Annotated in this window: 57 protein-coding genes (2 of these 57 cut by a window edge); 35 read left to right on the top strand and 22 right to left on the bottom strand. The window is 54.5% G+C overall.

Going from position 1 to position 56,574, the window contains the following annotated elements; genetic code table 11:
* The 5 genes from IWX87_RS09430 to IWX87_RS09410 form a co-directional block, all read right to left on the bottom strand.
* Window positions 1-571, bottom strand: the 5' portion of a protein-coding gene (locus tag IWX87_RS09430) for a YihY/virulence factor BrkB family protein (RefSeq protein ID WP_196863265.1). The gene continues 587 nt to the left of window position 1, outside the view; 571 of the gene's 1,158 nt are visible here — the first part of the coding sequence; its start codon is at window positions 569-571; the stop codon falls past the left edge of the window.
* Between the two features lie 131 nt (window positions 572-702).
* Complete coding sequence (locus IWX87_RS09425; protein WP_196863264.1) at window positions 703-1,671, bottom strand: cation diffusion facilitator family transporter; 969 nt, start codon at window positions 1,669-1,671, stop codon at window positions 703-705.
* A 421-nt stretch (window positions 1,672-2,092) separates the two neighbouring features.
* Window positions 2,093-2,893 (bottom strand): hypothetical protein, encoded by an 801-nt coding sequence (locus tag IWX87_RS09420; protein WP_231374700.1) that lies wholly within the window; start codon window positions 2,891-2,893, stop codon window positions 2,093-2,095.
* An 80-nt stretch (window positions 2,894-2,973) separates the two neighbouring features.
* Window positions 2,974-3,303: a hypothetical protein gene (locus tag IWX87_RS09415; protein WP_196863262.1), complete on the bottom strand. Its 330-nt coding sequence runs from the start codon at window positions 3,301-3,303 to the stop codon at window positions 2,974-2,976.
* The gene (locus IWX87_RS09410; protein WP_196863261.1) at window positions 3,300-4,586 is read right to left on the bottom strand and encodes a GNAT family N-acetyltransferase; all 1,287 of its coding nucleotides are present in this window, start codon (window positions 4,584-4,586) and stop codon (window positions 3,300-3,302) included. The genes IWX87_RS09415 and IWX87_RS09410 overlap by 4 nt, the downstream gene beginning before the upstream one ends.
* A gap of 35 nt (window positions 4,587-4,621) precedes the next feature.
* Between IWX87_RS09410 and IWX87_RS09405 the strand changes: the two genes are divergently transcribed.
* Window positions 4,622-6,310 carry an NAD+ synthase gene (locus IWX87_RS09405; protein ID WP_196863260.1) on the top strand — a complete coding sequence of 563 codons (1,689 nt, stop codon included), beginning with the start codon at window positions 4,622-4,624 and terminating at the stop codon, window positions 6,308-6,310.
* An 86-nt stretch (window positions 6,311-6,396) separates the two neighbouring features.
* Window positions 6,397-6,735 (top strand): P-II family nitrogen regulator, encoded by a 339-nt coding sequence (locus tag IWX87_RS09400; protein WP_196863259.1) that lies wholly within the window; start codon window positions 6,397-6,399, stop codon window positions 6,733-6,735.
* Window positions 6,736-6,739: 4 nt separating this feature from the next.
* On the opposite strand, the gene IWX87_RS09395 is transcribed toward IWX87_RS09400, so the two are convergent.
* The 4 genes from IWX87_RS09395 to IWX87_RS09380 all read right to left on the bottom strand — a co-directional run bounded on the left by IWX87_RS09395 (window position 6,740) and on the right by IWX87_RS09380 (window position 8,952).
* A complete protein-coding gene (locus IWX87_RS09395) occupies window positions 6,740-7,330 on the bottom strand; it encodes a TIGR00730 family Rossman fold protein (RefSeq protein WP_196863258.1) in 591 nt (196 codons plus the stop codon).
* Window positions 7,331-7,347: 17 nt separating this feature from the next.
* Window positions 7,348-7,752: a diacylglycerol kinase gene (locus tag IWX87_RS09390; RefSeq protein ID WP_196863257.1), complete on the bottom strand. Its 405-nt coding sequence runs from the start codon at window positions 7,750-7,752 to the stop codon at window positions 7,348-7,350.
* Window positions 7,753-7,795: 43 nt separating this feature from the next.
* Entirely contained in the window at window positions 7,796-8,308 is a 513-nt protein-coding gene (locus IWX87_RS09385; RefSeq protein WP_280757853.1) for an RDD family protein, read from the bottom strand.
* Between the two features lie 119 nt (window positions 8,309-8,427).
* Window positions 8,428-8,952, bottom strand: a complete 525-nt coding sequence (locus IWX87_RS09380) for a DUF3106 domain-containing protein (protein WP_231374711.1) — start codon at window positions 8,950-8,952, stop codon at window positions 8,428-8,430.
* On the opposite strand from IWX87_RS09380, the gene IWX87_RS19885 reads away from it, so the two are divergent.
* Window positions 8,894-9,028 carry a hypothetical protein gene (locus IWX87_RS19885; protein ID WP_255532165.1) on the top strand — a complete coding sequence of 45 codons (135 nt, stop codon included), beginning with the start codon at window positions 8,894-8,896 and terminating at the stop codon, window positions 9,026-9,028. The two genes, IWX87_RS09380 and IWX87_RS19885, sit on opposite strands and share 59 nt — an antisense overlap.
* Window positions 9,029-9,176: 148 nt before the next feature.
* Here IWX87_RS19885 and IWX87_RS09375 read toward each other — a convergent pair whose 3' ends face one another.
* Window positions 9,177-9,626, bottom strand: coding sequence for a DUF3619 family protein (locus IWX87_RS09375; protein WP_196863254.1), 450 nt, complete (start codon window positions 9,624-9,626; stop codon window positions 9,177-9,179).
* Window positions 9,623-10,189, bottom strand: a complete 567-nt coding sequence (locus IWX87_RS09370; protein ID WP_196863308.1) for an RNA polymerase sigma factor — start codon at window positions 10,187-10,189, stop codon at window positions 9,623-9,625. The genes IWX87_RS09375 and IWX87_RS09370 overlap by 4 nt, the downstream gene beginning before the upstream one ends.
* A gap of 326 nt (window positions 10,190-10,515) precedes the next feature.
* On the opposite strand from IWX87_RS09370, the gene IWX87_RS09365 reads away from it, so the two are divergent.
* The 6 genes from IWX87_RS09365 to pbpG all read left to right on the top strand — a co-directional run bounded on the left by IWX87_RS09365 (window position 10,516) and on the right by pbpG (window position 18,110).
* Window positions 10,516-12,294, top strand: a complete 1,779-nt coding sequence (locus IWX87_RS09365) for an acetolactate synthase 3 catalytic subunit (RefSeq protein WP_196863253.1) — start codon at window positions 10,516-10,518, stop codon at window positions 12,292-12,294.
* Window positions 12,295-12,407: 113 nt separating this feature from the next.
* Entirely contained in the window at window positions 12,408-12,899 is a 492-nt protein-coding gene (gene ilvN / locus IWX87_RS09360; RefSeq protein WP_196863252.1) for an acetolactate synthase small subunit, read from the top strand.
* Window positions 12,900-12,965: 66 nt separating this feature from the next.
* A complete protein-coding gene (ilvC, locus tag IWX87_RS09355) occupies window positions 12,966-13,982 on the top strand; it encodes a ketol-acid reductoisomerase (RefSeq protein ID WP_196863251.1) in 1,017 nt (338 codons plus the stop codon).
* Between the two features lie 235 nt (window positions 13,983-14,217).
* A complete protein-coding gene (gene pssA, locus IWX87_RS09350) occupies window positions 14,218-15,030 on the top strand; it encodes a CDP-diacylglycerol--serine O-phosphatidyltransferase (protein WP_196863250.1) in 813 nt (270 codons plus the stop codon).
* 259 nt (window positions 15,031-15,289) lie between these two features.
* Window positions 15,290-16,828 carry a 2-isopropylmalate synthase gene (locus IWX87_RS09345; protein WP_196863249.1) on the top strand — a complete coding sequence of 513 codons (1,539 nt, stop codon included), beginning with the start codon at window positions 15,290-15,292 and terminating at the stop codon, window positions 16,826-16,828.
* 193 nt (window positions 16,829-17,021) lie between these two features.
* Complete coding sequence (pbpG, locus tag IWX87_RS09340) at window positions 17,022-18,110, top strand: D-alanyl-D-alanine endopeptidase (RefSeq protein WP_196863248.1); 1,089 nt, start codon at window positions 17,022-17,024, stop codon at window positions 18,108-18,110.
* Between the two features lie 133 nt (window positions 18,111-18,243).
* Here the strand turns inward: pbpG and IWX87_RS09335 are convergent, their stop codons facing one another.
* From IWX87_RS09335 to IWX87_RS09315, 5 genes are all read right to left on the bottom strand, one after another.
* Window positions 18,244-19,023 carry an IclR family transcriptional regulator gene (locus IWX87_RS09335; RefSeq protein ID WP_196863247.1) on the bottom strand — a complete coding sequence of 260 codons (780 nt, stop codon included), beginning with the start codon at window positions 19,021-19,023 and terminating at the stop codon, window positions 18,244-18,246.
* Between the two features lie 94 nt (window positions 19,024-19,117).
* Window positions 19,118-19,876, bottom strand: coding sequence for an arginyltransferase (locus IWX87_RS09330; RefSeq protein WP_196863246.1), 759 nt, complete (start codon window positions 19,874-19,876; stop codon window positions 19,118-19,120).
* Window positions 19,873-20,670, bottom strand: coding sequence for a leucyl/phenylalanyl-tRNA--protein transferase (gene aat, locus IWX87_RS09325; RefSeq protein WP_370583841.1), 798 nt, complete (start codon window positions 20,668-20,670; stop codon window positions 19,873-19,875). The genes IWX87_RS09330 and aat overlap by 4 nt, the downstream gene beginning before the upstream one ends.
* A 99-nt stretch (window positions 20,671-20,769) precedes the next feature.
* Complete coding sequence (gene upp, locus IWX87_RS09320) at window positions 20,770-21,399, bottom strand: uracil phosphoribosyltransferase (RefSeq protein ID WP_196863245.1); 630 nt, start codon at window positions 21,397-21,399, stop codon at window positions 20,770-20,772.
* Window positions 21,400-21,436: 37 nt separating this feature from the next.
* Window positions 21,437-22,954, bottom strand: a complete 1,518-nt coding sequence (locus IWX87_RS09315) for a helicase HerA-like C-terminal domain-containing protein (RefSeq protein WP_196863244.1) — start codon at window positions 22,952-22,954, stop codon at window positions 21,437-21,439.
* 92 nt (window positions 22,955-23,046) lie between these two features.
* On the opposite strand from IWX87_RS09315, the gene IWX87_RS09310 reads away from it, so the two are divergent.
* Genes IWX87_RS09310 through IWX87_RS09265 form a run of 10 tightly spaced genes read left to right on the top strand, consistent with a single transcriptional unit; the run spans window position 23,047 to window position 32,146 of the window.
* Complete coding sequence (locus IWX87_RS09310) at window positions 23,047-23,772, top strand: YebC/PmpR family DNA-binding transcriptional regulator (RefSeq protein WP_196863243.1); 726 nt, start codon at window positions 23,047-23,049, stop codon at window positions 23,770-23,772.
* Between the two features lie 38 nt (window positions 23,773-23,810).
* Window positions 23,811-25,103: a phosphoribosylamine--glycine ligase gene (purD, locus tag IWX87_RS09305; RefSeq protein WP_196863242.1), complete on the top strand. Its 1,293-nt coding sequence runs from the start codon at window positions 23,811-23,813 to the stop codon at window positions 25,101-25,103.
* 9 nt (window positions 25,104-25,112) lie between these two features.
* Entirely contained in the window at window positions 25,113-26,036 is a 924-nt protein-coding gene (gene hemF, locus IWX87_RS09300) for an oxygen-dependent coproporphyrinogen oxidase (RefSeq protein WP_196863241.1), read from the top strand.
* Window positions 26,033-26,665, top strand: a complete 633-nt coding sequence (gene nadD, locus IWX87_RS09295) for a nicotinate (nicotinamide) nucleotide adenylyltransferase (RefSeq protein ID WP_196863240.1) — start codon at window positions 26,033-26,035, stop codon at window positions 26,663-26,665. The genes hemF and nadD overlap by 4 nt, the downstream gene beginning before the upstream one ends.
* Before the next feature lie 29 nt (window positions 26,666-26,694).
* Window positions 26,695-27,561, top strand: coding sequence for a ribosome silencing factor (gene rsfS / locus IWX87_RS09290; RefSeq protein WP_196863239.1), 867 nt, complete (start codon window positions 26,695-26,697; stop codon window positions 27,559-27,561).
* Window positions 27,558-28,025, top strand: a complete 468-nt coding sequence (gene rlmH, locus IWX87_RS09285) for a 23S rRNA (pseudouridine(1915)-N(3))-methyltransferase RlmH (protein ID WP_196863238.1) — start codon at window positions 27,558-27,560, stop codon at window positions 28,023-28,025. The genes rsfS and rlmH overlap by 4 nt, the downstream gene beginning before the upstream one ends.
* 21 nt (window positions 28,026-28,046) lie before the next feature.
* Window positions 28,047-28,649: a nucleoside triphosphate pyrophosphatase gene (locus tag IWX87_RS09280; RefSeq protein ID WP_196863237.1), complete on the top strand. Its 603-nt coding sequence runs from the start codon at window positions 28,047-28,049 to the stop codon at window positions 28,647-28,649.
* 18 nt (window positions 28,650-28,667) lie between these two features.
* Window positions 28,668-30,167 carry a ribonuclease G gene (gene rng / locus IWX87_RS09275; RefSeq protein ID WP_196863236.1) on the top strand — a complete coding sequence of 500 codons (1,500 nt, stop codon included), beginning with the start codon at window positions 28,668-28,670 and terminating at the stop codon, window positions 30,165-30,167.
* 18 nt (window positions 30,168-30,185) lie between these two features.
* A complete protein-coding gene (locus IWX87_RS09270) occupies window positions 30,186-30,935 on the top strand; it encodes a polysaccharide deacetylase family protein (RefSeq protein ID WP_196863235.1) in 750 nt (249 codons plus the stop codon).
* Window positions 30,932-32,146 carry a glycosyltransferase family 4 protein gene (locus tag IWX87_RS09265; RefSeq protein WP_196863234.1) on the top strand — a complete coding sequence of 405 codons (1,215 nt, stop codon included), beginning with the start codon at window positions 30,932-30,934 and terminating at the stop codon, window positions 32,144-32,146. The genes IWX87_RS09270 and IWX87_RS09265 overlap by 4 nt, the downstream gene beginning before the upstream one ends.
* A 291-nt stretch (window positions 32,147-32,437) precedes the next feature.
* On the opposite strand, the gene ahpF is transcribed toward IWX87_RS09265, so the two are convergent.
* The 3 genes from ahpF to IWX87_RS09250 all read right to left on the bottom strand — a co-directional run bounded on the left by ahpF (window position 32,438) and on the right by IWX87_RS09250 (window position 35,777).
* Window positions 32,438-34,036 (bottom strand): alkyl hydroperoxide reductase subunit F, encoded by a 1,599-nt coding sequence (gene ahpF, locus IWX87_RS09260; RefSeq protein ID WP_196863233.1) that lies wholly within the window; start codon window positions 34,034-34,036, stop codon window positions 32,438-32,440.
* 83 nt (window positions 34,037-34,119) lie between these two features.
* A complete protein-coding gene (gene ahpC, locus IWX87_RS09255) occupies window positions 34,120-34,692 on the bottom strand; it encodes an alkyl hydroperoxide reductase subunit C (protein WP_196863232.1) in 573 nt (190 codons plus the stop codon).
* A 263-nt stretch (window positions 34,693-34,955) separates the two neighbouring features.
* Window positions 34,956-35,777, bottom strand: coding sequence for a pyruvate, water dikinase regulatory protein (locus IWX87_RS09250; RefSeq protein ID WP_196863231.1), 822 nt, complete (start codon window positions 35,775-35,777; stop codon window positions 34,956-34,958).
* A gap of 177 nt (window positions 35,778-35,954) precedes the next feature.
* Here IWX87_RS09250 and ppsA point away from each other — a divergent pair, with 177 nt between their 5' ends.
* From ppsA to dnaB, 10 genes are all read left to right on the top strand, one after another.
* Window positions 35,955-38,354, top strand: coding sequence for a phosphoenolpyruvate synthase (ppsA, locus tag IWX87_RS09245; RefSeq protein ID WP_196863230.1), 2,400 nt, complete (start codon window positions 35,955-35,957; stop codon window positions 38,352-38,354).
* A gap of 110 nt (window positions 38,355-38,464) precedes the next feature.
* Window positions 38,465-38,761, top strand: a complete 297-nt coding sequence (locus IWX87_RS09240) for a hypothetical protein (RefSeq protein WP_196863229.1) — start codon at window positions 38,465-38,467, stop codon at window positions 38,759-38,761.
* Window positions 38,752-39,381 (top strand): tetratricopeptide repeat protein, encoded by a 630-nt coding sequence (locus IWX87_RS09235; protein WP_196863228.1) that lies wholly within the window; start codon window positions 38,752-38,754, stop codon window positions 39,379-39,381. The genes IWX87_RS09240 and IWX87_RS09235 overlap by 10 nt, the downstream gene beginning before the upstream one ends.
* Window positions 39,378-39,641 carry a DUF4212 domain-containing protein gene (locus IWX87_RS09230; protein WP_196863227.1) on the top strand — a complete coding sequence of 88 codons (264 nt, stop codon included), beginning with the start codon at window positions 39,378-39,380 and terminating at the stop codon, window positions 39,639-39,641. The genes IWX87_RS09235 and IWX87_RS09230 overlap by 4 nt, the downstream gene beginning before the upstream one ends.
* A gap of 2 nt (window positions 39,642-39,643) precedes the next feature.
* Window positions 39,644-41,824, top strand: a complete 2,181-nt coding sequence (locus IWX87_RS09225; RefSeq protein ID WP_196863226.1) for a sodium:solute symporter family protein — start codon at window positions 39,644-39,646, stop codon at window positions 41,822-41,824.
* A 79-nt stretch (window positions 41,825-41,903) separates the two neighbouring features.
* Window positions 41,904-42,269, top strand: coding sequence for a 30S ribosomal protein S6 (gene rpsF, locus IWX87_RS09220; RefSeq protein ID WP_196863225.1), 366 nt, complete (start codon window positions 41,904-41,906; stop codon window positions 42,267-42,269).
* A gap of 46 nt (window positions 42,270-42,315) precedes the next feature.
* Entirely contained in the window at window positions 42,316-42,633 is a 318-nt protein-coding gene (gene priB / locus IWX87_RS09215) for a primosomal replication protein N (protein WP_196863224.1), read from the top strand.
* Window positions 42,634-42,643: 10 nt separating this feature from the next.
* Window positions 42,644-42,928, top strand: coding sequence for a 30S ribosomal protein S18 (gene rpsR, locus IWX87_RS09210; protein WP_011801778.1), 285 nt, complete (start codon window positions 42,644-42,646; stop codon window positions 42,926-42,928).
* A gap of 12 nt (window positions 42,929-42,940) precedes the next feature.
* A complete protein-coding gene (gene rplI, locus IWX87_RS09205; RefSeq protein ID WP_196863223.1) occupies window positions 42,941-43,393 on the top strand; it encodes a 50S ribosomal protein L9 in 453 nt (150 codons plus the stop codon).
* A 198-nt stretch (window positions 43,394-43,591) separates the two neighbouring features.
* Window positions 43,592-45,001 carry a replicative DNA helicase gene (gene dnaB / locus IWX87_RS09200; protein WP_196863222.1) on the top strand — a complete coding sequence of 470 codons (1,410 nt, stop codon included), beginning with the start codon at window positions 43,592-43,594 and terminating at the stop codon, window positions 44,999-45,001.
* A 133-nt stretch (window positions 45,002-45,134) separates the two neighbouring features.
* Here dnaB and IWX87_RS09195 read toward each other — a convergent pair whose 3' ends face one another.
* Both IWX87_RS09195 and IWX87_RS09190 read right to left on the bottom strand, forming a co-directional pair.
* The gene (locus IWX87_RS09195) at window positions 45,135-45,512 is read right to left on the bottom strand and encodes an RNA-binding protein (RefSeq protein ID WP_231374699.1); all 378 of its coding nucleotides are present in this window, start codon (window positions 45,510-45,512) and stop codon (window positions 45,135-45,137) included.
* 177 nt (window positions 45,513-45,689) lie between these two features.
* Entirely contained in the window at window positions 45,690-47,288 is a 1,599-nt protein-coding gene (locus IWX87_RS09190) for a M14 family zinc carboxypeptidase (protein ID WP_370583839.1), read from the bottom strand.
* 115 nt (window positions 47,289-47,403) lie between these two features.
* On the opposite strand from IWX87_RS09190, the gene IWX87_RS19880 reads away from it, so the two are divergent.
* The 5 genes from IWX87_RS19880 to IWX87_RS09170 all read left to right on the top strand — a co-directional run bounded on the left by IWX87_RS19880 (window position 47,404) and on the right by IWX87_RS09170 (window position 53,743).
* The gene (locus IWX87_RS19880) at window positions 47,404-47,535 is read left to right on the top strand and encodes a hypothetical protein (RefSeq protein WP_255532164.1); all 132 of its coding nucleotides are present in this window, start codon (window positions 47,404-47,406) and stop codon (window positions 47,533-47,535) included.
* Window positions 47,536-47,672: 137 nt separating this feature from the next.
* Complete coding sequence (gene dusA, locus IWX87_RS09185; protein WP_196863221.1) at window positions 47,673-48,686, top strand: tRNA dihydrouridine(20/20a) synthase DusA; 1,014 nt, start codon at window positions 47,673-47,675, stop codon at window positions 48,684-48,686.
* A 213-nt stretch (window positions 48,687-48,899) separates the two neighbouring features.
* Window positions 48,900-50,822 (top strand): PrkA family serine protein kinase, encoded by a 1,923-nt coding sequence (locus tag IWX87_RS09180; protein ID WP_196863220.1) that lies wholly within the window; start codon window positions 48,900-48,902, stop codon window positions 50,820-50,822.
* 57 nt (window positions 50,823-50,879) lie between these two features.
* The gene (locus tag IWX87_RS09175) at window positions 50,880-52,151 is read left to right on the top strand and encodes a YeaH/YhbH family protein (protein WP_196863219.1); all 1,272 of its coding nucleotides are present in this window, start codon (window positions 50,880-50,882) and stop codon (window positions 52,149-52,151) included.
* The gene (locus IWX87_RS09170) at window positions 52,148-53,743 is read left to right on the top strand and encodes a SpoVR family protein (protein ID WP_231374698.1); all 1,596 of its coding nucleotides are present in this window, start codon (window positions 52,148-52,150) and stop codon (window positions 53,741-53,743) included. The genes IWX87_RS09175 and IWX87_RS09170 overlap by 4 nt, the downstream gene beginning before the upstream one ends.
* A gap of 3 nt (window positions 53,744-53,746) precedes the next feature.
* On the opposite strand, the gene IWX87_RS09165 is transcribed toward IWX87_RS09170, so the two are convergent.
* Complete coding sequence (locus tag IWX87_RS09165; protein ID WP_196863218.1) at window positions 53,747-54,382, bottom strand: GntR family transcriptional regulator; 636 nt, start codon at window positions 54,380-54,382, stop codon at window positions 53,747-53,749.
* 152 nt (window positions 54,383-54,534) lie between these two features.
* On the opposite strand from IWX87_RS09165, the gene scpA reads away from it, so the two are divergent.
* Window positions 54,535-56,574: the 5' portion of a methylmalonyl-CoA mutase gene (scpA, locus tag IWX87_RS09160; protein ID WP_196863217.1), read on the top strand. The gene runs 117 nt beyond the window's last position; the window shows 2,040 of its 2,157 coding nt (coding positions 1-2,040); its start codon is at window positions 54,535-54,537; its stop codon lies off the right edge, out of view.

The raw sequence follows: 56,574 nt of genomic DNA, 5'->3' as shown, positions 1-56,574 counted from the left end.
TGCCGATGGAAAACACGATGTTGATGACGAAAAGCAGGTTTTCCCAGCCGGGCAGCAGCCTGCCGATCCAGCTGCCAAAAGCAGCCAGGGCAGCGCCGCTGACCAGCGACACCAGCAGCAAAAAGCCCAGACCCAAAATGAAACCGAGTGACAGCAAGCGGCTGCGAACGATGGCCCAGATGCCTGACACCTGGGGTGCCTTGGGCGCCTGCCAGATCCGGTCCAGGGCACTTTGCAATTCGGCAAAAACCGTGGTCGCACCGATCACCAGCACCACGATGCTGATAGCCGTGGCAACCAGCCCCTGCGTGGGCTGACTGGCGCTTTCGATCAATGCCTGAATGCCCTGGGCACCTTCCTTGCCGATCAGGCCGGACAACTGGCCGACGATTTCACCCTGGACGGCTTCGCGTCCCCAGACAAAGCCGGCCACTGCAATCACGATGATCATCAGCGGTGCAATCGAAAATACCGTGTAGTAGGAAATGGCTGCACCCATGCTGGGCGCGTAATCGTCGATCCAGGCGACGACAGATTTTTTGGCAAGCTGATAGAAATGTTGAAGGTTCATGGTTTTTAGTGGCCTTGAAATATCAAGTGCATTTTCCCGACCAGTTTGCCAAGTGCCTGCCAGTGCCATCGTCGGCCTGAACTCACGGATGCTGTAGGCGGCGGGCGACTGAGCATCGCCTTCGACCGCGCTCAAGGCGTGACGACAGGCGCAGATTGAATTGGCGGCCCATGGTCCCGGTCGGGACGGCGCCAGGGGTCTACGTGTGTCATCAGGTTCAGCACCCGGTGTCGCTGGAGCACGCGCTGCTGCGCTCTGACGGCAATGTCATGGCCGGCTTCCACCGTGATCAGTGCATCAACCTCGATATGCGCATCGACCACGATCATGTCGCCCATCTTGCGGGTGCGCACGTCATGCACATTCCTGACGCCGGGTGTTTCCACCAGCGTACGCCGAATTGCCTCGACTTCCTGCTCGTTCACGGCGCGGTCCATCAGGTCGTGCATGGCGTCCCAGCCAAAGCTCCAGCCCATTTTGGCGACCATGAAGCCGACAATCAGCGCTGCAATCGGATCGAGTATCGGGTAGCCCGCCAGGTTTCCAATGATGCCGATGCCCACGACCAGCGACGAAGCTGCGTCCGACCGTGCATGCCAGGCATTGGCCACCAGCATGCTTGACTTGACGCGCTTGGCCACAGCCAGCATGTAGCGAAACAGGGATTCCTTGGCAATCAGGGCACCACCCACGACCCATAGCGCGCTGGCATGCACCTGCGGCACGGTCTCTGGCGACTGCAGCTTGCCCACCGCCGACGACAGCATGCCGCCGCCCACGGCCAGCAGAATCACACCCAGCGCCAACGATGCGGCGGTTTCAAAGCGCTGGTGGCCATACGGGTGGTCGGTATCTGCATCCTTTTTGCTATGGTGTCCGGCAAATAGCACCACGAAATCAGAGACCAGGTCAGACAGCGAATGTATGCCGTCTGCTACCAGTGCCTGGGATTTCGACAGGATGCCAACACCAATCTGAGCAGCGGACAGGACGATGTTGACCGCCACGCTGACCCAGGTGCTGCGTGAAGCGGCTGTCGCGCGCTCGGCCGGGGTGTGTTGAGCGTCTTCGGGATCGTCGGCGAGGTCGTTGAAGTTCATGGGAGTTGTTCTTGCAGGGCAGCGAACGCATGCCCGGAATCGAGATGCAAAGATTGCCTTGTGGCGCCAGTCAAATCCAGATTCTGGCCGCTGTTGCTTAAGGTTGCCTGAGAATTGCGCAAAGCGCACTACTTGCCCTGATTGGGGACTGCCGCCAATCTTGCGCTTCCAGGCCGCATGGACATTGATGCATGGGCACCCAACTCGGCAAAATTCAGGCCGTGACAGAAAATAGGATCAATACGCACTTTTTCGCAAACTCTCCATCGTACGGGGCCGCCAGGTTTGGCTATTGAAAATACGCTGCACGCAAATCTTCAGCCAAATGCAAGCGCCGTGGGCCAAGGCAGCTGATACCGCACAAGCCACTTGAAAAACTTGTTAACTGGGCCGAATGACCGGGTCCACCTCGGTTTGCGCCCTAGCCGCACTCGCCAAGCAGGCCCTGCACGCCATCGTTCACTCCAGCCACTGGCGTTGCCTTGGCCAGCGCCATCCAAACGCCCAGCGGCAGGTTTTGCCTTGCACGTCGCGGTGCGGCCCGGCTCACCACCAGACGGTCGTTTTCAAGCTGCATCACGCCGCATTCGACAGGAATTTCATCGGCTGCGCCAATCGGCCGGCCTTTGGCGTCGCAGCCCAGCACGTACCAGCATTCGCCGCCCAGGTCGAGGTAGGCGCCTCGCTTGTCGGGCCGGCGCAAGTCACCGAGCAGGTCCGAGCGCTTGACCTTGATCTCGTGAACGATTGGCTCCAGGTAGGTCTCGACTGTGGTGTTGCGGATTGAGAACACGTCAGGCCGCACCATGCACCATCGGGCCTTTTCGCCTTCTGCGGCTGGTGGCAGTTGCGCTCGTAGGCTCAGGGTACGCCAGGCGATGCGGCCGGCGCGCACCATTTCGCAAGCCACGCGTTCCACCAGCGCTTCATGCGCCGACAGGGACGAGCGGTTGACGGCCAATGTGGCCGCCAGCCAGGCAACGCCCGCATCACTCACGCGCAGGGTTTCGTGGCCGGCTGGACCGGCGACGCGCTCCAGCATGCCGCCGGCCAGCAGTTCGATCTCGACCATGTCCTGGCAGGGCCAGCCAGCCGAGCGGTAAATCTCGCGCAGCCGCCGGGCATGGGTGCGGCCAAGCGGGATGACCGGTTGAACGACAGCTTCTGCCAAAGGCGCGATTGCTGCGGGCAAAGAATTTTCGGGGCTGGACACGCAATTCATGGTCAGAAAAGCGTTTTGCGCAATCCGCGCGGGCATAAGCAGCTATCGATAAAGAAGCGGTAAAAGTGCATCACTGATGTTCAGAGGCTGATTTCGAAACGTGCATTGCCCGTGTCGCGGCTCAGTGGTTTCAGGGCTGTCATGATGGCCTGGTCCTCGGCGCTTTCCCACAGCGCGATCACTTCGCGCTCTGCATCATGGTCGGCATGCGCCAGTTCTTCGGGCGTCAGCTGGCCGGTGAGTGACCGCGCCAGCATGCAGGCCTGCAGCGTGGGCACAACCAGTTCGCGGCCGCCGACGCCATCTTCCAGCGCCATGCGAAAACGCAGTTCGGCAGCGCTGCGTTCGGCAGCGCTGATGCCGGTGGCGTCCACCATCCGGAGGGTGTAGGGGGCAGTTTTTTCACTCATGAGGGCATTCTCGAATCAGAAGGGGGCTGAGGAGCGTGTGCCTTGAAGGGGCTGCGCCGCTCAAGGTCTTCCAGGTAATGGTCGATGCCCGCACCTTCGCGTTCCAGGAAACGTTCGACGGCGTCGGCAAAAGACGGGTGCGCCAGCCAGTGTGCGCTGGTGGTCTTGACGGGAAGGAGCGCGCGCGCCATCTTGTGCTCGCCCTGGGCGCCGCCTTCAAAACTTTGAAAGCCATGCGCAATGCACCATTCGATGGGCTGGTAATAGCACGCCTCGAAGTGCAGGCAGTCGACCCGTGCCAATGCGCCCCAGTAACGCCCATAAGCGGTCAGCCCCTGAAAAAGCGGATTCTCCATGCTGTCTTTTGCCGATGTGAGATTTTTCGCATCAAAAGTTCCGCTTGCGCAGTCAGGGCAGTAGTTGACTGCTATCAAACTCGTAGCAATGGCGGCGCCATCATGTTCTGCCACGAAGAGCAGCCAGTTCTCCGGCATGCTGCGCTCCATGCAATGAAAGAAGTCGCGGCTCAGATAAGGCGCATTGCCATGTTCCAGGTAGGTGCGTTCATAACAGAGGTAGAAGAAATCCCAGTCGGCGCTTGAAATCTGCGCTCCCAGCGACCAGCGAAAAGTGATGCCCGCGTCCCGCACCTTGCGGCGTTCCTGGCGGATTTTCTTGCGCTTTTCCTGGCTCAGTGTCATCAGGAAGTCGTCGAAGTCGCGGTAGCCGGTAGGCGGGGCAGTCCAGTGAAACTGCACCGTGTGACGCAGCATCAACCCTGCGTCCTCGCAGGCCTTCACATCGTCTTCGTCGGCAAACAACACATGCATGGAAGACAGTTTTTCCTCATCGCACCAGGCCACCAGTGCCTTGACCAGCAGCGCTCGCTCCGCCGCATCGCGTGCCAGCAGCCGTGCGCCGGGAACCGGCGTGAACGGCACGGCGATCAGTGCCTTGGGGTAATAGTCCAGGCCGTTTTGTGCATAGGCATTGGCCCAGGCCCAATCAAAAACATATTCGCCATAGGAATGCGCCTTGAGATACAGGGCGCAGGCGCCTACCAGCGTGTCGCCCTGCCAGAGTGTGACAAAGCGGGGCGTCCAGCCGGTTTTCGGTGTAGCGCTGCCGCTGGTGTGCAGCGCGGCCAGGTACTCGTGGCGCATAAAAGGGTTCAGGATGCCGGCCGGGCTTTGTGCGGCCAGTAAACCATTCCACTCACCGGCATTCACAGCCAGCGGCGAATCCAGAATGCGAATGACATAATCGTTTGAGTTTTTTTTCACGTGTTTCTTGGCGTTTTTCAGGGTTCGGTTTCCACATGTCACTCAAAATCTGCGTTGCCCAATTGAACTACTGTGTCGGCGACATGACGGGCAATGCGCAAAAAATTATCGCCGCTGCCCGCACCGCCTACCAACAGGGTGCCCGGCTGGTACTGACGCCGGAAATGGCAATATGCGGGTATGCAGCCGAAGACCTGTTTTTGCGGACATCGTTTATCCAAGCCTGTGATGATGCCGTGAATCTCGTGGCCCGTGAACTGGCCGGGTTAAAAGGCCTGACTGTCGTGGTCGGCACGCCCACGCACGGCGACAGCGGACTCGGCCTGCGCACCCGCAGCGTGGCGGTGCAGCAACGTCATAATGCCGCCCGGGTATTGCGCGAAGGCCGCGTCATTGATACCTATGCCAAGCGCGAACTGCCCAACTACCAGGTGTTCGACGAGCGCCGCTATTTCACGCCAGGACAAGGCACCTGCGTATTTCAGGCCGGAGAAGGGGTTGGTGCTGTCAGCATCGGCCTGTTGATCTGCGAAGACGCTTGGTTCGAGGAACCGGCGCGACTGGCCAGGCAGGCCGGTGCCGAGTTGCTGGTGGTGATCAATGCTTCGCCGTTCCACGTTGGCAAAGGCAGCGAGCGCGAACTGATGATGCGCGGACGCTGCCTGGCGACCGGTCTGCCGCTGGTGTACGCACACCTGGTTGGCGGACAGGACGAAATCGTTTTTGAAGGCCATTCGTTTGCCCTGCAGGCCGATGGCTCGCTTGCCGGCCGCGCCGAGAGTTTCAAGGAAAAACTGTTCTTTGCGCAGGCGGGACGGGTGCAAGGCGCTATTGAAATGGTAGCAGAAAGCGTGCCCTTGCGCAGCCCCGAGGCCGACCTGTGGGATGCACTGGTGCTGGGCGTGCGCGACTATCTTGGCAAGAACGGCTTTCCCGGCGCGATTCTGGGGCTGTCGGGCGGCATCGATTCGGCTCTGGTGCTGGCCATTGCGGTTGATGCGCTGGGGCCAGACAAGGTGCGCACGGTGATGATGCCATCCCCCTACACGGCCGATATTTCCTGGATCGATGCGCGTGACATGGCCGAACGCATGGGCGTACGTTACGACGAAATCTCGATCATTCCCGAATTTGAAGCCTTCAAAGCCTCGCTGGCCGGCGAATTCAAGGGGCTGCCCGAGGACACCACCGAGGAAAACATCCAGGCGCGCATCCGCGGCGTTTTCTTAATGGCGCTGTCAAACAAATTCGGCTCCATCGTCCTGACCACCGGCAACAAGAGCGAGATGGCCACCGGCTATTGCACCCTGTATGGCGACATGGCCGGCGGCTTTGCGGTCATCAAGGACCTGCTGAAAACCACAGTGTTCCGGCTGGCGCAATGGCGCAACGAAAACGACCCCTACGGTACATGCAGCGCGCCGATCCCCGAGCGCATCATCACGCGCCCGCCCAGCGCCGAACTGCGCGCCGACCAGACGGACCAGGACAGTTTGCCGCCTTACGAAGTGCTTGACGCCATTTTGAAACGCTACATGGAAAACGACCAGAGCGTGGATGCCATTGTGGACGCTGGCTTTGAGCGGGCTGTGGTCGAGCGGGTGGCACGGCTCATCCGTATTAACGAATACAAGCGGCGCCAAGCGCCCGTAGGCATTCGTGTGAGCCACCGGAGTTTTGGCAAGGATTGGCGTTATCCTATTACCAGCAAGTTTGGCGCATGACGATTGGCCGCGATTCATCCTCGTGACATTGCCGACAGCCGCCAGCTTTTTGTCCTTCAGTTTTCAGACTTATAGAGAGACTTTTTGTGAAACAAATTACCGCCATCCTCAAGCCTTTCAAACTCGAAGAAGTGCGCGAAGCCCTTGCAGAATGCGGCGTGACCGGTTTGACCGTTACGGAAGTCAAGGGTTTTGGGCGTCAGAAAGGCCATACCGAGCTGTATCGCGGCGCCGAGTATGTCGTCGATTTCCTGCCCAAGGTCAAAGTCGAAGTGGTCGTCAAGACCGACGATGTTGATCGCTGCGTGGAAGCCATTGTGCGAGCGGCGCGTACTGGCAAGATCGGCGACGGCAAGATTTTTGTCACCAGCGTCGAGCGTGTGTTGCGCATCCGTACCGGCGAAGAAGACGAAACAGCGATTTAACCGCTCAGATCTGGTCCAGCTGCACTGTCGGCAAGGCCGTTCCAGCCGCCTGCACCAGTTCGGCCATCAGCTGATCTGCATCGCTGCCGGTGCGAATCAGTCCCATCTGCCACTCATTCATGAAGCCGTCGGTGACCGCTGATCCGAGAAACGTCAGCAGGCTGTCGTAAAAGCCGTCCAGGTTAAGCAGGCCGACCGGCTTGTCGTGGTAGCCGAGTTGGCGCCAAGTCCAGACCTCAAAGAATTCTTCAAGTGTCCCGATGCCGCCAGGCAGTGCCAGAAAAGCGTCTGCATGCTCGGCCATGATGCGCTTGCGCTCGTGCATGTTTTCGACCACATGCAGTTCTGTGCAACCCGTGTGCGCCCATTCTTTTTCGACCAGCGCTTTTGGAATCACGCCGATCACCCGGGCGTCAGCCGCGAGCGCTGCATCGGCCATGATGCCCATCAAACCAGCGTGACCGCCGCCATACACCAGCTGGCCGCCATGACGGCCAATCCAGGTGCCAACCTGCCGCGCCAGTTCGGCAAATACGGGGCTGTTACCGGAACGCGAACCGCAGTACACGCACAAGGAAAAAGAAGGATTGTTCATACTGGATATATCAAGATTCATATGCCAAATCGGTTGGCCAGCGCCAAGGTCCAGGTGCCTGCGCAAAGCAGCAGGCAAAGCAGTACCGCGGCGCTGCCCGTGTCCTTGGCGCGTTTGGACAGTTCATGCCATTCGGGCCCAATGCGGTCGATGGCTGCTTCAATGCCAGTGTTGAGCAATTCGACAATCATGACCAGCATCACGGTTCCTGCCAGCAGGACGATTTCCATCCAGCTGCGGCCCAACCAGAATGCAGCCGGCACAAGCACCATTGAGGCCAGCGCCTCCTGTCGGAAAGCCGTTTCGTTCCACCCCGTGCGCAAGCCGGCCAGAGAATAGCCGGCAGCATGCCAGATACGGCTCAGGCCACGGCGGCTTTTCTGGGGATTGGCAGGAGAGGAAAAAGGAAATTGTTCAGGCATGACGATGATTTTCGCAGCGCACTATGACTCAGGACAAATGGCTTCAGGTAGACCTTGAAACTACCGCCTTGGCGGATGCCGAAGGTTTGGCCTTGGGTGGGGTGATCGAGGTGATCAACCGGGTGCCTGCCCAGGCATCATGCCAAAATTGCCGCTGCGGATGAAAGCGCGCCAGGATGGCCCAAATAACCACCCAGGCCAGGGTCAGAAAGGCGCCTTTGGTTGCCGACACTCCCAGCATCCAGCTTGCTGCCAAGGGCGGCAGAAACCACATCCAGCTGAGCAAGTAACGAAGCAGTGCGCGTTGCTGGGTGATTGGTTGCCCATTGGTATCGACGACGCGAATATGCCAGGTTTTCATGGCCAGTGTCTGGCCTTTGGCCCAGAACCAGACAAAGTAGACAGCAAAGACCACAAACACGAATGCCTGTAATGGATGGCGGTTGTCCAGCGCATTGCGCGTCTGGCTCAATGTGCCGAACAGATATCCTGCGATGAACACCACGCCAAACATGAGCATGCCTTCATACATCCAGCAGGCCATGCGCCTTGGAATAGACGGTATTTGAATATCTTTTGCAATCAAGGAAATAACTTAATAGTGAATGCGCGCAGGAAGCCGCTGCGCCGATAGGCCAGAAGGAAGGCCTGTTATGCGTGGCCGTTTCTTTGGCGCTATTGTGCCGAGCTATTTGCTGGCAGAGGCAGAGGCAGAGGCAGAGGCAGAGGCGGGGCTGTCGGTTGTGGCACTGGAGCTGAAGGCAAAGGGTTGATTCTAGGTGTAGGGGTTAAAACCTGCTGGCTGACAGCCCGTGCCGGAACAGTTGCCAGCTTTTGCGGTGCCACGGGCTTCACGGCAGTGGCTGCGCCACTTGGCTTCGGGCTGGCGGAAGCAGCAAGTTTTTGTTTTTCTTCAGTACTCAAGGCTTGGTAGGCGTCCCATTTGGCTTTTTTCTCTTCGGCTGTCAACTGTCTGGACAACTCCAGCGTCTTGCCGAAATTCAACCGTGCCTGTGCTCGCTGCTGGGGACTGAGGGCAACCCATTCATTCATGCGGCTGTTCAGCGTGGCTTGGGCCTGAGGGGTGAACGCAGCATAGTTTTTTGAGATCTCCAGCCACTTGCGTTTTTGCGGATCGCTCATGCCGGTGTTCCAGCTCGACGCCAGCGGTGCCAGTGCTTGCTGTTGCGATGGCGTCAACTGGGACCAGGAAGGGCCGGTTGCCGAGGTATTGCCTGAAGTCGATCCACTGCTGGCTGAAGGTGATGGATGTTGAAGTTGTGATGAAGCGGTGGGTGGCCATGCAAGCACAATGACAACCGCCAGCCCCAACAAAACTGAACGCACAGGAGCCACCGTTGGGTGCGCTATCGCCCCATTAAAAACGCCGGTGCATAACTGCGGGGAAAAATCAGCAGGGAGCATCATTTGGAGCTGTCTGACTGGCGTGCAATTTTTAGGAACTGAACAAAACCCGAGTCAGCAAATGCAGCCGGCGGCAAGTCATCGGTCAGCAGCGCCGCATCCACTTCGGCCAGTTCCTGAGTCCGGTTGTCTCTTTGAAACGAATTGATTGCCAACAGGCCCACGACCAGTGCAATCAAGGGCAGCACTGAGCCAATTCGGTTCCACCAGCTCAATCCTTCGCTGGTGGACCCCCATGTCAGCGCTGCGCTACCCCCTGAGTTCATCACTCCGACTGCGGTTTGGGTGCTGGTAATCTTGCGCTTGGAAACTGCCTGCACGCGGGCCGACCGCAACCGTTCGGAAATGTCATGGGGCAATTCTGCCGAACCGGCGGAGAGATAGGATGCGGTTTTGATACCAAATCTGTCTTGCAGATTGACAGATATTTTCTTTGAAGAAATTTTCATAGTTTGATTCCTTTGGCGCTCAGCGCTTTGCTGAGAGCGTGCACTGCACGAGAACAGTGAGTTTTGACGCTGCCTTCAGAGCAACCCATGGCAGCGGCTGTTTCAGCTACATCCATTTCCTCCCAGTAACGCATCAGAAAGGCTTCCCGTTGACGATCCGGTAACGCCTGAATCTGAACTTCGATTGCACGCAAAATCTGCGCCCGTTCAGTGGCGTCCTGCGCACTTTCTGTTCCTTCGGAGTTGGTCAGGCTCTCCAAAGTTTCCAGAAGATCAAAATCTCCATCTTCTCCGGATACAGAAAACTCGCTCAAGTTGGAAAAAAGGGCGTTACGCGTCTTCCGGCGCCTAAACCAGTCCAGCGTCGTATTGGAAAGAATTCGCTGAAACAGCATGGGCAGTTCTGCCGCCGGCTTGTCGCCGTAGTACTGGGCCAGTTTCATCATGCTGTCCTGAACGATGTCAAGCGCTGCTTCTTCATCGCGGACGTGGTAAATACTCCGCTTGAAAGCTCTTTTTTCAACGCTTTTCAAAAAATCGGAAAGTTCTTGTTCAGTTGCCAACTGTGAGTCCCTGTTGTCCAGCGTTTTCAAAGCGCTAAGGACTTGATGTGTCGCTGCGTTGCCTTCGGCCGATAGCCAGTGTGAAATTATCGCATCGCGTTTACGCCTGTTACGGAACTGCCTGTTCGGACATTGGCGGGTTAAAAAACGTCGGCAAGTCGCGCGCAATGCCATAATGCTGCCTGCACATCAAAAGGCAAACGGGTCATGGCTCGGCAGATTATGTTTCTGCTTATGGTTTTGGCCTCAAGTCTCGACGCGGCTTCACAAGAGCGAGCCAAGAGGCACCCTAGGTATTTCGTTAGAGAAATTCACAAAGGTTCATCATGGAAATCACAAAAGCGGAAATTGCTTCCGCCGCGGCAGCATCTGCTCAAACTCAATCTCAAGACCTGCGAGGCGCTGAAATCCTCGTGAAATCGCTTCAAGCTGAAGGTGTCAAGTACATCTGGGGCTATCCTGGCGGTGCGGTTCTTCATATTTACGACGCTTTTTACAAGCAGGACTCCATTCAGCATGTGCTGGTGCGTCACGAGCAGGCTGCGGTGCATGCCGCCGATGGCTATGCACGCGCCACTGGCGATGTGGGCGTGGCCTTGGTTACCTCGGGTCCCGGCCTGACCAATGCCGTGACCGGCATTGCAACTGCCTATATGGACAGCATTCCCATGGTCATCATCAGTGGCCAGGTGCCGACCGCTGCCATTGGCCTGGATGCCTTCCAAGAATGCGACACGGTGGGTATCACCCGCCCCATCGTGAAGCACAATTTTCTGGTCAAGGACGTGCGTGACATGGCTGAGACCATGAAAAAAGCTTTTCATATAGCTCGCACCGGTCGCCCCGGTCCGGTGGTGGTCGATGTGCCCAAAGACGTTTCGTTCAACAAAACGCTTTACACCGGGTATCCAAAAACCGTCGAGATGCGTTCCTACAACCCGGTTCGCAAAGGCCATGCCGGGCAGATTCGCAAGGCGCTTCATCTCCTGATGGCGGCAAAGCGTCCCTATATCTACACCGGTGGCGGCGTACTGCTCAGCAATGCATCGCAAGAGTTGCGCACCCTGGTGGACATGCTGGGCTACCCCTGCACCAACACGCTCATGGGCCTGGGAGCTTACCCCGCCAGTGACAAGAAATTTCTGGGCATGCTCGGCATGCATGGGACGCTCGAAGCCAACAATGCCATGCAAAATTGCGACGTCTTACTGGCTGTCGGCGCACGTTTTGACGACCGCGTGATCGGCAATCCCAAGCATTTTTCTCAAAACGAACGCAAGATCATTCACATCGATATCGACCCGTCGAGCATTTCCAAGCGTGTGAAAGTTGATATTCCCATTGTGGGTGATGTCAAGGATGTGCTGACCGAACTGATTGCCATGATTCGCGAGTCGGGCCTCAAGCCTGATGCCGATGCGCTGGGCGGCTGGTGGAGCACGATTGATGCGTGGCGCTCGCGGGATTGCATGAAGTACAGCATGGGCACTGGCGATGTCATCAAGCCGCAGTATGTGGTTGAGACGCTCTGGAACATGACCAAGGACGCAGATACTTACATTACGTCCGATGTCGGGCAGCACCAAATGTGGGCTGCCCAGTACTACAAGTTCGACGAGCCACGCCGCTGGATCAACTCGGGAGGCCTGGGCACCATGGGTGTTGGTATTCCCTACGCCATGGGCATCAAGCTCGCCAAGCCGGATTCGGAAGTGTTTTGCATTACCGGCGAGGGCTCGGTGCAGATGTGCATTCAGGAACTTTCAACCTGCCTGCAGTACAACACGCCGATCAAGATCGTTTCGCTCAACAACCGCTACCTTGGCATGGTGCGTCAGTGGCAGGAAATCGAATATTCCGGCCGCTACAGCAGCAGCTACATGGACGCGCTGCCCAATTTCGTCAAGCTCGCTGAAGCTTATGGCCACGTCGGCATGCTGATCGAAAAGCCAGGAGATGTGGAGCCGGCGCTTCGTGAAGCGCGCAAGCTCAAGGACCGCACCGTGTTCATGGACTTTAGAACCGATCCGACGGAAAACGTGTTTCCGATGGTCAAGGCCGGCAAAGGCATCACTGAAATGCTGCTGGGTTCGGAAGATCTCTGATCGCATCGAAATTTCTCCTATTCATTCACCCCGTCAACTGACGAATCTATTGCCTGCCGAGTCTGCGCATTACCGTGCGCAGGGGAGGGCAGCGAAAAGAGGAATCTATCTATATGAAACACATCATTGCAGTTTTGCTGGAAAACGAGCCGGGCGCTCTTTCCCGCGTGGTCGGCCTGTTCTCGGCGCGCGGTTACAACATCGAGAGCCTGACTGTCGCGCCAACCGAAGATCCGACGTTGTCTCGCATGACCATCCAGACCTCGGGTTCGGATGACGTGATCGAGCAAATTACCAAGCACCTGAACCGCCTGATCGAAGTGGTCAAGGTCGTTGACCTGACCGAAGGTTCTTACACCGAGCGGGAACTCATGATGGTCAAGGTGCGTGCGGTTGGCAAGGAGCGCGAAGAAATGAAGCGCATGGCTGATATATTTCGCGGGCGAATTATTGACGTGACAGAGAAGAGTTACACGATTGAACTGACGGGCGATCAAACCAAGAACGATGCGTTCCTTGATGCAATCGACCGCAGCGCCATCCTGGAGACGGTGAGAACCGGTTCAAGCGGCATAGGCCGTGGCGAGCGAATTCTAAGGGTCTGATATGGCTGGAATCCCAATATTGGATCTGGCAGTTTTATTTTTTTGCTGATTATTTAGGAGCGACAGATGAAAGTTTTTTACGATAAGGATTGTGATTTAAGCCTGATCAAGGGCAAGACCGTCGCCATCATCGGATACGGCAGCCAGGGTCATGCTCATGCTCAGAACCTGAATGACAGCGGTGTCAAGGTTGTCGTAGGTCTTCGCAAAGGCGGCGCTTCGTGGCCCAAGGTTGAAAAAGCCGGTCTGCACGTGGCCGAAGTGGCTGATGCTGTCAAATCTGCGGACGTGGTGATGATTCTGTTGCCTGACGAGCAAATCGGTTCGGTTTACAAAAACGATGTAGCACCCAACATCAAGCAGGGCGCATCGTTGGTATTTGCCCACGGTTTCAACGTGCATTACGGTGCCGTGATTCCGCGCGATGACCTTGACGTCTGGATGGTTGCTCCCAAGGCGCCCGGTCATACCGTACGCAATACCTATACACAGGGCGGCGGTGTTCCTCACCTGGTTGCCGTGCATCAGGACAAGTCTGGCAAAGCCCGCGATCTGGCCTTGAGCTATGCCATGGCCAATGGCGGCGGCAAGGCGGGCATCATTGAAACCAATTTCCGTGAAGAAACCGAAACCGACCTGTTCGGCGAGCAGGCTGTCTTGTGTGGCGGTGCGGTTGAACTGATCAAGGCTGGCTTTGAAACGCTGGTGGAAGCCGGTTACGCGCCTGAAATGGCGTACTTTGAGTGCTTGCACGAGCTCAAGCTGATCGTGGACCTGATCTACGAAGGCGGCATTGCCAACATGAACTACTCGATCTCTAACAACGCCGAGTACGGCGAGTACGTGACCGGCCCGCGCATCGTGACCGAAGATACCAAGAACGCCATGCGTGCTGTCCTCAAGGACATCCAGACCGGGGAATACGCCAAGAGCTTCCTGCTGGAAAATATTGCTGGCGCGCCAACCTTGATCAGCCGCCGTCGTTTGAATGCCGAGCATCAGATCGAGCAAGTGGGCGGTAAACTCCGCGCCATGATGCCTTGGATTGCCAAGAACAAGTTGGTTGACCAGACGCGCAATTGATCATTTCGATCACAACGGTTTTTTAAAAAGCCGCGCAAAAATATTGCGCGGCTTTTTCAATGGCGTTGGTGAAAACTGCTGCGGTCAGAAAATAGATATTTGTCCCGACCCATATGAACCCCTATGCTGAGAACGCATTGTTCACAATGCAATTTCTTGTGTGGAACCCTAACTTGCTGCACTATGAATTCAATAGCTATTTGCGCGTATCGGCCGCGTCTGAGGAGTAATTTTTATGCATGATGGCGATGAAAATCTGACAACAGCCAACGAAGTTTTACCACGTAAACGGCGCAAAGGCATTTACATACTGCCGAATTTGTTTACGCTGGCTGCGCTGTTTGGCGGGTTTTATGCCATTGTCATGGCCATGAACGGACGGTTTGACCAGGCTGCCATCGGCGTATTTTGTGCCATGGTGCTGGACAGTCTGGATGGTCGGGTAGCACGAATGACCAATACCCAAAGCGCTTTTGGTGAACAGATGGATTCGCTGTCAGACATGGTCTCGTTTGGCGCAGCACCCGCGTTAATTGCTTATATCTGGGCACTGACCAGCCTTGGTCGCTGGGGCTGGATTGGCGCTTTTGTTTATTGCGCCTGCGCAGCTTTGCGGCTAGCACGGTTCAATGTCAACACGGCAGTGGTCGACAAGCGGTTTTTTCAGGGTTTGCCTTCTCCTGCGGCTGCCGCTCTGGTGGCAGGGTATATCTGGCTTATGAACGACTTGGGCATTGATGGCGACGATGTGCGCTGGATCACCTTCGGATTGCTGCTGTATGCCGGCCTGACCATGGTCACCAACTTGCCTTTCTACAGCTTCAAGGATGTGCAAATGAAGCACAGCGTTCCTTTTTTCGTCATCGTGCTGATCGCACTTGGAATTGCCATCATCAACATTGATCCTCCAACAGTAATATTCGGTTTGTTTGTGATTTATGGATTGTCGGGTTATGTGCTGTACGGCTGGCGCAAGGCGAATGGCCAGCAGACCAGTATGATTTCAACCTCAACCGACGAACCTGACGAACGCGGCCTGCACAAATAAGTTGTGGTACATTGAACTGATGAAAAATACTTCGCTAGCACTACTGCTATCTGCCAACGGGCGGAGACGGTAGCGTACGCGTACACCTGATTCGACGGCCCGTTTGCACCAGCAACGGGCCGTTTTTTTTGTTGCTGGTTTTTTATAACCGGACACTTTAATGTCATTAAAACCTGCTTAACGTTATGTCCTGACGCTCTTCCTCAGCCTTGCTGCCCTTTTGCAACCCTGCCAATCCCATCGAATCGAGAGAATTCCCATGACTGACAAACTCATTATTTTCGACACCACCTTGCGCGACGGAGAGCAATCGCCTGGCGCTTCCATGACCCGTGACGAAAAACTGCGCATTGCACGACAACTGGAACGGTTGAAGGTTGATGTGATCGAGGCTGGTTTTGCGGCCAGTTCGAACGGGGACTTTGAATGTGTCAAGGCCATTGCAGAAGTGATCAAGGATTCCACTATTTGTTCGCTGGCTCGTGCCAACGACCGTGATATATCGCGGGCCGCCGAAGCGCTGAAGCCGGCGAATGCGGGTCGTTTGCATCTCTTTTTGGCGACAAGTGCCCTGCACATGGAAAAAAAGCTGCGAATGACCCCCGACCAGGTGTTTGAACAGGCGAAGATGTCTGTGCGGTTTGCCCGCAACCTCATGGCAGACATCGAGTTCAGTCCCGAAGACGGGTATCGCTCCGATCCGGATTTTTTGTGCCGCGTAATTGAGGCAGTCATCAACGAAGGTGCAACCACCATCAATGTTCCTGACACCGTGGGCTATGCAATTCCTGAGTTGTATGGCAACTTCATAAAAAACCTGCGTGAGCGCATTCCCAACAGTGACAAGGCGGTCTGGTCAGTGCACTGCCATAACGACTTGGGCATGGCCGTTGCGAACTCACTTGCAGGCGTGAAGATCGGCGGCGCCCGGCAGGTGGAGTGCACCATCAACGGCCTGGGCGAACGCGCTGGCAACTGTTCACTTGAAGAAGTGGTGATGGCGGTCAAAACACGCAAGGATTACTTTGATCTCGACTTGGGAATCGATACACAGCAAATACTTGCAGCCAGCCGTCTGGTGAGCCAGACCACCGGTTTTGTCGTGCAGCCTAACAAAGCGGTTGTTGGCGCCAACGCTTTTGCCCATGCCTCTGGTATTCATCAGGACGGTGTGCTCAAGGCGCGCGACACTTACGAAATCATGCGTGCAGAAGATGTGGGCTGGTCGGCTAACAAGATTGTGTTGGGCAAGCTGAGCGGACGAAATGCCTTCAAGCAGCGCCTGCAGGAACTTGGCGTTGCTATGGAAAGCGAAACCGATATCAACAATGCCTTCGTAAAATTCAAGGATCTCGCAGACCGCAAGAGTGATATTTTTGACGAGGACATTCTTGCTTTGGTCAGCGATGAAAGCGTTACCCACAGTAACGAGCAGTATGGTTTTGTATCCCTGTCACAGCACAGCGAAACTGGGGAACGTCCTCAGGCTTGCGTCGTTTTTACTGTCGCCGGAAAAGAGGTCAAAGGACAATCCGATGGAAATGGCCCTGTAGATGCATCGCTCAAGGCGATCGAAATCCATGTCAAAAGCGGTGCTGAAATGGTACTTTATTCGGTAAATGCCATCAGTGGTTCAACCGAAAGCCAGGGTGAAGTGACAGTGCGCTTACAAAATAGCGGACGTGTCGTGAATGGAACAGGCTCCGATCCTGACATCGTGGTGGCCTCGGCCAAAGCTTATTTAAGTGCTTTGAATAAACTTCAAAGTAAAGCTGTCAAGGTTGCTGCCCAGGGTTAAGTGCTTAATTTTTAACAATACCTTTTAGATTCAAGGGCTTAGCACGAGCCTTATGTTCTGTAAGGCAGTCTAAGCAAGAGACTCTGGTAGTTATTTAAGAAAGTCACGCAAGCTCCTGATATTGCGTGACTTTTTCTATTTCTATACACTTCAGCCTTTCTATCCATCGCAACCCAAACAGGCCATATTCACCATGTCCAAACAGCTTTTTAGTCGCGCACTAAAAATCGTCGGATTTTTTGCTTTGTCGTTTGCTCTGGTAGCACCGACAGCCCACGCCGCATCGGCAAAATCGTCATCCAAGCGGGCGATTGTCAAGAAACCACATGTCGAAAAATCGAAAGCTCTTAAAAAAATAACATCAGTCCGGAAAAACGTACGTTTCGAAGCAAGCTCCAAGGTAACTCGTGCCAAGCGTCCTTCGATTATTCAGGCCATCATCCCCGCCATTCCTTCTTTTGGCCAGATGGCTGGCCTGCACAGCGCAATTGATCCGCTGGATCTGAAATCCAGCGTGGCGCTGGTGATTGATCAAGACACGCGCGAAGTGCTGTTCAGCAAGAACGAACATGCGGTGCTGCCCATTGCGTCTTTGACCAAATTGATGACAGGCGTAATCATCAGCGGGGCCAGGCTCCCCATGGAGGAAATGATCACTGTAACGCAGGACGATGTGGACACTGAAAAGCACAGCCGTTCGCGGCTTAGCGTTGGCGCCACGCTGTCGCGCGGAGAAATGCTGCACCTGGCGCTGATGTCTAGCGAAAATCGGGCTGCACATGCCCTTGGTCGCACCTACCCTGGTGGCATGGCGACTTTTGTCAGTCTGATGAACGCCAAGGCAAAGATGTTGGGCATGAACGACACCAGCTATGCTGAACCTACCGGACTTTCCAGCCGTAATCAGTCCAGCGCCCAAGACCTCGCTGTGCTGGTCAATGCAGCACATGGTGACCCGGTGCTCCGTGAATTGACGACGTCTCCGGGTTATCAGGTGGCGATTGGCAGTCGGACCCTTCAGTACAACAATACCAATCGACTGGTAAAAAACCCGGAATGGGACATCGGTTTGCAAAAGACAGGCTACATCAACGAAGCCGGTCAGTGCTTGGTCATGCAGACCAAAATCGCAGGCCGCAAGTTGATTATGGTGTTTCTGGATTCGGCCGGCAAGCTGAGCCGCTTGGGCGATGCGGAGCGCGTGCGGCGCTGGGTCGAAACCAACCCGGTGGCAGATCAAAAGATCAAGATTAGCGCTTCCGACAAACACACCAGCGGTTAATGGTTCGCGATTGCCTAGCCGGATAAAGCCTGCCGATGTGTATTTTCAAGAAAAATCGTTAAATACTGTACTTTATATTGCTATAGTATTTATAGCAAAGAACATTGCAGCAGTAAGCGAAATATTCGTTTTTTTATCTTGAAATATAGCCTAGCGCCTTCGAGATCTCCTTGGCTGTGGCTTGCAGTTTGGGCAGCCAGTTGTCGTCCAGACGGTCAGCAGGCGCTGAAATCGAAAGGCCCGCCACAAGCTTGTTCTGGTCGTCATAAATGCCGGCCGCCATGCAGCGAACCCCCAGTTCCAGTTCCTCGTTGTCGCGCGCAAACCCGTACTGGCGGGCTTTGGAAAGTTCGCGTTCCAGCACTCCCAATTCGGTGATGCTGTTGCGCGTTTGCCCAGGCAAACCCGTCCGTGTGGCGTAGGCGCCCAGTCGCTGGGGATCGTCGGACGCGAGGAAAAGTTTGCCTACAGACGTCAAATGCAGTGGCGCCCGACCGCCTATCGTGCGTACCACCTGCATGCCCGATCGTTCGCCGTAAGTGCGCTCTACATACAAAATTTCGTCACCCTGACGCATGCTCAGGTTCACAGGTTGCTGTGTCAATTTGTGCAACTCGCGCATGGGAATGAGGGCCGCATCCCGGACATTGAGACGCGCTTTGACCAAGTTGCCAAGTTCGAGCAGACGCATGCCCAAGCGGTAGTTTCCCGCTGTCGGCCGTTCCACAACACGGCCCAACGCCAGATCATTCAAAATGCGGTGCGCCGTGGAAGGATGAAGACCGGACTGTTCGCTGATTTCCTTGAGGGAAACCGCTTCTTCATGGTGGGCCAGAATATCCAGCAGGGTAAAGATGCGTTCGATCACCTGTACGGTCGGTTTGGCGGGAAGATCGCTATCGGGTTTTATCATGTGCAGGCTTTCTGCAGCAAATTTTACCTTGTGAAAAATTGCCTGATTATTGTTGAATAAGCACAAAGCTTAGCCGCTGAATTGTGTATTTTGCTTATACAGCGTTGGCATTGATGGTTCGCGAATCAATCCATTTGCCGTTTAGTAATATTTGGCTGGGACTGAAGTTGAGCTTGTAGCTCATCTTGGGACTTTGGGCAATCCAGTAACCCAAGTAGACAAACGGCAAGCCGAGTTGTCGGGCTTGATCGATCTGCCAGAGCACACCGTAGTTACCATAGCCTGCGCCGGCTTCAGGTTCATAAAAGGTATATACCGCTGAAATTCCGTCTTCCAGCACATCCAGAATTGAAATCATCTTGAGTGCGCCGGCCTCGCCGTTGGTCATGGGTTCTCGAAACTCCACCAGTCTTGAATTGACGCGGCTTTGCAGCAGGAACTGGGTGTACTGGTCGATGCTGTCATGGTCCATGCCGCCGCCGGCGTGCCGGCTGTTCTGATAGCGCAGATAAAGCTGGTAGTGTTCCGGCAAAAAACACAGTTTGAGGCTGACGGCTGTAAGGGTTTGATGACGCTTCCAGGCACGCCGCTGGCTTCGGTCTGGCGCGAAGGTGTCGACAGGCACGCGAAGCGGTACGCAGGCTTGGCATCCATCGCAATAAGGCCGGTAGGTGAACATGCCACTGCGCCGGAAACCTTGCGTGACCAGTTCGGAATAGGTATCGTTGTGGATCAGGTGGCTGGGTGTTGCCACCTGCGAACGGGCCTGCCGGGCCGGCAGGTAGCTGCAGGGGTAGGGCGCAGTTGCGTAAAACTGCAAGGTGTGAAGCGGCAGGTCTTTGAGATGCGTCACGGTGTAGCGGGCAACTCAATTGCTGTTGCCTTCAAAAGTTCTTGCCAGTATAGAGAATCAAAATGCCATGTGGGCGTGTTTTCATTCACATGGCAGCGCAGGTGAGCGGCAAACGTCGCGCGGCTTATTTCAACCGCGCCCAGTGACGCAAGGTGGCCGGTGTTCTGCTGGCAGTCGATCATGGTGATCCCCTTGTCACGGCAAAAAGCTACCAGCGCGGCCAGGGCGATCTTGGAGGCATCGGTCTGGTGCGCAAACATTGATTCGCCAAAAACCATGCCGCCGAGGTTGACGCAGTACAAGCCACCGGCAAGTTCTCCATTGATCCAGGTTTCTACACTGTGGGCATGTCCTGCGCGGTGCAATTCGCCATAAGCCTGTTCCATTTCCGAAACAATCCAGGTTCCCGACTGGCCCATTCTGGTTTTGCTGGCGCAAGCGCCGATGACGCGCTCAAAGGCGGTGTCAAACCTGATTTCACAGCAGATATCGTTGATGAAATGAACAATGCGTTTGCGCAGCGACCGGTGCAGTTTGAAGTCAGCCGTTTGAAGCACCATGCGCGGATCAGGACTCCACCAGAGCACCGGTTGCCCCAGGCTGAACCAGGGAAAAATACCGCCTGAATAAGCCCGAATCAAGGTTGCGGCATCCAATGTTTCCCCAGCCGCCAGCAGGCCGGGCGCCGGATCGGCTATGCACCAAGCGTTTTCCAACGGGGGAAAATCCTGGCCAGCTCCAAGCCATGGCAGCGCAGGCATGACGGCTTGGGAAGTTTCCTTTGGAAAAGGCATGAAAAGCTTCAGGTTAAATAGCCGGGAGCGGTCAGAACATCAATTTTCGATGCTATGAAAAAAATAGCTGCTTAATCAATACCCATATGCGTAAATGCCTTATTTGGTTCCGAAAATACGGTCCCCGGCATCGCCCAAACCCGGCAGGATGTAACCATGCTCATTAAGCTGCCGGTCAATTGCTGCGGTGTAGATGGCCACGTCGGGATGGGCTTTTTGCAAGGCTGCCACACCTTCCGGGCAGGTCAGCAGGCACACAAACTTGATCGACTTGGGTTTAAGTTGTTTGAGCCTGGCCACTGCCGAAATGGCCGAATTGCCTGTGGCCAGCATCGGGTCAACAATGACGATGTCGCGCGCTTCCATTTCCTGCGGCATCTTGAAGTAATACTCAACCGGCTCCAGGGTTTTCGGGTCTCTGTACAGGCCGATGTGGCCCACGCGGGCGCCAGGCACGACGTTCAGGAAACCATCGAGGAAACCATTGCCGGCGCGCAAGATGGACACCAGAACCAGCTTCTTGCCATCGATGATTTTGCTGGTCATGGTTTCCAGCGGCGTTTCCACCTGGATGTCCTGCAGCGGCATGTCGCGCGTGACTTCGTAGGCCATCAGGTTGCTCAACTCGCTGAGCAGGGTGCGAAAGGTGCTGGTCGAAGCGTTCTTGCGGCGCATCAGCGTCAGCTTGTGCTGCACCAGCGGGTGGTTGATAAGGTGAACATTGCTCATGAAGGGACGGCTTTCTTAGGGTGTCGGGAACCGATTGTCAGCGTTTTTTGCCGCCGAACAGACTTCCCAGTACACCACGGATAATCTCGCGCCCGACCGTCGACCCCATGGTGCGGACGGCAGACTTGGCCATGCTTTGCGCCAATCCGTCATATTTTGCACCGCGCGGACCGGTGCGGCCAAACAGCATGTCGTTCAGGCCGCCCAGCATGCCGCCTGACGCCGATTGGCCTGCCGCACCGCCATTCGGCAAGGCAGCTGGCTGGCTGGCCGCTGTATTGGCGCGCTCCTGCAGCATCTCGTAGGCCGATATGCGGTCGATTTCCTTTTCATAAACACCGGCTACCAGCGAGTCTTGAAGCAGTTGTTGGCGTTGCTGCGGCGAGATCGGGCCAAGCTGGCTGCCCGGAGGCAGCACAAAGACGCGCTCGGTAACGCTGGGCCGGCCCTTGGTGTCGAGGAAACTCACCAGCGCCTCGCCCACTGCCAGTTCGGTGATCGCGGTTTCAATGTCCAGTCCTGGGTTTTGCCGCATGGTTTGTGCTGTAGCCTTGACCGCTTTCTGGTCGCGCGGCGTGTAGGCGCGCAAGGCATGCTGTACGCGGTTGCCCAACTGTGCCAGCACCGAATCCGGAATATCCATCGGGTTTTGCGTCACGAAGTAAATCCCAACGCCTTTAGATCTAACCAGACGCACCACCAGTTCAATGCGTTCGACCAGTGCCTTGGGCGCATCGTTGAACAGCAAATGTGCTTCGTCAAAGAAGAACACCAGCTTGGGCTTGTCCGGGTCGCCGATTTCCGGTAACTGCTCAAACAGCTCGGACAGCATCCACAGCAAAAAAGTCGCGTACAGGCGTGGTGAATGCATCAGCTTGTCAGCCGCCAGGATGTTGATGACGCCATGACCTGCACTGTCGGTCTGCATGAAGTCGCTGATGTTGAGCAACGGTTCACCAAAGAATTTGTCGCCGCCCTGGGTTTCGATCTGCATCAGCCCGCGCTGAATTGCGCCGACGCTGGCGGCACTGACATTGCCGTACTGGGTGGTGAACTGGCTGGCGTTGTCTCCCACGTACTGCAGCATGGCACGCAGGTCCTTGAGGTCGAGCAGCAGCAGGCCGTTGTCATCGGCGATCTTGAAGACCAGGTTCAGCACACCGGCTTGCGTTTCATTCAGGTTGAGCATGCGGCCCAGCAGCAAGGGGCCCATGTCGGACACCGTAGCACGCACCGGATGGCCCTGCTCGCCAAAAACATCCCACAACGTGGCGGGACATGCCAGCGGCCCGGGCGGCACCAGCCCTCGTTCTTTCAGAATACTTGCCAGTTTTTCACCAATGACGCCAGCCTGGCTTATGCCGGTCAGATCGCCTTTTACATCTGCCATGAAGACCGGTACGCCGATTCTGGAAAAGCTTTCAGCCAGTGTCTGCAGGGTAACCGTCTTGCCGGTTCCAGTGGCACCGGTGATCAGGCCATGCCGGTTTGCCAGTGCCGGCAGCAGCTCACATTGAGTCAGGGAATTTTTGGCAATGAGGAGCGGCTCGGCCATGATGTGGAGTTCCTGATAAAACGGCGTGAAAGTTGCACAAGCGAAAAGTAAAATGAACGCTGTAGATTAAATCAATTGCTGAAGGATTTTCCGTGGCTGGTCATAGTAAATGGGCGAATATTCAACACCGCAAGGGTCGTCAGGACGACAAACGCGGCAAGGTCTGGACGCGGGTGATACGCGAAATCATGGTGGCCGCGCGTTTGGGCGGCGGCGACCTGGCCACAAACCCACGCCTGCGCCTGGCTGTTGAAAAGGCAAAGGCAGCTAACCTGGCGGCCGACACAGTCAAGCGCAACATCGACAAGGCCACGGGCAATCTCGAAGGCGTCCACTACGAAGAAGTCCGTTACGAAGGCTACGGCATCGGAGGAGCCGCAATTTTGGTGGACTGCATGACCGACAACAAGGTGCGCACCGTGGCCGAAGTTCGCCATGCATTTTCCAAGCATGGCGGCAACATGGGAACCGAAGGCTCGGTGGTGTTTCAGTTCAAGCACTGCGGCCAGCTTATTTTTGCGCCCGGTACGAACGAGGACCAAGTGATGGAAATTGCCTTGGAAGCCGGCGCCGACGATGTGATTGCCCACGAGGATGGTGCCATTGAGGTGCTGACGCCTTACACCGAACTGGAAACTGTCAAGAGCGCCTTGGAAGCCGCCGGCTTGGTCGCCGAACTGGCCGAAGTCACCATGCGCGCCGACAACGCCATCGAGTTAAACGGAGAAGATTCCCAGAAGATGCAAAAACTGCTGGATGTGCTGGAAGACATGGATGACACGCAGGATGTCTTTCATAATGCCGAACTTTCCGAATAAAACCCTGTAGAAAACACAACAACAATGAAAGCTTCCTCATGAAAGTCTTGGTGGTGGGCGGCGGTGGCCGTGAACATGCGCTGGCCTGGAAACTGGCCCAGTCGCCTAGGGTGCAGGCGGTCTATGTCGCGCCAGGCAATGGCGGAACCGCTCTCGATTCCCGGCTTGAGAATATAAATATCACTGATCCGAAGGCTCTACGTGCTTGGGCAGCTACTGAAAAGATAGCCTTGACGGTCGTTGGTCCCGAGCAGCCCCTGGCCGCCGGCATCGTCGATGAGTTTCGCGCGCACGGTCTGCGGGTGTTTGGCCCGACCAAGGCGGCGGCACAACTGGAAAGCTCCAAGGCGTTTTCCAAGGCCTTCATGAAGCGCCACCATATTCCGACCGCCGATTACGAAACCTTCAACGACGCAGCAGCAGCGCATGCTTATGTCGACGAAAAAGGTGCGCCCATCGTAGTCAAGGCTGACGGCCTGGCCGCCGGCAAGGGTGTGGTGGTGGCCATGACCCTGCACGAGGCGCACGAGGCAATCGAATTCATGCTGGCGCCGGACCCGGAATTCAATCCGCTGGGCGTGAGCCACAACGAAGGCGGTGCGCGGGTTGTCATTGAAGAATTTTTGCAAGGAGAGGAAGCCAGTTTCATCGTCATGTGCGACGGCAAGAATGTAGCCGTCATGGCCACCAGCCAGGACCACAAGCGTTTGCTTGACGGCGACCAGGGGCCTAACACGGGCGGTATGGGCGCTTATTCGCCAGCCCCGGTGGTCACGCCCGATGTCCACGCACGGGCAATGCGCGAAATCATCATGCCTACCATCCGCGGCATGGAAAAAGACGGCATTCCGTTCACCGGATTTTTATACGCCGGCCTCATGATCGATGCCCAAGGCAAGCCCAAAACGCTGGAATTCAACTGCCGCATGGGCGACCCGGAAACCCAGCCCATCATGATGCGCTTGAAAACCGACCTGTTCGAGGTCTTGATGGCTGCCACCTCGGGAATCCTGGACAAGGTGGAAATGGAATGGGACCGCAGACCAGCGCTGGGCGTGGTGATGGCTGCGTACGGTTATCCGCTGCATCCGCGCAAGGGTGATGCCATCCACGGCTTGCCTGCACCCGCTGAAGACTGCATGGTATTTCATGCAGGAACGCAACGGCAGAACGGTGCGACGCTCACTTCGGGTGGTCGCGTGCTTTGCGTAACGGCGCTCGGCAGCACGGTCAAGGCAGCACAGCAGCGGGCTTACGAAGTGGCCCGAGGCATTGATTTCGATGGTGCGCAGTATCGCAAGGACATCGGTTACCGGGCCATCAAGTCTTGAGAACCAGTTATGTCCAGCATTGATCTTTCCGCCGTTCGCGTTTTTTTGCTGGATCTTCAGGAGCGCATCACCAATGCCGTTGCTGAAATTGACGGCCAGCCCTTTGTCAGCGATTCCTGGCAAAAGGAACCGGGCGAGATGCTTCAGGGCAACGGTATCACCAAAATTCTCGAGCAGGGCAATGTATTCGAGCGCGCCGGCTGCGGCTTTTCGCATGTGCGTGGTCCCAGGCTGCCGTCTTCTGCCACCCAGCATCGACCGGAGTTGGCAGGCGCACCGTTTGAGGCGATGGGCGTTTCGCTGGTGTTCCATCCGCGCAACCCTTATGCGCCGACGGTACACATGAATGTGAGGATGCTGGCGGCAACCCCTGTTGGTGAAGCCGCCGAGCCGGTCTGCTGGTTTGGCGGCGGCATGGACCTGACGCCTTTTTACGGTTTTGACGAAGACGCGGTGCATTTTCACCAGGTTTGCAAGGACACGCTTGCACCGTTTGGCGAAGACAAATACCCACGTTTCAAGCAGTGGTGCGACGAATATTTTTTTCTCAAGCACCGCCAGGAGCAACGCGGTGTCGGCGGCGTGTTTTTCGACGATTTTCAGGAGCTTGGCCTGGCACAAAGCTTGACGATGATGCAGGCTGTAGGCGACTCATTCCTGCAGGCATATCTGCCAATCATCAAACGCCGCAAGGACAGCATTTTCACAGAACGCGAACGCGATTTTCAGTTGTACCGCAGAGGCCGTTATGTCGAGTTCAACCTGGTGTGGGACCGCGGAACTCATTTTGGGCTGCAGTCTGGTGGACGCACTGAATCAATCCTGATGTCGATGCCGCCGCTGGCAAGTTGGTCCTACCAACGGCCCAGTGTGGCCGGATCACCAGAGGAACGCTTGTACAAAGAATTTCTTGTCAGGCGGGACTGGGTTTGAGCACCAACGCTGCTGGACAGCCCAAACGCATTGGCGTGTTCGGCGGTTCGTTTGACCCGCCACACAATGCCCATGTGGCATTGGCCAAGGCTGCGCTGGAGCAGTTCAATCTTGATGTGCTGCATGTTATTCCCACCGGCCATGCATGGCACAAGGCCCGTGTGCTCAGTGCCCCCGAACACCGTCTGGCCATGGCTCGGCTGGCGTTCGGCAACATTGAGCGTGTCGTGGTAGATGCGCGTGAATTGCAGCGCCTTGGACCTACATTTACCCTTGATACCCTCAAGGCTTTGCAAACCGAGAATTCAGGGTGCCAGCTCTATATGTTCATAGGCGCTGATCAGTTTATGAGCTTTGACCGATGGCATCAATGGAGAGAGATTCTTGAAATAGCTATAATTTGTATAGCTGATCGCACTGAATCCGCGCTGACTCAAACTGAGTTTGATATTTATGCGCCGCACAATTCCCGGTTTCTCATTCTCAAGCTACCCTTGATGCCCTTCAGCGCCACCCAGATTCGTCAGATGATGGCTTCAGGCGCGGCCACTGCGGAAGACGCCAGAAAATTCGTTCCTGAGTCTGTGGCACGTTATATTTCGCACTATCAACTGTACGACGCCGGTTAATTTTTCACCTCTATGAAGCAAAGTATTGCATGACCCCCACCACTGTCAAAACCTCAAGCACCGAGGGCAAAAAAGATGTCCAAAAACTTCAGCGCGCCATTATCGATGGGCTTGAAGATGTCAAGGCGCAAGACATTCAGGTGTTTGATACCGAACACATCACATCGCTGTTTGAGCGCGTGATTGTTGCTTCGGGCACGTCCAACCGCCAGACCAAGGCGCTTGCTGCCAGCGTGCGCGACGCTGTGCGCGACGCCGGTTTTGCCAAGCCCCGCATTGAGGGCGAAGACAACGGTGAGTGGATCATCGTTGACTGCGGAGCCGCCGTTGCCCACATCATGCAACCCACGATTCGCCAGTATTACAACCTCGAAGAACTGTGGGGCGAAAAGCCCATCAAACTCAAGCTTGGTGCCCCCACTCCACTGCCTAAGGCTGCCAAGGTCGAGGTTAAAGCTGAGATGAAGCCAGCCAAGTCGCGTGTTGCAACCGGTGGCAAGTCAAAATCTCCTGCCAAACTGTCAAAAAGTACAAAAAGCGTCAACGACGAAAGTTTGTCGGACGCCGCAACGCTGGCACGAACCGATGATGGAACTTACGTCGGTCGCGTTGGAAAAACGCATGACTGGACGGCTAAGCGCAATGCGAGTGCGCCGGCTACCGAACCTGAAGCGAAGCTGATCAAAGCACGCAAACCGTCTTCCCGGGTGGCTTCAGCCGAGTCCAAGCCATTGGCAGCCAAAACAGCTGTCAAAAAGGTTGTTGTCAAGACACCGATTGTGAAAATTCCTCTGACCAGGAAAGTTGCAGCCAAGCAAGTTGCGGTCAAGATGTCCGTCAAGAAGCCTGCTGCCAAAAAGACAGCCGTGAAGAAAACCACGACCCGGAGCGAATGAGGCTGACGATTGTCGCCGTTGGCCAGAAGGTGCCCGATTGGGCGCAGACGGCTTATGACGACTACGCCAAACGCTTTCCGCCCGAGTTGAAAGTTGAACTTAGGGCGGTCAAAACCGAACCGCGGGGATCTAAAACCCTGGAAACCTTGCTTGCCTCAGAGCGCACCCGCATTGAAGGTGCCATTGCCCGAGGCTGCCGGATCGTGGCGTTGGATGAACGTGGTACGGCTGTGACCACGATGGCGCTGGCAGAAAATCTAAAGACCTGGCAGCTGTCCGGGGATGACATCGCCATTGTGATTGGCGGTCCGGATGGACTGGACGCTGGCTTCAAGCAGTCGGCCCATCAACGCATTCGCCTGTCTGATTTGACCTTGCCGCATGCCATGGTACGTGTATTGCTGATTGAACAGCTTTACCGTGCCTGGAGCATCACGATCAATCATCCCTACCATCGCGAATAACTTTTTGCAGGCGAGTTCAGCATGGTTCAGTTTGTTTATCTGGCCTCTCAAAGTCCAAGACGGCGGCAGTTGCTTGAACAATTAGGTGTTCGGTACGAACTGCTGCTGCCCGATGTGACCGAAGACACTGAAGCCTTGGAAGTGGTATTGGACAACGAGGCGCCAGCACGCTATGTCAAACGGGTGACAAGCCTCAAACTCGATAGCGCTTCAGCACGCTTGGCCCGGCGCCAACTGCCATCAGCGCCTATCCTCTGCGCTGACACCACCGTGGCCCTCGGCTGCACTATTTATGGCAAGCCCGATGACAGGGGTCATGCCGAGCGCATGCTGTCTGAACTATCTGGTAAAACGCATAGAGTTTTGACGGCGGTCAATATTCAGTCGGGCCAAGAGCGTTTTTCCGTTCTCAGTAGTTCAAACGTCAGCTTCGAGCCCATGACAGCCGAACAAATCAGCCGCTATGCAGCCACTGGAGAGCCTCTGGGCAAGGCAGGTGCTTATGCCATACAGGGCAGAGCGTCAATGCATATCACCCGAATCAGCGGGAGTTACAGTGGAATCATGGGGTTGCCATTATGGGAAACGGCCTTGCTGCTTCGATCTGCTGGACTTGCCATTTAGTCTTACTGTTTGAGAACAATGCAACAAGAAATTCTGATCAACTGGTCGCCTCAAGAGACACGTGTTGCAGTGGTGGAGCATGCTGCCGTGCAGGAATTGCAAGTAGAGCGAACGCTTGAGCGCGGCTTGGTTGGCAACGTCTACTTGGGCAAGGTAGTACGTGTGCTGCCGGGAATGCAGTCCGCGTTTATCGACATCGGCTTGGACCGCGCCGCATTTTTGCATGTGGCCGATTTGATGAGCAGTATCAACAGCCGCCATGCCGAATCCGAAGCTGTTCCGGGTGCCACCGCTGCGGCGTCTGGAAGTCCTTCACTGCAGCCGATTGAGAAGCAGTTGTTCGAAGGACAGGCTTTGATGGTGCAGGTTCTCAAGGATCCGATGGGCACCAAAGGTGCTCGCTTGACGGCTCAGATCAGCATTGCCGGTCGTTTGCTGGTTTTTTTGCCCCAAGATAACCACATTGGCGTCTCGCAAAAAATTCTGCCCCGCCAGCGCGAAGAGTTGCGTCAGCGGGTTCAGTCTTTGGTCGCCGACATGGGCGGTGGTTTTATTCTTCGGACTAATGGCGAGGACGCCACCGACATTGAACTGGCTGAAGACATTGCTTACCTGCGAAAAACCTGGCTTCGTATCAAGCAGGCTTCCTTGCGCATGCCGGCAGCGTCTGTTTTGCATCAGGATTTGAGCCTGTTGCAGCGCGTGTTGCGCGATATGGCGCTGGAAAATACACAAACCATTCGCATCGATTCGCGTGAACAGTTTGAAAAACTCAAAGCTTTTGCTTTGGAGTTCATGCCCTCGACGGTTTCAAAGCTTCATCTTTACAGTGGTGAGCGGCCTATTTTTGATCTGTTTAGCATTGACGAGGAAATTGCAAAAGCGCTGGGTCGTCGGGTGGACCTCAAGTCCGGTGGCTATCTGGTGGTTGACCAGACGGAAGCATTGACCACGGTTGACGTGAATACAGGGGGCTTCGTTGGTGCCCGAAACTTTGACGAAACCATCTACAAAACCAATTTGGAGGCTGCGCAAGCCATTGCGCGGCAACTCCGTTTGCGCAACCTGGGCGGTATTGTCATTGTCGATTTCATCGACATGTGTAAGGAAAATCACCGTGATGGGGTATTGGCTGAATTTAAAAAGCAATTGGAGAGAGATCGAATCAAAACCGCAGTGAATGGGTTTTCAGCATTGGGATTGCTTGAAATGACTCGCAAGCGAACGCGGGAGTCATTGGCGCATCAGCTGTGTGAACCTTGCAACGCCTGTAGCGGAAAAGGAATTGTCAAAACGGCCCGCAGTGTGACGTATGACATCCTGCGTGAAATTTTGCGTGAAGCACGCCAGTTCAACCCCCGGGAATTCAGGATTGTGGCTTCTCCCAAAGTAATCGAATTATTTCTGGATGAGGAAAGCCAGCACCTTGCGAGTCTGAGCGAATTTATTTGCAAACCCATTTCCCTGCAGGCCGAAGCGGTGATGGCCCAAGAGCAATACGACATCGTATTGCTTTGATATTCAAACGGTCCGAGCATGTCCAACAGATTTACCGCAAACACCCAGCCTATCCCGATTCTGGTTTACCACCAGATTGCTGCCGCACCGGCGAAGGGCAGCCCCTTTCGAAGTCTGTACGTGGCGCCACAAGCCTTTGCCAGGCAAATGGCTTGGCTTGAACGGCTTGGCTATCAAGGATTGTCCATGACTGCTTTGGAACCCTATTTGAATGGTCATAAAAAAGGCAAGGTGGCAGGAATAACGTTCGATGATGGCTACTTGAATAACCTGTCGAATGCCTTGCCCTCATTGACGAAGCATGGTTTTTCTTCGACTTGTTATGCCCTCAGCGGACTGCTTGGCAAGACCAATGTCTGGGATTTAGAAACGGGTATTGCACAGACTGCATTGATGAATGAAGCTCAATTGCGTCAATGGGTTTTTGCTGGGCAGGAAGTAGGATCGCATACCCGGCAGCACATTGATCTAACGGCTAACGACCAAAACAAATGTCGTCTTGAAATTGCCTTGGGAAAAACCGAGCTCGAATCGGTAGTGAAAACTCCGGTGCAGCACTTTTGCTATCCGTATGGTCGCTACCAACCAGAACATATTGGGATGGTTGATACCCTTGGGTTTGTGACTGCCACCACCACGCAGCGCAGCCGTTGTCATCCCGAAATGGACATGCTGCAATTGCCCCGGGTACCTATCTTGCGTTCAACGTCGCTGCCTGTGTTCTGGCTCAAGATTGCAACTGCTTATGAAGACCGCCGAAAAAAATGAGTTCGCTCACGCCAAATTCTGCTGAAAGTTTTGTTGGTGAAAAAAAACGGCTGCGAATTGCCGTTTTCAACCGGACATTTTCTACAACTGGTGGTGGCGCAGAGCGCTACTCAATTGCGCTGGTTGAGCAACTGGCTTCCCGTCATGACATTCATGTATTTGCTCAGGAAATAGCCCATAACTGGCCTGGCGTCGCTTATCACCGGGTTTCAATGCCAATGCGCAAACCCCGATGGGTTAATCAGTTGTGGTTTGCCACCTGCACATGGTGGTCAACTCGAAGTGGTTTCGATGTCGTTCACTCCCATGAAAATACATGGCATGGTGACGTTCAAACTGTGCATGTGTTACCTGTGAAATACACGCTTTTTCGCGAGCTTTGGGGCTGGCGGAAAGTTTTTCGGTGGATCAAGGTAGTGGCCAGTCCACGTTTACTGGCTTACCTAGCACTAGAGCATTTGCGGTTCAAGTTTCGTCCCAACAGAAAAATAGTGGTCACTTCTGAAAGTCTTTGGAAGATTGTGGACGCTACCTATCCTGATTGCGAAGGGATGATTTCTGTCGTTACACCTGGAATTTCGCCGCCCCTTTTGCCACTAACGCAGCTAAGGAAAAAAAGGGCAAGGTCGCTATTAGGTTTGCCCGAGGATAAATATTGCGTATTGTTTGTCGCCAATGACTACCGCAAAAAAGGACTAAAAACCTTGCTAGCGGCACTCAGTAAATGCCCAACTGGATTTATTTTGGCTGTTGTTGGAAATCTGACTGAAATGCCTGCTTTCAACGAGCAGGTGAAAGTTCTAAATTTAGCATCCAGGGTCTTTTTTTTGGGTTCATTGAAAAATGTTGCTCCTGCTTATGAATCTGCCGATTGCCTTGCGCATCCAACACTTGAGGACACTTTTGCCATGGTCGTGCTTGAAGCCATGTCATACGGACTGCCGGTAGTGGTAAGCAGTGCTGAATACTGTGGTGTCGCCGGTCTTCTTCAGGATGGTGAAAATGCGCTGATCCTTGACGATCCGTTGGACCCATTCAAGCTACAGCGCGCTTTAGAGCAATTGCAGAACCAACCACTGTTGAGTGAAAAGTTGAGCAAGGGAGCGACAGCATTTGCAAGTTGCTACCAGTGGAGTCGGCTTGCACTGAAGCAGGAAGAGTTATATATGGATGTATACGAAGCTACAAATGCTGTCAAAAACCAACAGTAAATCAAACACAAATTCAGCCTCGCGACAATAAGCTTCAGCTAAGTCCAAACAACATAATTTGGGGCTTTTGTTTTGTGATCTGGATCTGATATATGTCAGCAGTCATCCACTGTTTGAAAAACCTGCTTTATGGGAATATTGAAGCTTGTGTCTCTGACCAAGATTCGCATCCGGATTTAATTTGGGTGCCGACATGCGCGTTAGCGTGTAGCCCAAACATGAATTTCAATTTCAAGATATGACATACCGATGTGTACCAGGCAACGCGCAACCTGATACACATGGTTAACTTCAGTCTGCCAAAACTGGCTCCAATTCAACCACTGGCACCGATGTGCGAATCAGATGGTCAAAAGCGCTTAATGCTGCCTTGGCACCATCACCGGCCGCAATAATAATCTGCTTGAAAGGTACGGTTGTTGCATCACCCGCTGCAAAAACTCCCGGCAACGATGTCTGTCCCCTTGCATCGACCACAATTTCGCCATGCTTAGACAGCTCAACCGTTCCTTTGAGCCAGTCAGTGTTGGGAATCAGGCCGATCTGGATAAAAACACCTTCAAGTTCAACCTTGCGTAACTCGCCGCTTGAACGATCTTTGTACACCAAACCGTTCACTTTCTGACTGTCACCAGTAATTTCAGTCGTTTGAGCATGCGTGAATACGCTCACGTTCTTCAGGCTGTGCAACTTGCGCTGCAAGACGGCATCAGCGCGCAGTGCACTGTCGAATTCAATCAACGTCACATGTCCAACAATACCTGCCAGGTCGATGGCCGCTTCAACGCCTGAATTGCCACCTCCGATGACCGCGACGCGTTTTCCCTTGAACAGGGGGCCATCGCAGTGCGGGCAATAAGCGACACCCTTGTTCTTGTATTCATGCTCACCTGGCACGTTGATGTTGCGCCAGCGTGCGCCTGTCGAAATGATGACTGATCTGGCTTGAAGGGAAGCACCGCTGTCGAGCTGAATCTCGATCATGTCCTTGCCCGGACCGGCGTTGGGAATCAGCGACTTGGCGCGCTGCATATTCATGATGTCGACATCGTAATCACGTACATGCTGTTCAAGCGCGACTGCAAACTGCGGGCCTTCGGTATGTTGCAGTGAAATGAAGTTTTCGATGCCCAGTGTGTCAAGCACTTGTCCACCGAAGCGTTCTGATGCGACGCCGGTTCGAATTCCTTTGCGCGCAGCATATACCGCAGCAGCTGCACCGGCAGGACCACCACCAACGATCAGTACATCAAACGGCGCCTTGGCAGCGATTTTCCTGGCTTCGCGCTCAACTCCACTGGTGTCGATCTTGGCCAGTATTTCTTCCAGGCTCATGCGCCCTTGGCTGAATTCAGTGCCATTGAGAAACACGGTCGGCACCGCCATGATCTGGCGTTCCTTGACTTCATCCTGGAACAATGCGCCGTCGATCATGGTGTTAGTGATGCGCGGATTCTGAACAGCCATCAAGTTAAGGGCCTGCACCACGTCAGGGCAACTGTGGCAGGTCAATGAGACATAAATTTCGAATTTGAAGTCTCCATCAAGGGCGCGAATTTGTTCAAGAATATCCGCTTCCACCTTAGGCGGATAACCGCCAATTTGCAACAGGGCGAGGATCAGCGAGGTGAATTCATGGCCCATCGGCAGGCCGGCAAAGCGAGGGCCGTGGTTTTCGCCTGGACGGTTGATGGAAAATGACGGTTTGCGGTGGTTGTCGTCGCGACTTTCGCTGACCTTGACCAGCGGGGAGACGTCGGCAATATCTTTTAGCAGCGACTGCAACTCTCCCGACGCTTTGCTTTCGTCAAGCGAGGCTACGATTTCAATTGGCTGCGTAGCGCGTTCGAGGTAGCTGTTCAATTGTGCTTTTGTGCTGGCGTCGAGCATGGAAGTCCCACTTTAAGAATTACGTAGAGAAATAAAAAAGCCCGGGTGCATTCGCGCCCGGGCTGTAGCGCTCACAGGTTTACTTAGATCTTGCCGACCAGGTCAAACGAAGGCTTCAACGTTTCGGCGCCTTCGTTCCACTTCGCGGGGCAAACTTCACCAGGATGAGCGGCGATGTACTGGGCTGCCTTGAGGCGGCGCAACAATTCCTTGGCGTCGCGGCCAATGCCGTCTGGGTGCACTTCAATGGTCTGGATCTTGCCTTCCGGGTTGACAATGAACGTACCGCGAAGGCACAGACCGGCGGCGTCGCCATCTTCTATCAAAACGTCAAAGCCTTTAGCCAAAACATGTGCCGGGTCGCCCACCAAAGCGTACTGGACTTTGCTCATTTCAGGCGAGCTGTCGTGCCATGCTTTATGCGTGAAGTGGGTGTCGGTTGAGACACCGTAGATGTCGACACCCATTTTTTGGAATTCAGCATAGTTATCAGCCAGGTCTCCCAATTCGGTAGGGCATACAAAAGTGAAGGCTGCTGGGAAGAAAACAAATACTGACCATTTGCCTTTGATCTTCTCGTTGCTTACCGGTACAAACTTTCCATTTTGGTAGGCAGTGGCATTGAATGGGACGACTTCGGTATTGATCAGGGACATGAATTTTTACTTTCGGGTTGGTTAGAAATCTAACTGAAGCCATAGTTTAAGACTTATAAGTACATAAATAAAATAGGTTTTATCTATACATTGAATTGAGGATGGCTATTTCGTCGTTGAGGCTTCAGGAATGGTGAAATTTTTATTCAAAGCAAAACTAAATTTTCAGCATAAACAGGCTTTTGCGCAATAGGGTCATATGTGAGCTGCTATTTAAATCATAGCGAACTGCTGTACATGAAAAAAACCTGCAATTTACACAATCAATACTCAAGCCGTTCCGGTTTGATTTCCTGAAGAATCGTGGTGGCAATTTCTTCGATGGACTTGGTCGTAGTGGACAGCCAGCGAATGCCTTCGCGACGCATCATGGCCTCGGCTTCATGAATTTCGTGCCGGCAGTTGGCCAGGCTGGAATAGGTTGAATTAGGCCGACGTTCATTGCGTATCTGACTCAAGCGTTCAGGATTGATCGTCAGCCCAAAGATTTTTTTGCGATGAGGCACCAGCGCCGGTGGCAACTGCCGACGATCAAAGTCTTCCGGAATCAATGGGTAATTTGACGCTTTCAAACCGTATTGCATGGCCAGGTATAACGTCGTCGGGGTTTTTCCGCTGCGGCTTACACCGACCAGGATCACGTCAGAGCCCGCAAGGTCCCGATGGCTTTGGCCATCGTCGTGCGCCAGCGAAAAATTAATTGCCTCGATACGGTCGTCATAGGCCTTGCTCTTGGAGGCATCTGAAAAACGGCCAACCCGATGGTTTGACTTGATGCCCAGTTCGCTTTCCAGAGGCGCGACAAACATGCCAAACATGTCCAGCAGCATGCCGTTGCATTGCGCCTTGATGACCGCCAGGATATTCATGTTTACCAGCGTTGTGAAAACAATGGGCCGCTTGCCTTCCAGGTCGCCAGTGTGGTTGATATGCCGGATCGCCTGATGGGCTTTGTCAACGGTGTCGATGAAGGGCAGGCGAACATGGCGAGGATTGATCTCGAACTGGGCCAGGATGGCGTTGCCAAAGGTTTCCGCCGTGATGCCGGTGCCGTCAGAGATGAAAAACACGGTGCGATTTGACATGATGCTCGATTCAGGCAGATGAAAAACGAGGGAAGGGGGTTGGATGACAGCCCCCTACAATCGGGTCAATTATCCAGTTTATGGTTCAGTGCGCCAGCCAAGCCCTCAAAAAGAACAATCAGGTTTAAGGCTGCACTGCACTGATATCGCCGATTTTTAACCTCCCGGAGTATTTCCATGTCTAACCTGTTTGACGCAAACGCCTTGGTTGTGCCGTTTGAAAACCTGAGGATGACCGATGTCGATTCGGTCGGCGGCAAAAATGCCAGCCTGGGCGAAATGATTTCGCAACTGCCCACCGGTCCGCAGGGTGTGCAGGTGCCGACTGGCTTTGCCACCACGGCGCACGCGTTTCGCGAGTTTCTGGCCCATGCCGGACTTGATGGAAAAATCAATGCCGTCCTTGACGCGCTTGATACCGAAGATGTGCGGGCGCTAGCCCAAGCCGGTGCGCAGATTCGTCAAATGGTAGAGGCACAACCTTTTCCCCCTGAATTCGAGCAGGCTGTACGAAGCAGCTTTGCCAGCCTGAGCGCGAGCAATTCGCAGGCCAGTTTTGCTGTACGTTCATCAGCCACGGCAGAAGATCTGCCCGATGCGTCCTTTGCCGGCCAGCAGGAAACCTTTTTGAATGTTGTCGGCATTGAGGATGTGCTGCACAAGATGAAAGAGGTGTTTGCTTCCCTCTACAACGACCGCGCCATCAGCTACCGTGTCCACCAGGGCTTTGCCCATTCCGACGTGGCCCTTTCTGCCGGCGTGCAGCGCATGGTGCGAAGTGACCTGGGCGCTGCCGGGGTGATGTTCACCATCGACACCGAAAGCGGATTCGAGGATGTGGTGTTCATCACTTCCAGTTACGGCCTGGGAGAAACAGTAGTGCAGGGCGCTGTGAATCCGGACGAGTTTTATGTTCACAAGCCGATGCTCAATGCTGGCAACCGTGCGGTCATACGCCGAAACCTGGGCTCCAAGCTCCTGCAGATGGAGTTCACCACAGCAGAAGAAAAAAAATCCAATGGCAAGCTGGTCAAGACCACTGATGTGCCGATTGAGCTGCGTAATCGCTTTTCATTAACCGACGCGGATGTCGAGCAACTGGCGCGCTATGCGGTGATCATTGAAAACCACTATGGCCGCCCGATGGACATTGAATGGGGTAAAGATGGAACGGACGGTGAGTTGTATATCTTGCAGGCGCGTCCAGAAACCGTGAAGAGCCAGGCCAAGGGCAAGGCTGAGCAGCGCTACAAGCTAAAGGGAACCGGCACCGTGCTGGCCGAAGGCCGCGCGATTGGCCAGAAAATAGGCACCGGCCCGGTTCGCATCGTGTACGACATCAAGGACATGGACCAGGTTCGTCCAGGCGATGTGCTGGTTACCGATATGACTGACCCCAACTGGGAGCCGGTAATGAAGCGAGCCAGTGCCATTGTTACCAACCGCGGTGGGCGTACCTGCCACGCGGCGATCATTGCGCGTGAACTTGGCATCCCGGCTGTGGTGGGTTGCGGTGATGCCACCGGGCAACTCAAGGACGGCATGCTGGTGACGGTGAGCTGCGCTGAAGGCGACACCGGCACGATCTACGACGGCTTGCTGGAAACCGAAATCACGGAAGTCGAGCGAGGCGAGATGCCGCCAATTGACATCAAGATCATGATGAATGTGGGCAACCCGCAACTGGCTTTTGACTTCTGCCAGATTCCAAATCAGGGCGTGGGTCTGGCGCGGCTGGAGTTTGTGATCAACAACAACATCGGCGTGCATCCCAAGGCAATTCTGGACTATCCAAATGTTGACCCAGACCTGAAAAAAGCAGTGGAAAGCGTAGCGCGCGGCCATGCGTCGCCGCGTGCGTTTTATGTTGACAAGGTGGCTGAAGGTATTGCCACCATTGGCGCGGCGTTCTGGCCCAAGCCGGTCATTGTTCGCCTGTCGGACTTCAAGTCCAACGAATACCGCAAGCTGATTGGCGGCTCGCGCTACGAGCCTGAAGAAGAAAATCCAATGCTGGGATTTCGCGGCGCCGCACGCTACATCAGCACTGATTTCCGCGAAGCCTTTGCCATGGAATGCGAAGCCCTCAGGCGGGTTCGCAATGATATGGGGCTGACGAATGTCGAGGTCATGGTGCCGTTTGTCCGTACCTTGGGACAGGCCAAGGCCGTTACTGATTTGCTGGCTGAACACGGCCTCAAGCGCGGCGAAAAAGGCCTGCGAATCATCATGATGTGCGAAGTGCCGAGCAATGCGGTGCTGGCCGAGCAATTTCTTGAGTTTTTTGACGGCTTTTCCATAGGCTCGAACGACCTGACGCAACTTACGCTGGGTCTGGACCGCGATTCGGGTCTGGAGATTCTGGCCAAGGACTTTGACGAGCGCGATCCAGCCGTCAAGGCTTTGCTCAGCATGGCTATTTCAGCGTGCAAGCGTCAGGGGAAATATGTGGGTATTTGCGGGCAGGGCCCCAGCGATCATGCGGACTTTGCCCAATGGCTCAAGGAACAGGGAATTGGTTCTATTTCGTTGAATCCTGATACCGTGATCGAGACTTGGAAACGTCTGGCTGATTGATCTGACCAACCTGCCGCACAAGGAATTTTCTTGACTGATCCGGGCTGTCAGTCATTTGCATTTCACTATTTGATAATCGAAGTGCATTTTTGTTTCTTGTGCCGACCAACATGTTGATTGTGGTCACAGCCTTCAAACTTGTTGCGGAAATTGCGCTTCTTTCGCTGTGTGGACAATGGCTTCTGGGATTTCTGACGGGTGCCAGACGCAATGGCAATCCCTTTTATGCTTTTCTCCAATTGCTGGGACACCCTTGGGTTAGAGCAGCTCGCTGGCTTTCACCCAAAATAGTGCTGGATCGCCATCTGCCGCTGGTTGCTTTTTTCCTCATGCTGCTCATTTGGACCGCAGCCAGCATGGCCAAGATTGGCATCTGCCTCCAGACGGGTGTGAATTTATGCAAGTAAAACCAGCACTGAATCAGCATCTTGTGTACCTTTTTTTAAAAATGCAGGCGCTGGTACTGCTGGCACTCGGCAATCACACAAAGGCACTGTCGCGATTCGACAGAATTCTTGAACTCTGGCCCGCAGACTGTCATGCGCTTGCCAGCTGCGCCCATGTGCTGGCATATCTCAATCGGTTTGATGAGTCAGTTTTGATTCTGCAACAGCTCACGCGTATCGTGGCATCGAAGGAGGAATTGGGAACTGTCTGGTTCAATTTGGCTTATGTGCTTCAGCAGACAGACCGTCATGAAGAGGCCTGTACTGCATTTGAGAATGCTATCGGACAATGTCCTAGCATGGACCAGGCCTGGTATGGCCTTGGACTGGTCCTGATCCGGCAGGACAAGCTGCATGATGCCAGGAATGCACTGAAGCAAGTCACGAGCCTGCAGCCTATGGCTCCCCATGGTTGGTATCGGCTGGCGCATGTTGATTTGGCATTGGGGGCTCCAGAGAAAGCCCTTCAGGTTCTTGATCACCTGCGCCGGTTTGAACCGAAGGTGGGTGCGCAACTCGAACGCGAAATTGAACAGCATGGTTGCTTGGCCAAATCGTCAGAAAAATGGACTGGGGCATGACAACACCTGGTGAATTGCATCGTCGCTACTGGCGGAAAACCCTTTTGGTCACGTCTGTATTGTTGATCGTCTGGTTCATCACTACCTTTGGAGTTGTTTATTTTGCGCGGTTTCTGACCTTTAACTTCTTCGGCTGGCCGTTCAGCTTTTGGATGGGCGCGCAAGGATCCTTGATGATTTATTGCTTATTGGTCGGTTTTTATGCTTGGTACATGAATAAGCTGGATGCCGAGCATGGCCTTGATCACAAGGACGACTAAACATGGCTGGGTTGTCAGGTCATCGTGAAGCATCTTCGCGTTCGAAAAAGAGCTTTAAATCCCAGCTGGACCGTATTTATTTATGGTTCACCCTCGGCGTGGTCATTTACGTATTACTGCTGGGGGGACTTGAACAGCTGGGCATGCCGCACGTTTGGATTGGCCTGACGTTCTTGTTGTCAACCATTGCCACATATGCAGGCATCGGCATATTGACCCGAACCACCGATGCCAACGAATATTACGTGGCCGGCCGGCGCGTTCCGGCCATCTACAACGGTATGGCGATAGGCGCCGACTGGATGTCGGCGGCTTCCTTCCTGGGGCTGGCGGGTACCCTTTACCTGACGGGTTACAGCGGGCTGGCGTTCCTCATGGGATGGACGGGCGGCTATTGCCTGGTGGCATTGGTACTGGCTCCCTACCTGAGAAAGTTTGGGCAGTTCACGATTCCGGATTTTCTCGGTGAGCGTTATGGTGGCCATCTGCCAAGGTTTATAGGACTGGCTGCTGCCATACTTTGCTCGTTCACTTATCTGGTTGCACAGATCTACGGTGTGGGTCTGATCACCTCCTATTTGACCGGCATCGCTTTTGAACTGGGCATCTTTTTGGGGGTTGGCGGCTTACTGGTCTGCTCATTTTTGGGGGGAATGCGCGCGGTGACGTGGACGCAGGTGGCGCAATACATAATTTTACTGATTGCCTACCTGATTCCGGTGGTCTGGCTGTCGGTCAAACAGACGGGTATTCCGGTTCCCCAGGCGATTTATGGCTACCAACTTGAGAAAGTGACTGCCAAGGAAAAAGAGTTGACGTTTGACCCCAAGGAACTGGAGGTTCGCGCCATATTCAGCCAACGTGCAAAAGCGCTGGATGAAAAAATGAAGAACCCTGCGCGGGCCATGGCTGCCGACAAACTCGCCGCCACCCAAAAGGTAGCTGCGCTCAAGGCCGGTAATGCATCGGTAGCTGAAATTTCTGCGGCGGGCAAGGCCTTGGCAGCCCTGCCAAAAGATGAGGAAACGGCGCTTCGTGAATGGTCTGTTTCTAAGGCCGCAAACGAAATCAAAAGCCAGCCTCTGAACGGCATGCCTGCCCACGCAGCGCAGTTCCTGGGCAATCCTGAGGGAACGCCGCAAGAACAAGCGATATATGACCTGTCAAGACGCAATTTCCTGGCCCTGGTTTTTTGCCTGATGGTCGGAACATCGGCCTTGCCGCACATTCTGATGCGTTACTACACGGTCCCCAGTGTTCGGGAAGCGCGGCAATCGGTAACCTGGTCCCTGTTCTTCGTTTTTCTTTTGTACTGCACTGCACCTGCACTGGCTGTACTGGTGAAGTACGAAATTTTTACTGTGCTGGTTGGCACCCCTTTTGACCAGTTGCCAGCATGGGTTCATGAGTGGAACAAGGTCGATCCGGCGTTGCTGTCCGTGGTCGATGTGAACATGGACAATCTCTTGCAGCTTAATGAAATGACAATCGGCGGCGACATCGTGGTGTTGCTCACGCCCGAGCTGGCGGGATTGCCCTATGTTATTTCAGCCCTGGTTGCCGCAGGCGGACTGGCCGCTGCGTTGTCTACCGCGGATGGACTGCTGCTCGTCATTGCCAACGCCTTGGGCCATGACCTTTATTACAAGATGATTGATCCGAATGCCTCGACTGTCAGCCGTGTTACCTTGTCAAAAATACTCCTGCTTGTGATGGCCCTGCTCGCTGCCTATGTGGCAGCCCAAAAGCCTGCCGACATTCTTTTTCTGGTGTCTGCAGCTTTTTCGTTTGCTGCCGCTTCTTTTTTTCCGGCACTGAGCATTGGCATTTTCTGGAAACGCGCAACTGGTCCAGCAGCCACGATGGGAATGATGGCGGGTCTGGGCGTCACAACCTATTACATGGTGATCAATCAACCATGGTTACGCGATACCTTTGGAATCGTTTCTCCGGTTCAGCTCTGGTGGGGAATCGACCCTATTTCGGCCGGACTTTTTGGCGTGCCGGTTGGTTTTGCCGTGATCATTCTGGTCAGCCTTATTACAAAACCACCCACTCAGGATATCCAGGCATTTGTTGACTACATTCGGTACCCAGATTTGAAAGTTCATCAACGGTCTTTTGCTGAATCAGTAGACCGAGAAGACAAGACATCAAAAAAGCAAATACCCGACGGGCTATAATCATGGGCTTCGCCTTGCTGCACCCAAAAACCATTCAGGTTCGACGCTGGGGCAGCTTAAATTAACCAAAAGGAGAGTTATGCGTCATTACGAGATCGTCTTGCTGATCCATCCGGATCAAAGTGAGCAAGTCCCAGCCATGCTGGAGCGTTACAAGGGCATGATTACCGCCGGCGGCGGCACTGTGCACCGCGTTGAAGATTGGGGTCGCCGCCAGTTGGTGTACCTGATCCAGAAATTGGCCAAAGCCCATTACCTCTGCATCAACATCGAAGCCAGCCAGGCCGTGATGGAAGAAATTGAACATGCGTTCAAATTCAACGACGCCGTGTTGCGCCACCTGACCGTGGTGAAGAAGAAGGCCGAAACCGGACCTTCCCTCATGATGCGTAATGTCGAGAGGGAAGAAGCCCGTAAAACCCAACAGCAGGAATTTGCGGGTTAACCGCTCATGCCGTTGAACGCCTAGGTGACGTGGAACATTAATCGTAGTGAACCAGGTTGATTTGAATGCATGTATCGCCGAGCTAAGTCCTCTGCGATACACGCCCTCTGGAATTTCCGCCATTAATTTCATTCTTGAACATGAGTCTGAAGTTCTTGAGGCAGGAGTAAACAGGAAAGTCAAGTTGACAATAAGGGCCGTTGCTTTTGGAACGCTGGCTGAGCAAGCCGTCAAGCTTCCTCTAGCCAAGTCCTTCAGGTTTACCGGATTTCTGATCAATGCGCGTACCAGTAAAGGCGTTGTTTTTCATATTCAAGCTCTTCACCCGATCCCTCAGGCAGAGCAAGTACTGAACCCTATTTAAGGAGTCCATCATGGCCGGACCAAAACGTTTTAACAAAGACAAGCGCCCCAAGCGCAATACTCAATCGCTGTTGTTCAAGCGCAAGCGCTTTTGCCGCTTCACAGCTGCAGGCGTTGAAGAAATCGATTACAAAGATATCGACACTCTGCGCGATTTCGTTTCTGAAAATGGAAAAATTATTCCCGCACGCCTGACCGGCACTCGCGCTATTTTTCAGCGCCAGATCAACACCGCTGTCAAGCGCGCTCGCTTCTTGGCGATGCTGCCTTACAGCGATCAGCACCGCAGCCTGTAAGGAGATACGACCATGCAAATTATTCTGCTCGACAAAGTCGTGAACCTTGGAAATCTGGGTGACGTCGTCAAAGTTAAAGACGGCTATGCACGCAATTTCCTGATCCCTTTCGGCCGCGCCCGCCGCGCTACCGCAGCGGCTATCAAGGAATTCGAAGTCAAGCGTGCCGAGCTTGAAAAAGCTGCTGCAGCCAAACTGGCTGAAATGCAGGCTCAAGGTGAAAAGCTCGGTGGTACCACCGTCAAGCTGACGCAAAAAGCAGGTGTTGACGGCCGCTTGTTCGGCTCTGTTACCAATGCTGACATCGCCCAAGAGGTGACTAAGCAAGGGTTTGTGGTTTCCAAATCGCAGATTCGCTTGCCAAATGGCGCGATAAAGACAGTCGGCGACCACTTGGTCAACGTCGCCTTGCACACTGACGTGGTGGTCGACATCACCGTGACGGTTTACGGCGAAACTGCCTAATCAGGTTGTCTGATCCCTTTTAAAAAGCCGCTCTTCGGAGCGGCTTTTTTCTTGGAGTAAACAGGTAATCGATAGGCTGTGAAACGAGAGTGCAAACGGCTTTCGACCACATTTTCACCTGATTTTCCAAATTCACAAACGTTCGTCTCGTGCGTTTCAAGGCTTAAGGCTTAACATTCAGCCTTCCCAAGGAATCCCATGTCTGCCGTACTTTCTCCTTTTTCTGATTCAGCTTACAGCGCTGACCGCCAGATTGCCCAACTCAGAATTCCACCGCACTCTATTGAAGGCGAATCCAGTGTTTTGGGCGGTCTGTTGCTCGACAACAGCGCATGGGACCGTGTTGGCGATCTTCTTGCAGATCAGGATTTTTACCGTCATGAACACCAGCTTATTTATGGTGCCATTGGTTGGCTCATCAATGCGTCCAAGCCGGCTGACATCATCACTGTCTTCGAACGTCTGCAGAGTCTGGGCAAAAATGACGAAATAGGCGGACTGAGCTACCTCAACGCACTGGCCCAGTATGTTCCCAGTGCCAGCAACATCAGGCGTTATGCCGAAATTGTGCGGGAACGTTCTATCTTGCGCAAACTGGTGGCCGCATCGGACGAGATCGCGACCAATGCCTTCAATCCGCAAGGCAAGTCCGTCACGGTAATTCTTGATGAGGCCGAGCAAAAAATCCTGAACATTGGCGAGCAAGGCGGCCGGTCACAGCAGGGCTTTCAGAGTATGGATACGCTGGTGGTGGACCTGCTGGACCGCGTCACCGAGATGTCTGAGAATCCCAACGATGTCACCGGCGTGCCCACCGGTTTTGTTGACCTGGACCGTATGACATCGGGATTCCAGGCGGGTGACCTGATCATTCTGGCTGCACGTCCCTCCATGGGAAAAACTGCACTCGCCATCAATATCGCCGAGCATGTCGCATTGCATGAAGGACTGCCGGTTGCTGTTTTCTCCATGGAAATGGGGGCCTCTCAATTGGCAGTGCGTATCGTCGGCTCGATTGGCCGCATAGATCAGACGCATTTGCGTACCGGCGCCTTGACCGATGAGGAATGGCCGCGACTGACGGAAGCCATAGAAAAGCTGAGAACTATTTCGCTCCATATTGACGAGACTGCAGGCTTAACGGTCAGTGAACTGCGTGCCAATGCAAGACGCTTGGCGCGCCAGTGCGGCAAACTCGGTTTGATCGTCGTCGATTATCTTCAACTGATGAGCGTATCAAGCGGCATGGCGGATGAAAACCGGGCAACTGCCGTGGGAGAAATTTCACGCGGTCTGAAAATGCTGGCCAAAGAGCTTCAATGCCCTGTGATCGCGCTGTCGCAGTTAAGCCGTGGGGTTGAGTCGCGTACCGACAAACGACCGATGATGAGCGACCTGCGTGAATCCGGAGCCATCGAGCAAGATGCCGACATCATCATGTTCATTTATCGCGATGAGTACTACACAAAAGAGGCTTGCAAGGAACCGGGTGTGGCTGAGGTCATCATCAGCAAGCAACGTAACGGACCCACAGGAACCGTCAAACTGGCCTTTATCAACCGGATCACGAAATTTGAAAGCTTGGCCCACAGTTCGGGTGATTTTTGATAAAAATCGATCTTGGCGCATACTGGATAAGCAGAGTTTGCTATATATTTAATAGCTAAAAATAAAGGCTTTTCAAGGTGTAGAGCAATGTTTATTATTAATTTGAATAACGCTCAAAGCCGCCATTGGAAGCTTATTCAAGGTCTTCCATGGCCAGCATGTGGTATTTTTGGGCATATGAAAAAGGGAATTCCCTCACCACTGTCATCAGTCGTTTCGCATCGTCATCTGAGGGTGCCTTGACCATCAAGGCATGATGCCCCTCACGCGCCAGGTTAATGTATTTATTGACGGTTGCACCTTCGGTTCCGACAGAGGGCAGTTCGACAGAGGATTCGCCGTCGATCCTGCCGATTTCCCGCAATATTACCGAAGGAGTAAGAAACATGACGTCTTGTTCGTTGAATCCAGCCTGCTCGATTTTCTGGGCTGCCTGTTGAGCGTTTTCAGCGTCTGGAAACACGACAAATGCGTATCCCGTAGGGTAAAAAACCCCTTGGATTGTCGTCATTTTGGAAGTTATAAAAAATGGTTGCACAGCACTTTCTCCTTGGTTGAGTTGCCATTACGCCACACTCTAAAAATTTTTTCTGTAGGTCAGTTTACAAGGTCACGGAGAGAAAATTCCCTGCATCCATAGCATCTACCGATATAAAACGTGCTGAAAGAACTTCAAACCGCCGTGACGTCAAGGCAACTCCTCGGACTTTAACGAGGGTTCGGACATGACACGTGCAATGCCTGCGAGATTATTCACCAGCCGATTTGTAAAGAAGCTGCTTTGTGTGTCGGGTTCCAACGCTGCGATGGCCAGGTTGGCTAAAGGCTGATTTAAGGGGATGTAATAGCTTCCCACAGGTGCATCGATTACTCCCCTTACCAGCAAAACCTCGATTTTCGGTGCGGGCCGGCCATTCGTTATTGCGCCTTCTTGCTTGTCAATTCCTGCGCGCTTTGTTTCGCGGTAAATGTCGCCCAGCATGGCACTGGGTTCAAGCACTTCAAGTACCTTCACCCCATGCAGTCGCAAACGTTCAACGGCCACTTTGGAAGATCCTGCAATCCAGTAACCGCATGGCCGAACCCTCGACTTGAGGGTTCTCAGCGCCAGTGCTGATTCCCAGTCTACCGTTACGCTCTTGTCGACGCCGGTGATGGGATCAAGCATTTGCAGATCGTACTGTGCTGGCGTGTTCGCGACCTCGATTGCCGCCTGGCCTTTGCAGGCCATGCCAGCGACTTCCTTGTCGAGGTAAGGACGCAACTGGCTCAGGTCTTTGGCTCTCTGCGCTGTGCTGCCCAGGATGCTAGTGATGGCGGTGACATGGGTATGCACCCGCCGTTGGAGATGCAGTCGTCCCAGGCCTGCTCCGCGCGAGTAGATTGCTACGCTGATTGCATTTTTCAAACCTTCCACATTGCGGATCGTGACAGGTTCAGGGCCACCCATGGACACTGTCCGGTCTGCCGTGTCCGCTGAAGTGCTGTAGTACCAATCGGTGCTCAAGCCTTGACCTTTAAGCGCTGCAAGCAATGGGCGCCGAAACCATTCTTCATCCGCCTTTGTTAAAAACTCTGGCAAATTGGCCGTGCTGGAGTATTGCAGGAGAACATCTGACTTCTGAACTGCACCAAACTTTTGCTGGTAAATGTCCGACACCTGATACTCCCCGACATCCACGACAACAGTTGCTTGGTAATCGCGGCTCAGCCGGGCCAGCGCTTGGGTTTCCGGTGTGCTGAGCAGCAAATGATCACGCGCCATGTCCTGGCCGCCGGCACCCAAGGCTTCACCCCGGGTCGCGCCATCAAGGTTGATACGCGGAACAATCACAACATTGATGCGTTCAAGCAGCGGTTGCAGCAGGCCTTGCGCGAGTTCCCGGGCGATGACCAGCAGGGCTTCGCTGCCTGCGGGTTCATCGCCATGCTGCTGGCCGATCAACAGCACCGTAGGGCGCCCTGTGGCCAAAAGACTGGCAGGGTCAGTGCCTGTTCCCCTGGTCAAAACCAGCGCTTCCAACGGTTGACCTTGCTGCGAAGATCCCATTGGCAATAGCGCTGCCTTGACCCCGACCGACCGGGACAAGGCGGTTGCCTGATCGTTCAGCCAGTTGTGGATTTCAGCCTGCGTCGTGAAATTTGTATGACCTGTTTGAAGCCCCGGGGTGCTATAGACGATGGTGGGTGATGTGAATCGGGCAGCCACTGCCGGCCCATAAGGGGGTGGCGCTTCGATGGGCAAAGACGGAATGACCGAAGGTAGAGTCACTGGAGTCGTTTGCACGACAACCCCTGGTTCCACCAAAATCGTTACGGGCCCTGTGTTTGCAGGAGCAGACGGGCGCGGTGTTCCGGGGACCCACGGCGGCAACTGTACGGAGGTGCAGGCAGTCAGAAAAATGAGCGAAGCGGTCATGATCAAACTTGCAGGGAGATGGCAGGGAGATGCGCCGCGACTGACAGCAGGTGAGAAAGAGAAATGCATGGTGATCATCCTTGTGACGGCGGTTTTGACCATGGGTCAGGCGTGATTCGCAGAATTTTCAAAGCAACGATGTTAACTTGCAGCGCTTTTACAACACGGTTTGCATGCTCTGTGGCAGAAAGATTGATAAAAACGGGGAAGCCTTTAGTGATGGTCTTTGCAGCTTTCAGGGAAAATGGAGCAATGTCAATTCCTGTTTCTATCGATCCTTCGATTCATGTCACTTCTCCTTGGCGAATGAGCGTTGCGCCCATGATGGATTGGACTGATCGGCATTGCCGCTATTTTCATCGTTTGCTCTCACGACACGCGCTGCTCTATACCGAAATGGTGACGACTGGTGCGCTGATTCATGGCGATGCGGGCAGACATTTGCGCTTTGATGCCGAGGAGCATCCGGTTGCGTTGCAACTCGGTGGCAGCGAGCCGAAAGACTTGGCGCATTGCGCCAGACTGGGTGAAGCGTGGGGTTACCGCGAAATCAATCTCAATTGCGGCTGTCCAAGCGAACGGGTGCAGCGGGGCGCGTTCGGCGCTTCCCTGATGGGTGATCCGACTCTGGTTGCTGATTGCGTCAAGGCTATGGTCGATGTTGTGGATGTTCCTGTCACCGTGAAACACCGAATTGGAATCGACAGAGACGAATCCTATGGGTTCGTGCGCGATTTTGTCGGCACTGTCAGCAAAGCAGGCTGCAACACATTCATTGTTCATGCCCGTAATGCCTGGTTGAAAGGCTTGAGCCCCAAGGAAAATCGCGAAGTGCCACCGCTGCGCTACGAAATGGTTCACCGCCTGAAAAAAGAGTTTCCAAATCTCACGATTTGCATCAATGGCGGTGTTAACACCCGTGAAGAGGTGAGTGCGCAATTGCTTGAAGTTGACGGCGTGATGATTGGCCGTGAGGCCTATCACAATCCCTGGTGGCTGACATCATGGGATGAAGATTTTTTTGGTTCCGGCGGTCGGATCAAAACCCGTGAGGAGGTAGAAGCATTGATGTGCGACTACATGCTGCGTGAAGCCACTGCAAATGGGACTGCCTTCAGTGCCATTGCCCGCCACATGCTGGGTTTACGCCATGGTTTGCCGGGCTCACGCCGTTGGCGTCAGGTGTGGAGCGACCATAAACTCAAAGCGCTTGAGCCACACGATGTTATGGCCTTGGCCCACCATGACGCGCTGACGGCTGCCTGACTCTCAAAGGTAGTCACACGAGCGATTACTTTAAAGACTTTGACGGGCTCATGCATGAGCTAATTGATGACGCGCAAACTTCTTTGAAAAAATTAATCTGCTTGTTAATAACCTTGAATACAAATTTCAGATGGGGAAAATTGTAGAGTCAGGTTGTTCAGGTCTCCGGTTCTAGTCACTGCGTCATCAAGTTCAGCATGCAAGGGAGGTTCTATGGATGTCGTCCGTAATTTTCTAACGCGCTACGAGCAAACACGGGAAGAAGAGCTATCCCTTGAGGAATACCTCGATCTTTGCAAAAGCAATCCGCTGGTTTATGCCACAGCGGCCGAGCGAATGCTTTCTGCCATTGGGGAGCCCGAGGTGTTCGACACGCACCGCGATCAGCGTCTTTCGCGTATTTTTGGCAACAAGGTCATCAAGATCTATCCGGCCTTCCGTGATTTTTACGGCTTGGAAGATCCGATCGAGCAGGTGGTGTCATATTTCCGCCATGCGGCACAAGGGCTGGAAGAAAAGAAGCAGATTCTTTACCTGCTGGGTCCGGTGGGCGGTGGAAAGTCCTCAATTGCCGAACGGCTCAAACAACTGATGGAACAAGTGCCCTTGTACGCGCTGAAAAATTCACCGGTCAACGAGTCGCCATTAGGCCTGTTCAACAACGCCGAGGACATTCCCCTGCTTGAAAGCCAGTACGGCATCGCGCCGCGTTATTTGCAGCGTGTCATGTCGCCATGGGCGGTCAAGCGCCTTGAGGAGTATGGCGGCGACATACGTAAATTTCGCGTTGTCAAGCGTTTCCCTTCGATCCTCAAGCAGTGTGCCATCGCCAAGACCGAACCGGGCGATGAGAACAATCAGGACATCTCGACACTGGTGGGCAAGATCGACATCCGCAAGCTGGAATTGTTCGCCCAGGATGACCCGGACGCCTACAGCTATTCAGGCGGCTTGTGCCTGGCCAACCAAGGACTACTGGAGTTTGTCGAGATGTTCAAGGCGCCCATCAAGGTTCTCCATCCCTTGCTCACGGCGACCCAGGAGGCCAACTTCAAGGGAACCGAGGGTTTCGGGGCAATTCCATTTGACGGCATCGTGATGGCCCATTCGAACGAAAGCGAATGGAAAGCCTTCCGGAACAACAAGAACAACGAAGCTTTTCTGGATCGCATTTACATCGTCAAGGTGCCATATTGCCTGCGTGCCTCGGAGGAAATCCGCATTTATGAAAAGCTGATCCGCAATTCATCGTTGTCAGGCGCCATTTGCGCGCCAGGAACGCTGAAGATGATGGCGCAATTTGCCGTGCTGACGCGTCTGAAGGACCCTGAAAATTCCAGCATTTTCAGCAAGCTGCTGGTGTATGACGGAGAGAACCTGAAAGACACTGATCCAAAGGCCAAGAGTTATCAGGAGTACCGCGACTATGCCGGCGTTGACGAAGGAATGACGGGTATATCGACACGCTTTGCCTTCAAGATTCTGTCCAAAGTGTTCAATTTTGATTCCAGTGAAATCGCCGCCAATCCGGTCCATCTCATGTACGTTCTGGAGCAGCAGATCGAGCGCGAGCAATTTACGCCTGAGGTCGAGCAGCGCTACCTGGCATTCATCAAGGAATACTTGGCGGTACGTTATGCCGAATTTATCGGCAAGGAAATCCAGACGGCTTACCTGGAGTCGTATTCGGAATATGGGCAAAATATTTTTGACCGCTATGTGACCTATGCGGATTTCTGGATTCAGGATCAGGAGTTCAGAGACTCCGACACCGGCGAGATTTTTGACAGGGCATCGCTCAATGCGGAACTCGAAAAAATCGAAAAGCCCGCAGGCATTAGCAATCCGAAAGATTTCCGCAACGAAATTGTCAATTTCGTGCTGCGAAGCCGCGCCAGCAATGCCGGCAAGAATCCGAACTGGACCAGTTATGAAAAACTGCGCGCGGTGATCGAGAAGAAGATGTTTTCCAACACGGAGGACTTGTTGCCCGTGATCTCATTCAACGCCAAGGCAAGCGCTGAGGAAAAGCAAAAGCATGAAAACTTCCTGAACCGGATGATGGACAAGGGCTACAGCGCCCGCCAGGTTCGCCTGCTTTGCGAGTGGTATCTCCGGGTTCGCAAGAGTTCCTGACAACCTGCGCGTTTCGCTGCAGACTGATTGGCTGTCCATTCACAACCGGAGAAATCCATGCTCCAGCAGGTTATCGACAGACGCTTGTCGGGCAAGAACAAATCCATAGGCAACCGGGAACGTTTCCTGCGTCGCTACAGAAGTCAGATCCGCGAAGCGGTGCGGCAGGCGGTGTCGGGCCGCAGCATTCATGACATCGAGCAAGGCGAAAACATTACCCTGCCGCGGCGCGATGTCTCCGAGCCTGTGTTTGGGCATGGTGCAGGGGGAAGTCAGGAGCGTGTATATCCCGGGAATCGGGAGTATGTGCGTGGCGACCAGATCGGACGTCCACCGGGTGGGGGCGGTGCGGGAAACGGTTCAGGTGCAGGCCAGGATGGAAGCAGCCAGGACGATTTTGAATTCCGTATCACCCGCGAAGAGTTCATGCAGTACTTTTTTGACGACCTGGCCCTGCCGCGGCTGCTGCGTACCCAGTTGTTGCCCGATGTGCCTGAATGGAAATCCCACCGGGCCGGCTTTGTTTCAGAAGGCACGCCGACCAACCTGCATGTGGTGCGCTCTATGCGCAAGGCACTGAGCCGCCGGATTGCCATGGGTGGCGATGTGCGGCGCCAGTTGGATCGGCTGGAACTGGCGTTGGAAGTGCTGTTGCTGGACTCACGTTCTCCCGCCGGCGAAATACTCGCGTTGAAAGGTGAAATTGACACATTGAAGCTTCGTCTTCAGCAAATTCCATTTCTGGACCCGTTTGACCTGCGGTATCGCAACCGTGTCAGCACCCCGCTACCGGCGTCGCGCGCTGTCATGTTCTGTTTGATGGATGTGTCTGGCTCAATGAATGAAACGCGAAAGGACATGGCCAAGCGGTTTTTCATCTTGCTGTATCTGTTCTTGAGGCGCCATTACGACAAGACGGACGTTGTGTTCATCCGCCACCACACACAGGCAGCAGAGGTGTCTGAGGATGAATTCTTTCACTCGACCGAAAGCGGGGGCACGGTGGCGTCCAGCGCCTTGACGCTGATGCACCAGATCATCCAGCAACGCTATTCCCCCAGTGAATGGAGTATTTACGGTGCCCAGGCATCTGACGGCGACAACTGGCTTCAGGATTCATCCAAATGCCGCGCACTGCTTGTGGAAAAGCTGTTGCCGGTTTCGCGTTACTTTGCCTATCTGCAAGTGGCGGAGGAAAGCCAGACCCTGTGGGAAGAATACGCCCTGGTGTGCAAAAGCCAGCCGCATTTCGCCATGCAAAAAGTCACCGATGCCTCTGGCATCTACCCGGTGTTTCGAGAACTGTTCAAGAAAGGAAGTGCTGCATGAGCGCAACCCCGCCTTCTACCGGTGCTGCGAAAGTTCATGGCGAACCTGCAGCGCCATTCCAGCGCCTAGCAGAGCGGCATGACATACTGCCAAGTCCGTCGGACTGGACGTTTGAGCTGATCGAAACCTACCATGGCGAAATCGAGCGCATGGCCAGGCGCTTCAGGCTGGACACTTACCCTGTGCAACTGGAGGTGATCACTGCCAACCAGATGATCGACACCTATGCGTCTGTGGGCATGCCTGTGAACTACCGGCACTGGTCGTTTGGCAAGCAATACATCGCCAGCGAGAAAAGCTACCGCCGCGGGCACATGGGACTGGCCTATGAGGTCGTCATCAATTCCAACCCCTGCATTGCCTACCTGATGGAGGAAAACACGCTGCCGATGCAGGCCCTGGTCATGGCCCATGCCTGCTATGGGCACAATTCCTTTTTCAAGGGCAACTACCTTTTCAGAATGTGGACCGATGCGACTTCCATCATCGATTACCTGGTGTATGCCAAGGCTTATATCGCCGAGTGCGAGGAAAAGCACGGGCTTGACGATGTCGAAGAACTGCTCGACAGCTGCCATGCCCTGATGAGCTACGGCGTGGACCGCTACCAGCGGTCACAAAAACTCTCGCTGGCAGAGGAAGAGTCGCGGCGCAATGAACGCGAATACTACCTGCAGCAGCAGGTCAATGACTTGTGGCGCACCTTGCCCAGGGCGGCTGAAAAGCAGGTTGAAAAAGCCACTTCGCGCTTTCCCGCCGATCCCCAGGAAAACCTGCTGTATTTCATTGAGAAAAATGCGCCTCTGCTGGAGCCCTGGCAGCGAGAAATCGTTCGTATTGTGCGAAAAATTGCCCAATATTTTTATCCGCAGCGGCAAACCCAAGTCATGAACGAAGGTTGGGCAACTTTTTGGCATTACACGCTGCTCAACGCAATGTATGACGAGGGCCTGCTGAGCGACGGATTCATGATCGAGAGCCTCCGCTCGCACACCAACGTCATTTTCCAGCCACCGCTGACGCATCCCGGCTTTCAAGGAATCAATCCTTACGCGCTGGGCTTTGCCATGTTCACCGACATTCGCCGCATCTGCGAGCACCCGACCGACGAGGACCGCCATTGGTTCCCTGACATGGCAGGTACAGACTGGCACGAGGCACTTGACCATGCCATGCGTAATTTTCGGGATGAGAGTTTTGTCGGGCAGTACCTTTCGCCACGCCTGATCCGCGAGTTTCGCCTGTTCTCCATCCTTGATGACTCCAAGGAACTGGCACTCAAAGTGTCGGCCATTCATGATGACAGCGGCTACCGGCATGTGCGCGAGGCGCTGGCCCGTCAGTACGACTTAAGCCATCAAGAACCCAACATCCAGGTCTGGAATGTGGATGTGCGTGGTGACCGTTCGCTGACCCTGCGGCATACCCAGCACAACAGCCGGCCGCTGAATGAAGAAGTCAAAGAAGTCCTCAAGCATGTCGGGCGCTTGTGGGGCTTCATGGTGCGGCTGGAAAGTGTTGATGCAAAGGGCAAGACCATCAAGCAATGGGAAGTGACGCCGCTGCCCCCGCGCAACGGCAGCACGGGCTGAATTTCAGGCTGCGGCGTTCAACCCGCTTTTGAAATGCGCGCGCATGCGTTGCGCGGTTTCAGCAGCATCACGCGCCACCAGCGCCGCCATGATGGCGCGATGTTCGAGCAGCGATTCCTCGATACGGCCGCTTTTCAAGAGTGAATTGTGCCGGTTCAGTTTCATTACCTTGCGCAGGTCGGCCACCATCTGGTCGCGCCAGCGGTTATTGGCAATTTCCAGAAGCCGCATGTGAAAAGTTTCATTGATTTCAAAAAACCGTTCCCGGTTTTTGACTGCTTTTTCCAGTTCGTTGTGCAAAACTTGAAGTTCCCTGATCTGCACATCGGTGGCCTTGGTCGCCACCACTTCGGCGGCGTCGCTTTCCAGCAAGGCCAGCAGGTGGTAGACATCGACAAGGTCGCTGTCCGAAACTTCGGTGACATAGGCTCCGCGTCGCACCTTCATGGTCACCAGACCTTCGGTGGCCAGCACTTTCAAAGCTTCGCGCAAGGGCGTGCGGCTGATGCCGTATTCTTCGGCAAGCTTGAGTTCGTCAATCCAGCTACCGGGGGCGAGTTCTCGTTCAAAAATGCGCTGACGCAAAAGCTCGGCAACTTCTACGTAAAGCGCTCGGGGAGAAAGAGAGGTTTCGGCCATAAGGATCCGTAGTCTAAGGCAAAGTTCGTTGAAGTATTTTGAATCAATAATTATAAATAATGTAAAATTCCGCCATTGTTATCTGCTTGCCTTGGGGCTTTCCTGTTGAAACATGGGAGCTTCGCAGGCTCAACCAAGAATGCCGACCCGCCATGAGTTCAACGCCTGATTCTTTCAATGAAGTCACCCTGGAAGCCTGGGCCAAATCAGCCGCCAAATCCGCACCGGGCGGTGACGTTAATGCCCTGAACTGGCAAACGCCTGATGGCATCAGCGTCAAGCCGCTGTACACCGCCGAGGACATCAAGGACCTGCCCTACACCAACACGCTGCCTGGGTTCGAGCCCTTTATTCGAGGCCCGCAGGCCACGATGTATTCGGTGCGTCCGTGGACCATCCGCCAGTACGCAGGCTTTTCAACGGCTGAAGAATCCAACGCGTTTTACCGCAAGGCGCTGGCCGCTGGCGGGCAGGGCGTGTCGGTGGCGTTTGACCTGGCCACGCACCGGGGCTATGACTCCGACCATCCGCGCGTCACCGGCGACGTCGGCAAGGCCGGTGTGGCGATTGACAGCGTGGAGGACATGAAAATCCTGTTCAACGAGATCCCGCTTGACAAGGTCAGCGTCTCCATGACCATGAATGGCGCCGTGCTGCCGGTGCTGGCCGGCTATGTGGTCGCGGCAGAAGAGCAGGGCGTGCGCCAAGACCAGCTCAGCGGCACGATCCAGAACGATGTGCTCAAAGAGTTCATGGTGCGCAACACCTACATCTATCCGCCTGCGCCCAGCATGCGCATCATTGGCGACATCATCGAGTACACGGCGCAGAACATGCCCAAGTTCAACTCGATCTCGATCAGCGGCTACCACATGCAGGAAGCCGGCGCGAATCAGGCGCTGGAGCTGGCATTTACCCTGGCCGACGGCAAGGAGTATGTAAAGACTGCCCTGGGCAAGGGCCTGGACGTTGACGGATTTGCCGGACGCCTGAGCTTTTTCTGGGCCATCGGCATGAATTTCTACCTTGAAGTCGCCAAGATGCGCGCCGCCCGCCTGCTGTGGTGCCGCATCATGAAGGGTTTCGATGCGAAGAACCCCAAGAGCCTGATGCTGCGCACCCACTGCCAGACCAGCGGCTGGAGCCTGACCGAGCAGGACCCGTACAACAACGTCGTGCGCACCACCATCGAAGCCATGGCGGCTGTATTCGGCGGCACGCAAAGCCTGCACACCAACTCTTTTGACGAGGCAATTGCGCTGCCCACAGAGTTCAGTTCGCGCATTGCCCGCAACACCCAGCTCATCATCCAGGAGGAAACCCACATCACCAGCGTGATTGACCCGTGGGCGGGCAGCTACATGATGGAAAAGCTGACGCAGGACATGGCCGACGCCGCCTGGACAATCATCGAAGAAGTCGAAGCCATGGGCGGCATGGTCAAGGCTGTGGACAGCGGCTGGGCGAAGCTCAAGATCGAAGCGGCGGCGGCAGAAAAACAGGCGCGCATCGACAGCGGCAAGGACGTGATCGTCGGTGTCAACAAGTACAGGCTCAAGACCGAAGACGCGATTGACGCTCGCGACATCGACAACGTGGCGGTGCGTGACGGGCAGATCGAACGGCTGAAAGAAATTAGATCAAAACGCGACTCTGCGCAGGTACAGCATGCATTAGATGCTATTACTTTTGCAGCAGAGAACAATTCTGGCAACTTGCTCGACCTGAGCATCCAGGCGATGCGGCTGCGCGCCACGGTGGGCGAGGTCAGCGACGCGCTTGAAAAAGTGTACGGCCGCCACCGCGCCGACACGCAAAAGGTCAGCGGCGTGTATGCCGCCGCCTACGACTCGGCCGAAGGCTGGGAAACGCTCAAGAGCGAAATCAACAACTTTGCCGAAGCCGAAGGCCGCCGCCCGCGCGTGATGATTTCCAAGCTCGGCCAGGACGGCCATGACCGGGGCGCCAAGGTCGTTGCCACCGCATTTGCCGACCTGGGCTTTGACGTGGACATGGGCCCACTGTTCCAGACGCCAGAGGAATGCGCCCGCCAGGCGATTGAAAACGACGTGCATGCGGTGGGCGTTTCAACGCTGGCCGCCGGCCACAAGACGCTGGTGCCGGCCATCATTGCCGAATTGAAAAAGCAGGGCGCGGACGACATCATCGTGTTCGTCGGTGGCGTGATTCCC

It is taken from the genome of Polaromonas sp. CG_9.7 (assembly GCF_015752205.1).
Lineage (GTDB): Bacteria > Pseudomonadota > Gammaproteobacteria > Burkholderiales > Burkholderiaceae_C > Polaromonas.
This window is presented reverse-complemented; position numbering and strand designations above follow the sequence as displayed.

What these genes read in the sequence shown, in the direction of transcription:
- IWX87_RS09425 (WP_196863264.1), bottom strand. Translation starts at nt 1,671, where the DNA reads ATGAACTTCAACGACCTCGCCGACGATCCCGAAGACGCTCAACACACC.
- IWX87_RS09420 (WP_231374700.1), bottom strand. Translation starts at nt 2,893, where the DNA reads ATGAATTGCGTGTCCAGCCCCGAAAATTCTTTGCCCGCAGCAATCGCG.
- IWX87_RS09415 (WP_196863262.1), bottom strand. Translation starts at nt 3,303, where the DNA reads ATGAGTGAAAAAACTGCCCCCTACACCCTCCGGATGGTGGACGCCACC.
- IWX87_RS09405 (WP_196863260.1), top strand. Translation starts at nt 4,622, where the DNA reads ATGTCACTCAAAATCTGCGTTGCCCAATTGAACTACTGTGTCGGCGAC.
- IWX87_RS09395 (WP_196863258.1), bottom strand. Translation starts at nt 7,330, where the DNA reads ATGAACAATCCTTCTTTTTCCTTGTGCGTGTACTGCGGTTCGCGTTCC.
- IWX87_RS09390 (WP_196863257.1), bottom strand. Translation starts at nt 7,752, where the DNA reads ATGCCTGAACAATTTCCTTTTTCCTCTCCTGCCAATCCCCAGAAAAGC.
- IWX87_RS19885 (WP_255532165.1), top strand. Translation starts at nt 8,894, where the DNA reads ATGCCGGTGTTCCAGCTCGACGCCAGCGGTGCCAGTGCTTGCTGTTGC.
- IWX87_RS09375 (WP_196863254.1), bottom strand. Translation starts at nt 9,626, where the DNA reads ATGAAAATTTCTTCAAAGAAAATATCTGTCAATCTGCAAGACAGATTT.
- IWX87_RS09365 (WP_196863253.1), top strand. Translation starts at nt 10,516, where the DNA reads ATGGAAATCACAAAAGCGGAAATTGCTTCCGCCGCGGCAGCATCTGCT.
- ilvN (WP_196863252.1), top strand. Translation starts at nt 12,408, where the DNA reads ATGAAACACATCATTGCAGTTTTGCTGGAAAACGAGCCGGGCGCTCTT.
- ilvC (WP_196863251.1), top strand. Translation starts at nt 12,966, where the DNA reads ATGAAAGTTTTTTACGATAAGGATTGTGATTTAAGCCTGATCAAGGGC.
- pssA (WP_196863250.1), top strand. Translation starts at nt 14,218, where the DNA reads ATGCATGATGGCGATGAAAATCTGACAACAGCCAACGAAGTTTTACCA.
- IWX87_RS09345 (WP_196863249.1), top strand. Translation starts at nt 15,290, where the DNA reads ATGACTGACAAACTCATTATTTTCGACACCACCTTGCGCGACGGAGAG.
- pbpG (WP_196863248.1), top strand. Translation starts at nt 17,022, where the DNA reads ATGTCCAAACAGCTTTTTAGTCGCGCACTAAAAATCGTCGGATTTTTT.
- IWX87_RS09335 (WP_196863247.1), bottom strand. Translation starts at nt 19,023, where the DNA reads ATGATAAAACCCGATAGCGATCTTCCCGCCAAACCGACCGTACAGGTG.
- aat (WP_370583841.1), bottom strand. Translation starts at nt 20,670, where the DNA reads ATGCCTTTTCCAAAGGAAACTTCCCAAGCCGTCATGCCTGCGCTGCCA.
- upp (WP_196863245.1), bottom strand. Translation starts at nt 21,399, where the DNA reads ATGAGCAATGTTCACCTTATCAACCACCCGCTGGTGCAGCACAAGCTG.
- IWX87_RS09315 (WP_196863244.1), bottom strand. Translation starts at nt 22,954, where the DNA reads ATGGCCGAGCCGCTCCTCATTGCCAAAAATTCCCTGACTCAATGTGAG.
- purD (WP_196863242.1), top strand. Translation starts at nt 23,811, where the DNA reads ATGAAAGTCTTGGTGGTGGGCGGCGGTGGCCGTGAACATGCGCTGGCC.
- hemF (WP_196863241.1), top strand. Translation starts at nt 25,113, where the DNA reads ATGTCCAGCATTGATCTTTCCGCCGTTCGCGTTTTTTTGCTGGATCTT.
- rsfS (WP_196863239.1), top strand. Translation starts at nt 26,695, where the DNA reads ATGACCCCCACCACTGTCAAAACCTCAAGCACCGAGGGCAAAAAAGAT.
- rlmH (WP_196863238.1), top strand. Translation starts at nt 27,558, where the DNA reads ATGAGGCTGACGATTGTCGCCGTTGGCCAGAAGGTGCCCGATTGGGCG.
- IWX87_RS09280 (WP_196863237.1), top strand. Translation starts at nt 28,047, where the DNA reads ATGGTTCAGTTTGTTTATCTGGCCTCTCAAAGTCCAAGACGGCGGCAG.
- rng (WP_196863236.1), top strand. Translation starts at nt 28,668, where the DNA reads ATGCAACAAGAAATTCTGATCAACTGGTCGCCTCAAGAGACACGTGTT.
- IWX87_RS09270 (WP_196863235.1), top strand. Translation starts at nt 30,186, where the DNA reads ATGTCCAACAGATTTACCGCAAACACCCAGCCTATCCCGATTCTGGTT.
- IWX87_RS09265 (WP_196863234.1), top strand. Translation starts at nt 30,932, where the DNA reads ATGAGTTCGCTCACGCCAAATTCTGCTGAAAGTTTTGTTGGTGAAAAA.
- ahpF (WP_196863233.1), bottom strand. Translation starts at nt 34,036, where the DNA reads ATGCTCGACGCCAGCACAAAAGCACAATTGAACAGCTACCTCGAACGC.
- ahpC (WP_196863232.1), bottom strand. Translation starts at nt 34,692, where the DNA reads ATGTCCCTGATCAATACCGAAGTCGTCCCATTCAATGCCACTGCCTAC.
- IWX87_RS09250 (WP_196863231.1), bottom strand. Translation starts at nt 35,777, where the DNA reads ATGTCAAATCGCACCGTGTTTTTCATCTCTGACGGCACCGGCATCACG.
- ppsA (WP_196863230.1), top strand. Translation starts at nt 35,955, where the DNA reads ATGTCTAACCTGTTTGACGCAAACGCCTTGGTTGTGCCGTTTGAAAAC.
- IWX87_RS09240 (WP_196863229.1), top strand. Translation starts at nt 38,465, where the DNA reads ATGTTGATTGTGGTCACAGCCTTCAAACTTGTTGCGGAAATTGCGCTT.
- IWX87_RS09235 (WP_196863228.1), top strand. Translation starts at nt 38,752, where the DNA reads ATGCAAGTAAAACCAGCACTGAATCAGCATCTTGTGTACCTTTTTTTA.
- IWX87_RS09230 (WP_196863227.1), top strand. Translation starts at nt 39,378, where the DNA reads ATGACAACACCTGGTGAATTGCATCGTCGCTACTGGCGGAAAACCCTT.
- IWX87_RS09225 (WP_196863226.1), top strand. Translation starts at nt 39,644, where the DNA reads ATGGCTGGGTTGTCAGGTCATCGTGAAGCATCTTCGCGTTCGAAAAAG.
- rpsF (WP_196863225.1), top strand. Translation starts at nt 41,904, where the DNA reads ATGCGTCATTACGAGATCGTCTTGCTGATCCATCCGGATCAAAGTGAG.
- rpsR (WP_011801778.1), top strand. Translation starts at nt 42,644, where the DNA reads ATGGCCGGACCAAAACGTTTTAACAAAGACAAGCGCCCCAAGCGCAAT.
- rplI (WP_196863223.1), top strand. Translation starts at nt 42,941, where the DNA reads ATGCAAATTATTCTGCTCGACAAAGTCGTGAACCTTGGAAATCTGGGT.
- dnaB (WP_196863222.1), top strand. Translation starts at nt 43,592, where the DNA reads ATGTCTGCCGTACTTTCTCCTTTTTCTGATTCAGCTTACAGCGCTGAC.
- IWX87_RS09195 (WP_231374699.1), bottom strand. Translation starts at nt 45,512, where the DNA reads ATGACGACAATCCAAGGGGTTTTTTACCCTACGGGATACGCATTTGTC.
- IWX87_RS19880 (WP_255532164.1), top strand. Translation starts at nt 47,404, where the DNA reads ATGAGCGAAGCGGTCATGATCAAACTTGCAGGGAGATGGCAGGGAGAT.
- dusA (WP_196863221.1), top strand. Translation starts at nt 47,673, where the DNA reads ATGTCAATTCCTGTTTCTATCGATCCTTCGATTCATGTCACTTCTCCT.
- IWX87_RS09180 (WP_196863220.1), top strand. Translation starts at nt 48,900, where the DNA reads ATGGATGTCGTCCGTAATTTTCTAACGCGCTACGAGCAAACACGGGAA.
- IWX87_RS09175 (WP_196863219.1), top strand. Translation starts at nt 50,880, where the DNA reads ATGCTCCAGCAGGTTATCGACAGACGCTTGTCGGGCAAGAACAAATCC.
- IWX87_RS09170 (WP_231374698.1), top strand. Translation starts at nt 52,148, where the DNA reads ATGAGCGCAACCCCGCCTTCTACCGGTGCTGCGAAAGTTCATGGCGAA.
- IWX87_RS09165 (WP_196863218.1), bottom strand. Translation starts at nt 54,382, where the DNA reads ATGGCCGAAACCTCTCTTTCTCCCCGAGCGCTTTACGTAGAAGTTGCC.